This is a genomic window from Priestia sp. FSL H7-0729 (genome assembly GCF_038005685.1).
In the GTDB taxonomy this organism is placed as follows: Bacteria; Bacillota; Bacilli; order Paenibacillales; family Paenibacillaceae; genus Paenibacillus.
Map to the genome: position 1 here is coordinate 230,686 of NZ_JBBOTQ010000004.1, position 57,671 is coordinate 288,356.

Genomic DNA, 57,671 nt, shown 5'->3' on the forward strand with positions numbered 1-57,671 from the left:
TGAAGCATTTGCAGGAAGAGTTCGATGAACCACGCAAATTCAATCCCTTGATTCCGCAAAGTGTGGAGAATGTCATCTTGAAATCCATGCGTAAAAATCCGCAGGAACGTTATCAATCGGCCAAAGAAATGCAGACCGATCTGGAAACCTGCCTGATGCCGGAGAGACGTAATGAAACAAAGATTGATTTTCCTGACGAGGATGATATCGACCAGACTCGCGTAATGCCAGCGATCAAGCCTGAACCGCGCGGAGTTACCTCGACGGGTGCGGTGCCGGTGATGGAGTCTGACGAAGAAAAAGGCAAGGGTAAAGCGAAATCCAAGAGTTGGAAGAAACCAGCACTACTCATTTCATTAACTGTTCTTATTCTAATCGCCATGGTGGGCGTTGTATGGTATGTCAAGGGTATGCTGGTTGTGCCTGAAGTTACCGTTCCTAACGTAATCACACAGACGGAAGAAAAGGCTCGTGAGATGCTTGAGGAGAAGGGACTCGTCGTCAGTGATGAGGTCATCCGTCTCTATCAGGAAGGGGTCGAACCTGGTATTGTCTTTGACCAGAGCAGAAAAGAAGGCGATGTCGTCAAAGAAGGTTCTGAGGTCCAGATCAGTGTTGGTGCAGAAAAAGAACTGGTGAAGATGATTGATGTCAAACAGGAGACTTATGATGAGGCTGTCAAGAAGCTGACTGCGCTTGGCATCAAGGAAGATCAGATTCAGCGGAAAGAAGAGTTTTCCAATGATGTGGCTTCAGGTTCTGTTATTTCTCAGACACCGGGTGTCAATGAGGAATTCGATCCAGAGGCCGTTCAGATTGAGTTAACCGTAAGTAAAGGTACCGAAACGGTCAAAATGCCTGATCTGAAAAATAATACCCGCAGTGAAGCCGAAGAAAAACTGAAATCTGCTGGACTTGTGCTTGCTCAGGTGCAGGAGGAATCAAGTTATACGGTGGACCAGGGCAAAGTGACGCAGCAATGGCCTGTGGAAGCGGGCGCAGAGGTTAGTCCTGGCGATAAGATTACAATCTTTATCAGTACAGGGTATCCGCCTGAAGCGCTGAAATATCCGTTTAATATCAATGTATCACCCAAAGAAGAGGGCAAAAACAGTAAAATCCGTATCACATATGAAGACGCACGCGGCAAGAATCAGGAATGGGGAACACGCACCGTGAACTCAACCCAGACTTTGACCATACCGCTTGTGCTGGCTCCAAATGAGAATGGGGCTGTGTCCGTATATCGGGATGGACAGTTCCTGGATACGTATCTTGTCTCCTACAGTGAAGCCAAAAACGGAACAGTGAATGTACCTTCCATTGACCCGGAACAAAACACGCAAACGCCGCCAGAAAATGAGCCTGACCCAGGGCAAGGCAGCGTAGATGAGGGCAGTGTTGACCCCAATCAGGAAGGTGATCCTGAGTCCACACCGGCAGACGGTGAAGGTGATAGCGTAGATGAAGACACTTCTGCCATGAATAATGGTAAGGAGCACGGCAAGGAAAAAGAGAAGAAGAAAAAGGAAGTCATTAACGCATCAAGCCGTCCATAAGGGCGGCTTATGCTGGCGTCTGGATTAAATGTACCACCATCAAAGGGAGGGCGACGGAGCTATGCCAGAAGGTATCATCGTTAAAGCGCTAAGCGGTTACTATTATGTCATGCCAGTGGAAGACAACGGGGTTCCTTCGGTTGAAGGTTCCGCCGTTCAATGTCGAGCTAGAGGTATCTTCAGAAAACGGGGAACATCACCGCTTGTTGGTGACCGCGTCAGCTACATGTTGACGGAGAACGGAGAAGGAACGGTAGATGAAATCCGGAAGCGTGAGACGGAACTCATCCGTCCTCCGGTAGCCAACGTAAGTTTGGCTGTTCTATTGTTCTCGGTGAAAGAACCGGATATGAACCTGAATCTGTTGGACAAGTTCCTTGTTCACATTGAGCAGGCTGGTCTGGATGCTCTGATTGTGCTGACGAAACAGGATTTGGCTGATCCAGCCAAAGACACGGTTGCTGAAGTAAAAGCGTTATATGAGCAGGTTGGTTATGAAGTGATCTCCACAAGTTCACGTACCGGAGAAGGCAGTGAACTGCTCAGAGATCGTCTCGCTGGCAAGATTAGCGTATTCTCTGGTCAATCGGGTGTAGGCAAGTCGTCCATGTTAAATGCATTGATGCCCGGCCTTACGCTGGAAACGAGTGCGATCAGCATGCGTCTTGGACGAGGTAAACACACCACCAGACACGTAGAACTTATCCCGTTGGATAATGGCGGGTTTGTTGCAGATACGCCGGGATTCAGCCAATTGGACTTTCTGGAGATCGGCGTGGAGGAACTCTCCACGTGTTTCCGGGAATTCGCCCAGTTTGCAGATCAGTGCAAGTTCAGAGGTTGTACCCATACCCATGAACCAGGCTGTCGTGTGCTTGCGGCCAAGGAGGAAGGTCTAATCTCCGAAAGCCGATATCAGCACTATGTGCTATTCCTGACCGAAATGAAAGATAAGAAGCGGAGGTATTAACATGATTAAAATTGCCCCATCCATATTATCAGCTGATTTTGCCCGACTTGGTGCGGAAGTTGCAGAAGCCCAAGCTGCAGGAGGAGACTGGATTCATGTTGACGTTATGGACGGTCACTTCGTCCCTAATATTACGCTTGGACCTGCGATTGTGAAGGCGATCGCTCCACATACAAGCTTGCCGCTCGATGTACACTTGATGATTGAGAATCCGGAGCGTTATGTTGAGGAATTTGCCAAAGCGGGTGCAGCGGTAATTACAGTCCATGCTGAGGCTTGTGTGCATCTGCACCGGGTTATACATCTGATTAAGGAGCAGGGAGTCAAGGCAGGAGTCGCCCTTAATCCGGGAACGCCAGCATCTGCCATTCTCGAAGTTCTGGATGATGTGGACATGGTTCTTGTGATGACGGTGAATCCTGGTTTTGGCGGACAGGCTTTCATCTCGGGTACCATGAACAAAATCAAGCAAATTCGTACCTGGTTGAACGAAAAGGGACGCCATGATGTACATATCGAAGTAGATGGCGGAATTGCAGCCGACACAGCCCCGCTTGTGGTGGAAGCTGGAGCGGATGTGCTTGTTACTGGGAGTGCCGTATTTGGCCGTGAGGATCGTGCTGCCGCGATTACTGAAATTCGCAGTAGCTACGGAGGCTGATCTATGACCCTCAAGGAGACACTGTGGACGATGGCTGCGAGTCTGGTGACGGGACTTGTGCTTGCTCTGTTTGCGGTTATTCAATCCCCGTATAATGCCATTACGTCATTAATCGGGGTAGGCGTTGTTATTATGTATTTCCGCAAATTTGATCGTACGGGACATCGGGTTACTTTTGTTATCTTCGGCATACTGTATTATCTGATGAGTGTTTTCATGATCGCTGCCTATCAATATATTCCTACCCAAACGTAAATGACCTGATTTCGGGCTTGTCATTGTGGAATAGGGATCGATGGTTCCGCATAAATATGGTTACATGAGCAGGTTTCTCATGTAGCCTTTTTTGTCGTGTTAAGGTAAAGAAGGCCTGGAGCATAGGATACGGCGGATGCATGAGCATGATGGGGAGGGTGAATTATGAAATTTTACACATTCAAACTGCCGAAGTTTTTGGGAGGGTTTGTAAAGGCGATTCTTAATACGTTTCAAAAGAACTGATCGGATTGATAAGGTTACAGGGAATACCGCCGCTTTGGCTCAGGCTTTTCTGGAATTCGTACTTGCGCAGCGCCATGCGGCGGCCATTCACATGTTCATGAGTGTATTCAAGAAATCCCTTTTTTGAATACCAAAAAAGCACCTGCAAGGAACAAGGTGCTTTTTGCTTACCCGATTTATAGTAGCTTTGCGTGATTATACGCGAGTCACTTTACCGGCTTTCAGTGCACGGGTGCTTACGTATACACGTTTTGGTTTGCCGTCAACGAGAATGCGGACCTTCTGAACGTTTACGCCCCAAGTACGACGGTTACGGTTGTTAGCGTGGGATACGTGGTTACCGGTGCCCGGTTTCTTACCTGTCACATAACATTTGCGAGACATAGATTACACCTCCTATCCTAAAATAACCAGTTGCCTTCAGAAACGAAAAGTCATTCCATAAGGACTAAATTGTTCTTCCTGATCTTAAAGATCAGGCTTCAGTAGCTAATGGCGTTGTTTAAGCCGGCATAACCGGATCATTTCCATTACTTAACCTGCATAAAACAATACTTGAATATAATATCATAATCAAAAAAGCTTCGTCAACTGATCCAAAAACTTTATTTATTTCTCCTGCCTAATATAGTACAATGTTGAGTAGTCCATAATACAGTGGTGAACAGGCTGTTGCCGTAAGGAAGTCGGAGAATATACCGTTCTTAGAGGTCGGTGGTCTGTTTTTTGGCAACGCTGTGAGCTGCGGCATTCCATCATTGGCACCAGTCTCCATGCGGCATTCATGCCGGCTCTTGATACCGGTGCATATCCGTATGCCCCGAAGTTAGGGGTGCAGAGAGTGCAGGATATTGGTAGCCCGGCCGCCCAGACCGTTAATCCGGCTGACATGTTGTATTGTATGCCTGTGCCGGACAAGGTATGGACGAAGAATAACGCAGTCCGCGTTAGCGCATGAACAGACCAGACACATCTTGGTGCAAGGTGTTCGTGTATCAAGCTAGGAAGGGGAATTCTCACTTGAGTATACGTTCTTTAAATGGAACAGATTTCACCGCAATGGTACTTGCCGGAGCGGAACAACTTGGACAGCATGCAGAGCACGTCAATTCCCTGAATGTTTTCCCTGTGCCGGATGGTGACACGGGAACGAACATGAATTTGACAATGAGTGCAGGAGTTGCAGAGATTAAAAGAAAGAGCTCTGCCTCCATCGGAGAAGCTGCCGGTATTCTATCAAAAGGCCTGCTTATGGGCGCACGGGGGAATTCAGGAGTTATTCTGTCGCAATTGTTCCGTGGATTTAGTCGTTCAGCTGCTCCCTATGAGGAACTGAATACGCTCCAATTTGCAGCAGCCCTGCAGAACGGTGTTGACGCAGCTTACAAAGCAGTCGTAAAACCCGTTGAAGGGACCATTCTTACCGTAGCCAAGGAAGCGGCGAAACATGCCAATTACTACGCAAGACGGACGAATGATATTACTGAATTAATGAATGAAGTTTTGTTAAAAGCAAAAGAAGCACTGGCCATGACTCCGGAGTTACTTCCTGTACTGAAACAGGTTGGTGTTGTGGATTCAGGTGGTCAGGGGCTTGTATATATCTACGAGGGCTTTATGGAAGTATTGCTGCAAAGTGACGGTGTGAATCGTACTTCGCTGAACAAAGAAGTTACCCCATCCGTTGCAGCATCTGCTTTGAAACCGGCTGCACCGGCAGAAGTGGATATCAAGAGGCCTGCACAGCAGCAGGTGATTGCGCCGGAGATGCCATTGTCTGCTCAGGCGAGATTGGAAACGGAAGATATTGAATTCCTGTATGACATGGAATTTTTCATTAACCGCGAACTTGGAGAGAACGCAGGAGTGGCATTTGATGATGAAGCATTCCGGAAAGCGTTGTCAGTTAATGGAGATTCAATCATTATCATTGCCGATGATGAAGTCATCAAAGTTCATGTCCATTCCAAGACACCAGGTGATGTGTTGAACCTGGCACTGCATTATGGTGAGATTACACAGATTCATATTCTCAATATGCGTGAACAGCATCGGGATCTCCTGACAGCAGGCATGGATATTGCTCCATCACCTGAATTGTTTGCAGAGATTCCACCTGAGGCAGCACGCAGTATGGAAGAGGCTGTGCTGCCTGCAGATGAGATGGCACCGTATGGTTTTATTGCGGTATCCTCCGGTGACGGTATTGCAGAGATTTTCCAAAGTCTTGGCGTCGACGTTGTTCTGTCTGGTGGACAGACGATGAATCCGAGCACGGAGGATTTTGTCAAAGCCGTTCGCTCCATTGCTGCGGAGCAGGTATTCATACTCCCGAATAACTCGAATATTGTACTGGCTGCGGAGCAGGCACGTGAACTGCTTGAAGATGAGCGCCGAATTACGGTTATTCCAAGCAAGACCATTCCACAGGGAATGGCTGCTGCTTTTGCTTTCCAGGAAGATGAGTCTGCGGAAACGAACCGTGACCAAATGTTGGAGGCCATCAGCCGGGTACAGTCCGGTCAAGTGACTCATGCGGTTCGTGATACGCAATATGATGAATTGGATATCAAGGCGGGACACTATATTGGTATTCATAACTCCAAAATTGTAGCGACGGATGAAGTCATGCTTCAGGCATGTGAAGGTCTGCTCAAGCAGATGATGGAGAGCGGAGATGAAGTGGTGACGATCCTTGAAGGGGATGAAGCTGACCCTGAGGTTACTGCTGCCCTCGCTGCATGGCTTGAAGTAGAGTATCCTGATGCTGAGGTAGAGGTACATCGTGGAGGACAGCCTGTGTATTATTATTTGTTCTCCGTAGAGTCCTAATAGCACTCTAGCGAAGAGGAGGAGAGTCATGAGCCACAAGGTTGCGATAGTAACAGACAGTACGGCGGATATTCCAGAAGAACTCATTCGCAAATACGGAATTCACATTGTTCCGTTGCGCGTTCTGTTCGGTGAAGAGACTTATGCAGATGGCGTTGATCTGACTTCGGAACAGTTCTACGAAAAATTGAAGAAGGTTTCTGTGTTGCCTACAACTTCACAGCCTTCTCCAACTGATTTCATGAATGTATATCAATCACTTCTGGATGAGAACCCGGAACGCCCGATTGTATCCATCCACCTGTCATCCGGCATGAGTGGTACCTACCAATCGGCCATGCTTGGCAAGTCTTTACTGGAGCGTGAGGGTGACATCACCGTGCTGGATTCGAAGTCAGCATCGTATGGATACGGTCTAATGGTGGTACAGGCTGCTGAACTTGCCGAACAGGGGAAGTCAGCAGTCGAAATCGCTGCTGCCATTGAAGAGATGCAAAAATCTCGTAAATTGTTCTTTCTCGTGGATACCCTTGAGTATCTGCAAAAAGGCGGCCGGATTGGCAAAGCTTCAGCCATCTTGGGAACGTTGCTTAACATTAAGCCGATCCTGTCTATTGATGAAGAAGGCGTGATCTACGCAGTTGAGAAAGTCAGAGGTCATAAAAAAGCAATGGCACGCATTATTGAGCTGTTCCAGAAGGATCTTGCAGGCAAACGGGTTAACCTCGCGGTAGGTCATACCGCTGACCCGGGGTCAGCGATCGCTTGTGCAGAGCAGCTGCGTGGTCATTTTACAGTGAATGAAGTGATCTATACCAATATTGGAGCCGTAATTGGCAGTCATGTTGGACCTGGTGTCATTGCGATCTTTATGTGGCCTGTTCCGGAATGAGGGATTAGACATGAAATTGGAAGAAATATCAGTTAAGCAAATTAACGGCGTGAGTGCTCTCAAAGAGGGAGAGCTTCACGCCTTTGGCATCTCTACTGTTAAAGACCTGCTTGAATATTATCCGTTCCGTTATGAGGACTATCGTCTGCGTTCGCTTAGTGAAGTGAAGGATGGGGACAAGATTACGGTCCAGGGACAGGTAATGGGTATTCCTGTATTACAACGATACGGCAAAAAGTCCCGTCTCACCTGTAAGATCATGACGGAAGAGTGGATGATTACAGCTACCTGGTTCAATCGCCATTTCCTCAAAGAACAACTTACGCCCAATCGTGAGATTGTGATTACGGGGAAGTGGGAACAAAAGCGCATGCAGATGACAGTTACCGACTCGGAGTTTCCCGATAAAGGCGATGGGCGTTCAGGCACACTGCAACCTGTATATTCAGTAACAGGCAAGTTGACGCAGCAATGGATGCGGAAAACGATCAATCAGGGATTAATCCAATTCGGAGATATGATTCCCGAGATTCTGCCCCAGTCCTTGATGAGGAAATACAGCTTCATGCCGCGTAAGCAGGCAATTGCGGGAATTCATCGTCCACAGGACAACCGGGAAGGTCAACAGGCTAGACAGCGGATGGTGTATGAAGAACTGTTTCTGTTCCAGCTGAAAATGCAGGCGTATCGTGCGCTCAACCGGAATCGGATGGATGGTGTGGTGCACACCACGGACAATACAACGATCCGTGAGTTTGTACGCAGTTTACCTTTTGAATTAACAGATGCTCAGAAAAAGGTGGAGCTTGAAATTCTGCATGATATGCGTTCGCCTTATGCAATGAATCGGTTATTGCAGGGCGATGTAGGATCGGGGAAAACAGTTATTGCGGCAATTGCGCTATACACGACTGTTCGCTCCGGTTTCCAAGGGGCTCTGATGGTGCCTACAGAGATTTTGGCGGAGCAGCATATGCGTTCACTGCAAAAGCTGTTTGAACCGTTTGGGGTAAGCGTAGGGCTGTTAACGGGCAGTGTAAATGGGCGTAAACGTAAAGATCTGATCGCTTCGTTGCAAATGGGCATGATTGATATCGTGGTGGGTACACACGCCCTGATTCAGGAAGATGTTTTCTTCCGGGATCTGGGCCTTGTGGTGACGGACGAGCAGCATCGCTTCGGGGTGAATCAGCGCAGCGTTTTACGACGCAAAGGATATAACCCGGATGTGTTAACGATGACGGCTACACCCATTCCACGGACACTTGCGATCACGGCTTTTGGGGATATTGAGGTATCCACGATCTCAGAGCGTCCGAAAGGACGGATTCCGATATCTACGTATTGGGTCAAGCACGATATGATGGAGCGGGTGCTCGGTTTTATTTCCAGAGAAGTGGATCAGGGGCGTCAGGCCTATCTGATCTGTCCACTCATTGAAGAGTCGGAGAAGCTTGATGTGCAGAATGCCATTGATCTGCATGTGCAGATGCAGCAGAACTTTCCGAAATATCGTGTAGGTCTGTTGCATGGACGGATGACGGCTGCGGAGAAAGAAGAGATGATGCGCGACTTCTATAGCAATGATATTCAGCTGCTCGTCTCCACCACCGTTGTGGAGGTTGGGGTCGATGTGCCGAATGCCACGTTAATGGTCATTATGGACGCGGACCGATTCGGTCTGTCCCAGCTGCATCAGCTTCGTGGGCGGGTTGGTCGTGGTGCCCATGCGTCCTATTGTGTACTCATTGCTGATTCCAAGACAGAGGTCGGACAGGAGCGCATGAAGGTCATGACGGAAACGGAGGATGGATTCGAGGTATCCCGGCGGGATCTGGATCTTCGGGGTCCGGGTGATTTCTTTGGTACCAAACAGAGCGGATTGCCCGAGTTCCGTCTTGCTGATATGGTTGCCGATTTTGCTGTGCTGGAACAAGCCAGAGATGATGTATCACAGTTGATCTCGGAAACGAATTTCTGGACGTCTGTGGACTATACACCTCTGCGTGATTTCCTGCAGCAACAGCAAGTATTCAGAGGTAATTTGATTGACTAAAGCTTCCCATTGTGGCTGTTTTTTCAGTTGACCTTTGTAAAAAAAGACAAGTGTACAAGCCCTCCCGACATATGAATAAGAAGTGAGTTCATTACTTGGGAGGTGCTATACGTTTTGGGTTATCAACAATATGGAATTAGTCCGCAACTGGTGGAGCGGATCAAACTAAAGATGAAGAATCCGGCTGTCAAAGAGCGTATCAAAAAGTTGATTGATGGCGTGACCAAATCTGATCTTCAGGATAAGGCCAAGGTCAGAAGGTTGGTCAAGTCTTCCGCAGTCATTATGAATGAAAATTTCTCTGCGGCACAGGAGGAGCAGTTTGTTGCGTTTGTGCTTGCACAGAAGATTGATCCGAACAATACGTTTCATTTGATTAAGCTGTGGGGGATGTTTAGGTAGGGATTAGATGTAATGTTGGCTGGGGTAAAATGAACTACAGGGTGTTACACGTGGCCACTACGAGTGCAGTACCATCTTTCGATCGCTGTTATCCCCGGATTTTTTTGAATCACCCTTTGAAAGGGTAAAATCCGGGGATAAAGGCGAGCGCTTCGCTTCTTCAGATTGGTTCTGCACTCTCCGTTACTGTGTAGCTGGAGTTCATTTTATAAAACCAAATTACATGAATGATTGTTAGGTAATTTAAAAAGGGTGTTCCATTGGTCAGTTATATGACATGATGGAACACCCTCTTTATTGTGGTGACGACAGGGAAGAAGTAAGTTTTAGGTGGGGCTTCAAATGGAATGGTTATGTAATTTTATCCGCTACATTTTTACTTTTATCCTGGAAAGAGCTGATGATGATTAAAGTAATGATTAGAACTACAATGATAATGCTATTGGAAGGGAATTCTTTCAGGATGTAGTCTTGCACAAGTAAGATCAGGATTGAAATAAATAAAATCATTTGCAGGACAAGTCTTGTTGAACCCTCAGGATCGTTGGATCGTCTGGAGACACCATATAGGATAAGCCATATTAGACTAAAAAGCAGAAGCGAACCCAGGAGTATAATGGCAAGCATGCTTGAACACCTTTCTATAAATAATTTTTGACCAATTGGGATAACATGACAAGTCATTAATTATATCACAGGGATTTCTGTATTTGTTGATTTTATGGAAATATGAGGTGGTCGTTGATCTTTCCTATGCCTCTTTTCTGGATTTTCACAGGATGTACTTTGCTTTCCTCCTAGGGGAGCGGTAAACTGTTGCATACGAGTTGTGTGTACCAGGTTTAATCTATAGTTGCTGTGGCGGATTGCCATTACAGTGAGACATGCATTTTATTTTGGATAGATGTGGAGGAAGTACGATTGGAAATGTTTACGATGCTGCTGGGTTTATTTGAACGGGCGGCGCTGTTGATTATATTTTTATTCTTTCTGTCGAGGGTGCCGAGATTTAGGCAGATTCTGCAAAAGGGGAAATTAAGGTGGCAGGAGTCTATTGCAGTTACCTTGTTGTTCTGTGCTTTTGCCATCTTCGGAACGTATACGGGCATTAATGTGGAAGGTTCACTGGTGAATGTCCGCATTATAGCCGTGCTATCGGGTGGTATTTTGTTCGGGGCGCCTGTGGGTATTATTACGGGGATTGTCTCCGGGGTGCATCGGTATTTGATCGATATGGATGGAGTCACAGCCATACCGTGTCTGATCACGAGTATTCTGGCAGGTCTGGTATCCGGATACATACATAAGTACACGCCCAAGCCCAAGCGATGGATCATCGGTATTGGGGCCGGAATGATCTGTGAAGCGCTCACGATGTTACTGATCCTGCTATTTTCCTATCCCGATCCACTGGGCGCAGATATTGTTTCACAGATTGCACTGCCTATGATTCTGGGTGAATTCAACATTGGGCTAATTGTGCTCCTGGTGCAGAGTGTCGAAGGGGAAAAGGAAATGATTGCAGCTCGTCAGGCGAAGCTGGCATTGGAGATAGCCAACAAAACCTTGCCGTATTTTCGTTCCATTGACGAGGATTCTCTGCGCAAAATCTGCCGTATTATTCAGGAAGATATTCAGGCGGATGCTGTTGCGATTACCGATACTCGGAATGTACTGGCTTATGTAGGATTTGGTGAGGAACGCTATCATATTGGTAATGAAATTATAAGTGAGATGACCAAGAAGACGATATCCAGCGGGGAGATTACAATCAGTAATGATGTCATTGATGAAAAAACACCCGATATCCACTCGCTGTTAATCATTCCGCTGAAAGAACGAGGAGACATTACAGGTGCACTCAAAATCTATTATCGCAAAGCCTATAAAATTACGTATCCATTGCAAACGATGGCTGTAGGTCTGTCGCAGATCATCTCGACGCAGATGGAGGTATCGCGGGTAGAGGAGATCAAGGCTGCTGCCAACAAAGCAGAGCTGCGCGCATTACAGACAACCATTCATCCTCATTTTTTGTTTAATGCGCTAAATGCGATTGCTTCGTCCATCCGAACCAAACCGGACCGTGCGCGTGAGCTGATTGTGAATCTATCCGGGTACATGCGTTACAATCTGGAACTGTCGGATGAGTTAATTGATATTCATAAGGAACTGGAGCAGGTCCGTAATTATGTAGAGATTGAGAAAGCGCGCTTTGGCAGCCGACTGAATGTAATCTATGAGATTGATGAGGTCGCTGTGCATATTCCGAGTCTTGTCATCCAGCCGCTCGTCGAAAATGCCATTATTCATGGCATTCTCAAGGTTAAAGGGCCAGGTACTGTTCGAATTCGGGTACAGGATTATCCGGAATTTGTGCGCATTAGTGTCAGCGATACAGGGGCGGGTATTAGTGCAGATATTATTGAACGGGTATACCATGACCGTATGCCTGGTAACCAGATCGGGCTGTATAATGTGCATCGCCGGGTCAAGCTTATTTACGGACAAGGTGTAACCATTACCAGGCTGGAACAAGGAACCGATATTTTATTTGATGTGCCCAAAGGAGATGTCGTAACAAGGTGATGATGGATCAATGAGAGCTCTTATTGTGGAAGACGAGATTCTGGCAAGCGAGGAATTGAATTACTTAATTCAGGAACATAGTCAGATTGAGGTGGTGGATCGCCTTGAAGATGGGCTGGATGTACTGAAATTTTTGCAGGAACAAGAAGTGGATGTCATTTTCCTCGATATTAATATTCCGTCGCTGGATGGCATGATGCTGGCCCATCATATTGGGAAATTTGCAACAAAACCCTATATTGTTTTTACTACGGCGTACAAGGAACATGCAGCAGAAGCCTTTGAATTGGAGGCGTTCGATTATATTCTGAAGCCTTATGACGAGAAGAGAATCGCTGCGATGCTCCATAAGCTGGAGATGGCTTTCAAACGTGACCATGCCCCGATGGAGCAACATGCTGAGGATGGACCAGCCCATACGGCGGACGGATCTGCTGCTGTGCCAGGTGAACTGGTACGGGATATGAATTCCCATACGGACAGAAGAATTAATCTGCTGCGGAATGACAATATTATTGTTACGGATACGGCAGATATCTACTATGCGGAAGCGCAAGAGAAAGTGACGAAGGTATATACCAAAAATGGGGAGTTCACCATGCCAGTGAGCATATCGGATTTTCACAGCCGTCTGCCACAGGACACGTTCTTTCGCTGCCACCGTTCGTACGTCGTAAATCTGTCGCAAATCCGTGAAATTGTGCCTTGGTTCAACAATACGTATCTGCTTCGCCTGCGTGATCTTGAAGCTGAAGTACCCGTGAGTCGCGGGAAGGTCAAAGAGTTCAGGCAACTCATGCGCATCTAGTAGCATTTCATTCCGCATCTGATGCAACTCATGCCCAAAACGGTGTAATGAATCCCCTTTCATGTATGATTACCTTGTGAACGCATTCATGTATATGACATCGGCAAAGGGGAGATCACGATGAAAGCAGCTATTTCATCCGCTTCATCAGCACCTAAATCAACATCTGCACCTACAAAAATGAACCGCTGGCTTATTGTTCTGGGGACTATCATTGTACAAATGGGTCTTGGAACCATCTATACGTGGAGTTTATTTAATCAACCGCTATCTGATCGTTTCGGATGGGACGTCAGCTCGGTCGCGATAACTTTTTCAATTACCAGTTTTGCTTTGGCATTTGCCACATTGTTTGCAGGACGGTTGCAGGAACGTTGGGGTCTTCAGCGCCTGATCCGTGTGGCCGGGGTTGTGCTTGGGCTGGGTCTTATTCTGAGTTCCCAAGTATCTTCATTAACTCTACTGTACATTTTGGCTGGATTTGTCGTTGGTTTTGCAGATGGTACGGCGTACATTACGTCGTTGTCCAATCTGATCAAATGGTTCCCGGAACGTAAAGGCCTGATCTCGGGGATCTCAGTCGGAGCTTTTGGTACCGGTAGTTTATTATTCAAATATGTCAACTCGGCATTGATTGGGGCCGTTGGTCCTGCTCAGGCATTTATGTACTGGGGCATTATCGTTCTGGTTCTGGTGGTTGCGGGATCATTCCTGATCCGCGAAGCGGTTGTTCGTGAACAGGCTCCGGTAAGCAAGGAAGGATCTAAACAAGTCGTGGCACGTCATGACTATACGGTGAAAGAGATGCTGCGTACAAAAGAAGCGTACATGCTGTTTGTTATTTTCTTCACGGCGTGTATGAGTGGTTTGTATCTAATCGGTATTGTCAAAGATATCGGTGTACAGCTTGCAGGTCTTGATGTAGCTACCGCTGCGAACGCAGTGGCCATGGTTGCAATCTTTAACACGGCAGGACGTATCATTCTCGGTGCGCTGTCGGATAAAGTAGGACGAATGAAAGTCATCGCTGGTGCGCTGCTGGTGACAGCTGTAGCTGTCATGACACTCAGTCTGGTTCCACTGACCTTCGGGATCTTCTTCGCCTGTGTAGCGGCCGTTGCATTCTGCTTTGGAGGTAACATTACGGTATTCCCGGCGATTGTGGCTGATTACTTCGGATTGAAAAATCAGAGCAAAAACTATGGTGTGATCTACCAGGGATTTGGATTTGGTGCTTTGGCAGGATCATTCATCAGCGCCCTGCTAGGTGGATTCCATCTAACCTTCATCGTGATTGCGGTACTCTGCGCTGTCTCGCTGTTGCTCGCACTGATCATCACCCCTCCAGGTCAAGGTCGTCGTGCACGTCAACGTGAAAAACAAATGAACCTGAACCCGTCATCACGGGCAAGCTAATAGCATGCATTGGAAGCACAGAACAGAGAATATTTCTTTATCTTAAAAAGCAAATTAAAAACAAAGTAAACAAAGCGGTCTCCAGATGAGGCCGCTTTTTGGTATCTACTGTTGCCAAATTGCTGTCCAGACTGTTGGCCTATTGGACCATACGGCTGCCTGCAAGCGTGGTGCCTTGTGTGCATTCCATCATTCGCTTCTGTTATACTCTAGGTGAATTCAACAACACCAAGACAAGTTATGTACCCCAGAGGAGGCATATCATGAAATTCATTAAATACACACAACCTGATTTTGATGATTATTACGCATTGGTTTCCAATATGGAAGTGATGAAACAGATTACAGAACGGGCAATACCGGAGCTGGAGGCAAGAACACAATTCGAGTCCATGCTGGAGTTTAATGAGCGTTCCACTTGCGGACATTACCGGGTATTTAGTGAAGATGGTGCTGGTGTGGCGTATGCCAAATTGATTCCGGATCAGGAGGACCCGACCAAGGCTGAGATAGGTTACATGATCCTGCCTGAACATTGGGGCAAAGGTCAAGGCACATCCATAGCGTCTCGGTTGATTATTCAGGCACAAGCCGCAGGGATTGGATCCCTCTATGCCGTTATCGATCCGTCTAATGCTGCTTCCCGCCAGATCTTAACCAGACAGAACTTTGTATCCACCTGGACAGGCGATTACGATGGTCTTCCTGGTGAGATTTTGGAGTTAAATCTTCAAATGAAGCGGTAAAGGAACTGTTCTGAGGGTAATCAGATAATATAGGGCATCTTGCATGAGATGGATGGAGCTCTTTACTCATTAAATTATATGGGCGTTCACCATGTACATTTCATGCAAGATGCTTATATAGAGATGTGGAGGAGATGACATATGAGCAATTCAACCATGGAACGTCTGAATGCCTTACTGCCAGAGTGGCTGGAGACCAGTCGTTTGCACACAGGGCAGGGTAAGGTGGCTTCTTATATTCCGGAGCTTGTCAAAGCCTCTCAGGATGAGCTTGGTATACATATCATGGACGCCGAAGGAAACCATGTGTCGGCAGGGGATTGCGGTGTTCCATTTACGATGCAAAGTATCTCCAAAGTATTTACCCTTATTCTGGCCCTAATGGATCATGGGGAAGAAGCGGTTTTCTTTAATGTAGGAAAAGAACCGACAGGCGACGATTACGATTCGATGATCAAGCTTGAACTAGTCGAACCCGGAATCCCGTTCAATCCGTTGATCAATGCGGGTGCGATTACGGTGTCCTCGCTTGTTGGAGGAGATTGTAAGGAAGAGAAATCACGCCGCATTCTGGAGTTTTTCCGCAAACTGGCGAATAATGATCAGTTGGGTTATAACGAAGATGTATTCCAGTCCGAGTCGGAGAGTGGTCACCTGAATCGTTCACTGGCATATTTTTTGAAGCATAATGGTGTGATCAAGGATGACGTGGAAGATGTACTTGCCGTGTATTTCCGTCATTGTTCCATTGAAGTGACCTGTGCGGACTTGGCACGCATGGCGCTAGTTCTGGCTTATGATGGAACAGATCCAATTACGGGAGAAGAACTCATCCCTCGTCGCTATGTTCAGATTGCCAAAACCTTCATGACCACCTGTGGTATGTATAATGCATCAGGCGAATTTGCCATCGAGGTCGGTTTGCCCGCCAAAAGTGGGGTATCCGGAGGAATTCTGACTCTGGTACCGGGACAGTTCGGCATTGGAGTGATTGGACCCGCTCTGAACCGCAAAGGTAACAGCCTTGCCGGCGTACATCTGCTTGAACGACTTTCCAAGGAGTTTGACTGGAGTTTTTTCTAAAAAGTTTTCTGACAAAAAAAGCTGTACCCTTATATGTAGCCGATGAATCACATATCTGATATTTTGCTTCTTTAGAACGAAGTGAATGGTCAGGATATGTCTCGTCGGCTGCTTTTGGTATTCACCTGGAAGTGTAGGAAGACAGTCCTGCATGGTAACGGCTAGGCTGCATCTATCATGGAACATCCACAACATCGGGGTGGGTATATCTCCCTTCATTCATTGGCAAGCGCCACATCCGTAATGAGATTCATCCGAATATCCCTGGACCCGTCTTCCATCAGTAGTCTGAGGGTACGGGCAGGACGGTCCAGTCGAAGCACCTGTCCCGTGTAACGGATATCGTCATGTTCGTGAAACAACGTAATAGTGACGCTATCTCCAAGCATCATCGAGTTGCTGAGCAAACGGGACATTTCTTCTGCGGCCTGCGCATCCAGGGATGGGCGGGTACGAGGAGCAAGTTGTTCCTGATGAAGAATGTAGGCTTCCCGGTGTTCGGGGAGCATCATACGTGAGGACTCGAAGATACCGTTTTGCTGCAATTTTTTACTCATTTATAGTGACCTCCAATTTTATGAGAACGTTCATGGGCTTGCGCGGACGAGCTGAGGGAAGATGCCCTCATAATGGCGGTTTCTCCGTACCTGCGCTTGATATCATCCGTGGCACGTTCCAATTCTCTTTTACGTTCACGGTCATCAAACCAGGACAGCTGTACTTCGGAATCGGGTACAAGTCCGGTCAATGACACGCTGATGCGGCGGATGGGTAATCCGTCCCAATGGCGCAGGAACAGAGCTGCTGCGACATCATATACTTCATCCGTAATGTTGGTGGGTTCATTCACCTTCATCTGGCGGGAAAAACCGGTCGGCCGATCATAATCCTGTCCGCGACATGCAACCGAGACAACATGGCCCATGAGTGATTTGTCCCGGGAACGTCGACTGACAAGTTCCGCCAGTTCAAGCAGTACCACTTTGATATCTTCCCAGGAGTCATAGTCCCGGGGCAGCGTCATCTGATGTCCGATTCCCTGCTGCTGATGGGCATATGTCCCGGGTTTGACCGGGGAATCATCCATACCACGAGCGATACGCCATAGTACCTCGCCATTCACACCCCAACGTTCTCTTAGTCGGGACAGTGGGGTCTGGGCCAGATCACCGATGGTATGGACCCCCATCTTGTAGAGATGCTGCGCCATGCGGGAACCGACCATGAACATGTCTCGCACAGGCTTCTTCCAGATCGTTGAAGGCAGATCTTTGCGAGGCAGCGTGCAGATGCCTCCAGGGACCTTTTTGGCATACAAGTCACAGGCCATCTTGCTAACGACCTTGGTATCACTGATGCCGATCCGAATGTACACACCCGTCTCCTCCATCACCCTGGATTGTATGCTGCGAGCAATCGTCTCTGGACTACCGAACAGCTCCAGACTTCCGGTCACATCGAGAAACTGTTCATCAATACTATAGGGTTCTACCAGATCGGTGTAAGACTGAAGGATACGTGTAATATGAAGGGACACCCGAATGTACTCAGCCATCCGCGGGCGAACAACCACAACATCCGGACATTTGGCGAGTGCTTCGCCCAGTCGTTCTGCTGTCGTAATTCCATAGGATTTGGCGAGTGGACAGGCTGCGAGAATAATACCCGAGCGACGGGCCGGATCTCCCGCGACAACGAGGGGGAGGTCCTTATATTCGGGATGTGCAGACTTCTCCACACTGGCGTAGAATGACTGGCAGTCAGCCAGCATGATGACACGTCTGTCTTGGCGGGACATAAGACTTCTCTCCTTATCCGTGATGCGGTACTCTGTTCAACATTGATTATCTTCATTTGAATATCGCTATTTAACAGTTAATTTACAGTTCGGAACAAGTGTTCTTGTTTTATAAGCATATCTAACAATTTAAAATGCGGCAACCGGAATTATTTTGAAAATTGGACACAATTACCCTAAGGACATATTAGAGTCAGAAATTAGGAAATAAGATGTGCTTTTTTACATTTAATGTGAGAGATCCGTGACTTGAGGGTGATGACCGGGCGTTCATTTCGCTTTTTGTAAAAGGGTCATAAATGGGTACAGTCCTATAGAGGGGGACTGATGTCCTTTTTTGATTTTCTGCACTTTTCAGAAAACCTTGATGTGACGCGGAATATCGCTGATACGTTATCAGACTATAGTATCAATTTTGTAATCTTTATGGTTAATACTGTAAAAACGTCCGCAACTTTAAAATATAACTCGCGTTTAATGGGGTATGTGTTCAATCGGCAAACGTTGCCTGTACCCGCGTTGCACATAACAATAAAGGTTCCAGAATTGCAGGATTAGCAGGGTCCATAATCCATGCGATTCCAGCAGATATTAGTGTTCGGGAATCAGATGTACCCTGAAGGCTTTCGGGTGCCCGTTGATGGCGCTTTTTAAGAATCATGGGCAGAATGTTCCATTTCATGTTTGCTTCCATCAGCCTAGTTACAAATGCAGAGTCTTAGCGCTATAGTGAGAACTACACCGCTGACATCTCTACCAAGCGGACATCCGAAGCGGAATGATTCGTAAACTTCATGTTGGACCATTCGATGTTGAAGCAGGATGATATTAGAGAGGTGAGCAATCTAAAGACATGAGCAGACAAAGACGAAGACGCTGGTTATTAACGGTGTTGACAGGCGCAGTGGTGGTGACCGGTGGAATATTTGCTGGATGGCACTATATGCAACCCAAGCTCGTTACGTACACAGCGGAGAGTGGCACTGAAATGAAATTCAAGACTGAGGGAGACCGGTTCATGGAATACGGGCCCGATGGAACGTGGAGGGAGATGTTCGTCAAAGGTGTCAATCTGGGCGCAACATCACCGGGGCATTACCCGGGAGAATTCCCGCTGACCAAAGAGGATTACTTGCGGTGGTTCCAACAGATCGAGGATCTGGGAGCCAATGTTATTCGGGTATACACGGTTCACGAACCGATTTTCTACACCGCATTGGTCGAATATAACCGCGGACGGGAGCAACCGTTATATTTTATACAGGGCATATGGTCGCCTGAAGAAGAGTTGATTGAGAAGCAGGATGCCTATGCCGCCCATATTGAGCAGACATTCAAGCAGGAGATTGAAAAAGCCGTATCTGCTGTCTATGGCGATGCGGACATTCCTGCCAAGCAGGGAGAGTCCAGCGGCAAATACAAGACAAATGCAGGAAAATATCTGATGGCCTGGCATGTGGGTACGGAATGGGACCCGGCGATGGTAGACAACACGAACGAGAAGCATGCGGACGTGCCGCAGTATAAGGGAGTTCATTTCTCGGCTACTCCAGAAGCATCACCGTTTGAGAACTGGCTTGCAGAGTTGCTGGATCATACGGCGGTCCTGGAGAAGAAGTATGGATGGGAGCATCCAATGACCTTCACCAACTGGGTAACTACCGATGTGTTGGATCATCCCGGCGAGCCGCTGTATGAAGAGGATCTCGTCAGTGTGGATGCCCGTCATATTAAGCCGGAGGGGTGGCAGGGAGGTTATTTTGCAGCCTACCATGTGTACCCGTATTACCCGGATCTGTTCCATATTGATAAAACGCTCCAAACCATCAAGGATGAGAACGGCGAGTACAACACGTACAAAAGTTATCTGCGCAAACTAAAAGCCGAGTTTTCCGATATGCCTGTAATGGTTACAGAGTATGGGGTACCTTCTTCTCTTGGTATTTCCCATCTGGGTATGGGAGGCCGGAATCAGGGTGGACATAACGAAGTAGAGCAGGGAGATATTGACGCGTCACTGACGCAGGATATCTATGATGAAGGGTATTCGGGAGCCATTGTGTTCATGTGGCAGGATGAGTGGTTCAAAAAGACATGGAACACGATGCCACTGGAAATCCCGGCTGATCGCCGTGCATATTGGCTGAACGTGCTGACAAACGAGAAGATGTTTGGTCTGCTTGCCATGGATCCGGGTAAACAGGAACAGTTGACCATCGACGGATCACTGGATGACTGGGATGATCTGAAGGATGAAGAAGTCACGACCTGGGAGGGCCAGGTGAACGGCATTCAGGAAATGAAGATGACCCATGATGAAGCTTATATGTACATTGGGCTGACCTTGGATCAACCTTTTGACCCGGATCAGACGGTGCTACGAATCGGGACTGATACACTTGCTGGAGGCAGTCAGCCCGACAAGTTACTCCCGGGCCGGACGCTCAGTGATGGTCTTGAGACAGTGATTACGCTGGGGCAGGAAGAAGAATCTCAGGTGGAGATCGCCAAGGATTATGACTTTAATCAGCGTCTGTACGGCAAGGAAGGATACGACATGCTGCCAGATCAGCAGGCGGACTCCACAGATCCGTTCCGCCCCTGGAATCTGGCAGTCAGCCTGAGAATGACACCGCCGGATACCCGATCTGCTCATCCATTCATGAATGAAAAGGTCGGAACTTTGAAACGGGGAACGACGGCTCCCGGTCAGTCCGACACGGATTCGTTAACGGCATGGCAGTATAACGGCAATCAGGTGGAGATGCGAATTCCCTGGATGTTACTTGGGTTCGGTGATCCGAGTTCACTGCAAGCAATTGACTATGGACCGCTCAAGAATGGCCGTGAGTTCTCCACAATTGCTGTGGAAGGTGTCACCCTCATTCCATGGTTAACGGACCGCGCCACGAAGAAAGTATCTTGGCCTGGGGGTGAACAGACAACCCTGGATCTGAAGACATTGCCGGTATATAGCTGGAAGCCTTGGGAGCAGGTGCAGTATAGTGAACGGCTGAAGCTTAGCTACGAAAAAATGAAGAAGAGCTACGAGAAAATTCCTAGTTTTCAGATCGAATAAATGAGTATAAAGGAGGACCTTTTCACATGTTTCCAAGTTTGGCTTTGGCCTATCTGTTTTTGTACATCTGTATCGCACTTGTTGTTGTAGGCGTCATCGTATTGTTTGCCATGAAAATGTCCCACAACGGCAAACGACGCAAGACGGCGTTCTATGAATTAAAACAGCGCGACTACTTCACTTATCTGCAAACGGCCTTAACCGAGAATAGTCCACTCAAATTGCCACCAGGCAAACTGGCTCCGCTGGAACGCAGAGTTATTCAGGACAGGCTGATTGAATGGATCGATCAGTTCAAGGGTGAGTATCGTGACAAGTTGATTGCACTATGCCGCGAAGCGGGATTTGTAGAGCATGATCTGAAGGAACTGAGCCGTCTGCGTTACGGTCGCCAGATTGATGCGGCTTATCGCTTGGGTGGCATGCGTTGTCCCGAAGCTGTTCCGGGCTTGATGGAATTGTTGAAGGATGAGAAGCCGGGCCCGATGGCCATTATGATTGGTCGTTCCATCGCAAGATGTACAACCCGCCAAGGGGAACTAAAAGACATGCTGGCGTTGCTGTTGAACAAAGGCAAGTCCATTCACCATCTTGCAGCAGATATTCTGCTTGAAACCAGTCTGGATACCAGCAGAATTCTAATCGAATTGCTGGAAGATCGGAATCCGGATTTTGTCAAAGTCGGACTCGTTGCGATGTGGGGACAGGCTGTGCCTGAAGTAATGCCTGCACTGGACAGACTCGTAGGAGCCGAACATCAGGATGTACGTGCCGAGGCGGTGAAGCTGTATCTTAGCGCAAGTCCGGCACTGCGGGATGAGACGATTTTGAAGCTGATTCAGGACACTGACCCGGAAGTTCGTGCCGAAGTGGTGCAAGCGCTCGGTTCGAAGCATGCATCGGGTAGCATTCCATTGCTGCGCAAAGCGCTGCGGGATGAGGACTGGAGAGTTCGTTATAACAGTGCAGAGAGTCTGAGCAAGCTTGGTGAACCGGGATTTGAAGCGTTGTGTCAGGCTGCGGTACAAGGTACAGGTGCTGAACGCGAGATTGCGATGCAGCAGATCGAGAGTACCATGCAGCATACGAGAACCGATGACAGAGCTGTAGAACAGATGATTGCACATAACAAAAAAAGACTGCTGTACGATCGCTATTTTGGCCCTGTACGAGAGAACAGAACCAGCAAGAAACGCACAGGTGTCGCAACGGTAGGAGGGGATTACACTGCTTAGGGATCTATTATTAATCTACGGCATGGTCGCAATCTACTATGTTGTTTTCGTCAATACGCTCTATTTTTCCATCCTGGCCTTATCGTTCCGTAACATCTGGACGATCTTCCGCCGGTCGCATTATTCCAAATACAATACATTGTCAGGATCGGAACTGGTGCCTTCGGTTTCTCTGCTGGTACCGGCATACAACGAGGAACTGACGATTATTGAAAATGTGAACTGTCTGATGACGCTGAATTATCCAACTTATGAAGTGATCGTCGTAAATGACGGTTCCAGTGATGCCACACTGAAGATTTTGCTGGATGAATACCGTCTGAAGCCGGTACCCAATACGAAGATTCGGGGCAAGATCGCCTGTCAGAAAATCCGCGGGATTTACCATAATCCGGAGTTCCCCGATCTGTATGTCATTGACAAGGAAAATGGCGGAAAGGCCGATTCCCTCAATGCCGGGATCAACCTGTCCCATTATCCACTGATTTCTTCCATTGACGCCGATTCATTGCTGGAGAAGGATGCCCTGATCCGTATGGCACGCATGTATATGGAGAATCCGGAAGAAACAGTAGCCATCGGGGGAGATGTACGGATCGCCAATGGCTGCAAAATCGAAAACGGGGCAGTGCAAGATGTATCGCTGCCGCGCAAGATCTGGCCCATGTTCCAGTCGATTGAATATCTCAAAGCCTTCCTGGGCGGACGGATTGGTTGGAGTCATATGAACGGTCTGATCATTGTCTCCGGTGCATTCGGCATGTTCCGTAAGGACGCTGTAATTGCAGTAGGTGGATATCGGGATGGTTATCCCGGGGAAGACATGAACATCATCATCAAGCTTCACCGGTATATGCTGGAAAACAAATTGAAGTACCGCGTTGCCTTCTGCCCTGAGGCGGTGTGCTGGACACAGGCACCGGATTCCTACCGGATCCTGTCCAGTCAGCGCAAGCGCTGGGGCCGCGGGAATCTGAAGAACATGCTGGAGAATCGAGGCATGCTGTTCAATCCCAAATACAAAGTGATGGGTATGGTAACCATGCCGTATAACGTCATTTTTGAAGCATTGAACCCGTATTTCCGGATTACCGGACTGCTGGCTCTCGCTGGATACGTTCTTCTGGATATGACCCAGTGGCCAATCCTGCTTCTGTTCGGACTATTGAACTTCGTGAGTGGTTATCTGCTAAGTGTAGGTGCACTTGTCCTGGAGGAGATTGCTTTCAAACGTTACAACAAACTCTCCGACCTGGTCAAAATGCTGGTATACTCTGCGCTCAAATTCGTGGGTTATCATCAGCTGGGCGTACTGTGGAGATTGCAGGGACATGTGCAGTTCCTGCAAAACAACAACTCATGGGGGACCATGACACGTCAAAGCTGGTCCGAGGATGAGAAGAAAACAAGCGAAGCCGCATAAGAACAGAGATCATGGTAATACAGTAACAGCAATATAGATGTTCAACTAAATATTTACACGATAACGGAGAGGACAGAAATAACCTGATGAAGCGAAGCGTTCGCCTTTATCCCCGGATTTCCCCTTGTTAAAAGGAATCAAAAAATCTGGGGATAACAGCGATCAAAAGGTTGTTCTGTCATTGGAGTGTCAGTGTAAATAACATTTTGAACATGAATAGATAATCGAGGAGAAGGGTGGAAAAGAACATGCCAAATACGGCGACATTGCAGCGTGAGGCTGCCGTTAATGTGTACCGAAGTGTAGAACAGGGATTGAAGGAAACGGGTGCCGAAACATGCGGCTTAATGTTCATCCATTGTGCAGGACACGCTCAACCTGAGCAGCAGGTCAGGACACATCTGGAACAGACGAGTGAGTCTGCCTTCCAGGTGTGGAAGGATGGGGCCACCCAGGCGATTGCCGTCCTGCTGCCAGGGTTGTCACTGGATGAAGTTCATTATGAAGGACTTCGGATCAAGCATGAGCTGCAAGAGACCATACCCGGTGCCGATCCACAGATTACACTGGCCAGTTTCCCGGAAGGGGAGCGCCCTTCGAAGGCAACCATTCAGCATATGGCTGAATCCTCGAAGCTCGTAGATTCGTCGGAGATTCATATCTACACGCTGGACAATACGGCGGACGAGCCGGAACGCATTTTGATTGTGGACAACGATCCTACGGTACGCGAATTCCTGCAGTTGCGTTTGAAAATGCAGGGATACGAAACCTATGAGGCTGTTGATGGACTGGCTGCACTGGACTTGATCGAGAAAGTGACACCGGACTTGGTACTCACCGAGCTGAATCTGTATGGCATCGACGGTCTGCCGTTCATTCATCATATTCAGAACCTGGAGATGGAGCAGCCACCCAAAATTGTCGTGTTGACCGAACAACGTGTTGAGCAAACGATCAGTCAATGCTTCCGCAGCGGGGTCGATGATTACATGACCAAACCGTTCTCGCCTGTAGAGCTGGATGCCCGAATCAGACGCTGCCTGCATTAGAAGATAAAGAAGAGCAACAGACAACCATCTATTTACATGGATTTGAAGCATCATCAAATACACTACCCGGAGGGAATATCATGGAGAATCAACAATTCCACACATTACTGAATGCGATTGAAAATAAAGAAGCTGTACTCGGCGTTGTCGGGCTCGGTTACGTAGGACTTCCACTTGCCGTGGAAATGGTCAATCAAGGTTTCACGGTAATCGGAATTGATCTGGATGCGTCCAAAGTAGAGAGTATCTATCAAGGGGATTCCTATATTCACGATATTTCGTCCGATGAGTTGAAAAAAGTCATGCAAAGCGGTCGCTTCCAGCCAACGACAGATTACAGCATGCTGCGCGTCATTGACGCACTCAGCATCTGTGTACCGACACCGCTCAGTGAGAATCAGGACCCGGATACGTCTTACATCGAAACGGTCGTGGATCAGATCAAACTGCATATGAAACCAGGTATGCTGATTACGCTGGAGAGCACCACTTATCCAGGTACGACGGAAGAATTGATCCAGCAGCAGCTGGACAAGATCGGACAAGAAGCAGGTAAAGACTACTTCCTGTGCTTCTCGCCTGAACGTGTGGACCCGTCCAACGGACGGTTCACGACATTTAATACACCGAAAGTCATCGGGGGTACAACGGAAGCTTGCCTGAAACTTGGAACTGCACTGTATGGCAAGTATGTAGAAACCGTAGTACCGGTCTCTTCACCAAAAGTGGCTGAAATGTCCAAACTACTGGAGAACACATTCCGCAGCGTGAACATTGCCTTTGTAAATGAAATGGCGATGATGTGCGATCGTATGGGCATCGATATCTGGGAAGTAATTGATGCGGCAGCGACGAAACCATTTGGTTTCATGCCATTCTATCCAGGCCCAGGCATCGGTGGACACTGCATCCCGCTTGATCCGATGTACCTGTCGTGGAAAGCCAAAGGTTTCCGTTTCTATAGCAAATTCATTGAGCTGGCGCAATCTACCAATGACAACATGCCATATTATGTATTGAACAAAACGTCAACGATTCTGAACGAATACGCGAAATCTGTACGTAAATCCAATATTCTGCTCCTCGGCATGTCGTACAAACCGAATATTGCCGACCTGCGTGAATCACCAGGACTGGAAGTGTATGAACTGTTCAAGGAAAGTGGAGCTAACGTTAGCTATTACGATCCACATGCGGATTCCTTCCAGGACAAGCATGGGGAGACCGTACACAGCGAAGTGTTCAATCTGGAACAGTTCAAAAAGTACGATTGCATCGTGCTGATCACCAACCACAGCGATTTGCCTTACTTTGATATTGCCGAGATGGGTGTGCCGATTCTGGATACACGTAATGCGTTCCGTTCATACACACATCCGCATATCTACAAGATTGGTCACTCGGTACAGCATCCTGTGCTTGAGCCAAGTGAAGCGTTGCTCGTCTGAGGAAATATATGAGGCAACGGGGCAAACTGGTGGGGATGGCGAAATGGGCCATTCTGGCTGTGGTGTTGTGCCTACTGCTTCTGTCCTGGATGTTCAAATGGTTCTCGGCAGAGGAACACAAAGCGACCTGGCTGTGGGACGCGTCCATTATTGCGGAGCAGACGCCTGAGATTATTGCCTTCTCCAAAGAGCAGGGTGTGGATACTATCTTCCTGCAAATTCAGGATGAGGTGCCTGACGCGACATACCGCAAGTTCATTGCTGCTGCAGGGCAGGCTGAGATCGAAGTCCATGGACTGAATGGTCATGCAGACTGGGCCTATGAGCAGAAGCGGGATGAAGGACTTGCTTTTATCGAGCGAGTGAGAGCCTACAATGCAGCTTCGGCCAAAAATGAACGCTTCCAAGGTATTCAACTCGATGTGGAGCCGTATCAGCTGAAACGCTGGGAGGACGAAGAGAGCAGTGTCATTGCGGAGTGGAGCGACAATATGAAGGCTTGGACGAAAGCGGGAGAGGATGCCGGACTCTATATGAGCGCTGCCATTCCGTTCTGGCTTGATGCCCGTCAGTCGGCTGAAGGTGATGGTACATTCAGCCGCTGGGTCATCTCTCACTTCGATGCAGTGGCGATTATGGCGTATCGGGATAGCGGGCAGCAGATGTATGATCTGTCCAAGGAAGAACTGGAGGAAGCGGATGATCTGGGCAAGAAAGTCTGGATTGGCGCAGAACTCGCGGATACACACGAAGGGGATCACCTGACCTTTTTCCGTAAACCCGTTAGCAACATGAATGAAGAAATGGCCAAGGTGTTCGATCTAGGCTCTTCCCATTCCTCTTTTGCAGGTGTGGCTGTGCATCATTATGAAGCATGGTATGCGAAGGAGAACGGTATTCCGCTTGCACGTAAGGATGAGAAGAAGGAATAGCGTTACGTCAGTGAAAAGTACCTGATTCCTGCATGATACGTTAATCAAGCTATAATAAGAAAGAAGGCAAGTCCCGGACAGATGGGGCTTGCCTTCTTTGGTGGTGGATTAAGCAATTGGTTTTGCAATACTACGATATACAGGAGTGCTGCAAAATCCACTGTAATTCGCATCTAACAAGGATGTTTAGATTTTACGGAAAGCTTCTTCGAAGTCCTCTTCTGCACGTTGTTCGGTAAAGGGGACATTGTACACAACCGCAAACAAGGCGTGGTACACGAGGCTGAATGATAGGCTGGGTAGCGAAAGGCCGCTCCCTACTCTTTCGTGCTTTCTGAGGTCCGATAGCGATTGGGTGGTAGACCTACTTGCTTTTTGAACGCTTTGGAGAAGGAGAACAAGTCGGGGTAACCGACAGAATGAGCCACTTCCGTTAAGCTTAACGGGGTCTGAACGAGCAGACGTTTGGCCTGATTCATTTTTAATTGCTGGATGTATTGTACGGGGGACAGACCATAGGCTTTGCGAAACTGTTTGGCAAAATGGGTTCGATCCACACCCGCATGAGCGGACACACCTTCCACGGAGATGCCGCCTGCAAAATGAATATCCATGTATTCCTTGCCTTTCTGGAGCCAAGGTGTGGCTGAATCCGGTTGCAATCCTTTGGTTGCCGGGGAACGGGCTATCCGGTCAAAGAGGCTTAGAAACCGGGTGAGTCGTCCCAGATCGCTTGCTCCATCCTGCGGTTTGCGAACATCCTCCATGAACGAGCGCATGGCACTTGCAGTTTCCGGCGTCAGTACACCTGAACGATACGGTGAGTCGGGTGTGAGTCCGATTCGAGACAAGAGTTCGGCTGCGTATGCACCATCGAAGGCAATAAATATTTTTTGCAATGTGTCCTCCGGATCCGTCCAGTATTCATGTGTTACATGTGGATACAGGCAGAACGCATCCCTGGCTCGAAGGGCATGACGCTGTCCGTTCTGTATAAAGGTACCTTCTCCCTCCAGCACAAATAACAAATAATGATAAGGTGTGGTGCGAGGCCCAATATGATAGTTGGTCTTGGCAATATTTCGTCCGATGCGAATCGGCCAGGCGCCCCCGGCTTTCTCAAATTCAGATGGAGTGAAGAATATAATATCCAAAAATTCGTGGTGGTCCTCCTTCATGCGTTCATTCTCGGTCATCAGGAACACCTCTTTAGTATATAAGTATCGTTTGTGCTTTCTAAAAGTTTCGCTTATAACCTATTATACAGGTGGGTTTTATACATATTCAAGATCAGCAAGACCTAAATCTGAGAAAAGACCACAAAATGACAAAATAAAATTGCCGCGAAATGACATTGCTCACAGACAAATCAATTGATATGATGTCCATACCTATTAAACCAAGTTAATTAATCGGCATTTGATTTTGATTATTCTTAAATGAATTAGAAATTAGGCACACTTTGAAAATATGTTCTAAATAAGTGCCAACGTAGTGGAGGGGACGAAATCGATTCTGAAGAAGCGAAGCGGTCGCCTGAAAGCTTTCTGAAAGAAAGCTACATCGGAAGCATAAGCTATCCTTGAATTTTTACCCTTAAAAAGGAGAATCAAAAAAAATCAAGGATAACAGTGATCGGAAGAACGATTCGTACCTGGAACGTCAAGGAGGCGTAACGGTAACTTTTTTTTAACATGAGACTTTATTTAGTCATAGAAGGGATTGACTTTTGTGAGCGAACAGGAAGAAATGAAGTTTGGATGGTTTTTGCCTACAGCAGGAGATGGGAAGTATGTGGGGGTTGCCCCGGAGCGGGAGCCAAGTCTGGATTATCTGATCGATGTGGCACAGACGGCGGAGAAGGCAGGATTCGAATTTGTACTGATTCCGACAGGGGGAGCCTGTCTGGACGCATGGGTGGTTGGCTCGGCAGTAATGAGTCACACGAAGACATTGCGTCCCCTTGTAGCCATTCGCCCGGGATTGGTTACACCCGTACTCGCTGCACGCATGGGAGCGGCATTGGATCAGCTCTCTGGTGGTCGCGCCATGATCAATGTAGTGACAGGCAGTTCCGTTCGGGATCTGGAGGAACTCGGCGATCCACTCGCACATGCGCATGATGAACGGTATGTTCGCGCGAGTGAGTATATGGAAGTGATGAAGCGTTCATGGACCCAATCGACGGGACTGAATCTGACGGAATTTGCCGGAAGTGGCACACAATCAGGAGCTGACGCACCCAGCGATCCCAATCCTGAATTCAACGGCCAGTATTACAACTTCAAAGGACCGGTAGGCATGCCGGAGACGGTACAAAATCCGTATCCACCATTCTATCTGGGAGGAAGTTCACCGATTGCCAAGAAGGTCGCTGTTGAACATGCGGATACGTTCCTGATGTGGGGAGAACCTCATGACTGGATTCAGGAGCAGATTGAAGAGATTGAGGTCATTCGTCAGCAGGTGAAAGAGGAGACTGGACAAGATCGTCAGCTCCGTTACGGCATGCGTGCTCAGGTACTCATTCGGGATACCGAAGAAGAAGCATGGGCAGCAGCGTGGGAGATTATTAGCAAAGTACCGCCAGAAGCTATTGAGAAGGCGAAAGCCGCTTTTGCCGAGACGGATGCAACCAACCAACGCAGACAGAACGAGTTACGGGAACTGTCCGAGAAGCAGCAGTTTGTCGTAGGTCCCAACCTGTGGACAGGCTTGTCCGTTGTGCGTTCCGGCGGTGCAATCCTTATTGTGGGTACAGCCGAACAGGTCGCAGAGCGCTTGATGGAATATGGAGATCTGGGCGTTACGACATTCATTCTGTCAGGTTACCCGCATCTGGAAGAGGCCGAAATCTTCGGACAGACCGTGATGCCAATCATCCGAGAGAAATGGAAAACAAGACAGAAGCAGCATCAAGTTACTACTAACTAAATAGGTTCAACTAATCTTTTTATACGAAAACGGAGAGGACAGAAATAACGTGAAGAAGCGAAGCGTTCGCCTTTATCCCCGGATTTTTCCTTTTATAAAAGGGAATCAAATAAATCTGGGGATAACAGCGATCTGAAGGTTATTCTGCCATCGGAGTGCGTTCAGTATAAACATTCTTTAGTTAACATATCAATCATCCTCAGGAGGTCGTCTTTCATGAAAAAAAATAAAAAAATGATCCTGCCGCTCGTCAGTATGCTGGTGATGTCCATCCTGTTGTCAGCTTGCGGCGGTGGGGATAACGCGTCCTCTGGAGATAACGGCTCCTCGGGTTCAGGCAAGGTTACGATCAGCTTCATGCATTGGCGTGGAGAGGATTCCGAAGCACTCAACAAGACCATTGATGCATTTGAAAAAGAAAATCCGAACATCAACGTGGAGATGCAGACATTGCCCTCCGATCAATATCAGTCCACTGTTCAATCCAAAATCAGTGACGGTTCGGTAGGAGATGTATTTGCATCCTTCCCGGGTGCACAATTCGAAGCCTTCACCAAAGCGGGATTGTTCACGGACCTGAGCGGATCTTCGTTCCTGTCAGCTTACAATCCGAAGCTCATTGAAGCAGGGCAGCACGATGGCAAGCAATATGCGATCCCGTATCAACTTGTATATAACGATCCAATCTATAACGTCAAACTGTTTGAAAAATACGGCTTGACGCCACCAACCGATTGGGAAGGCTTCCTGGCACTCTGCCAGAAGCTGAAAGACAATGGCATCATTCCGATTGCTTTTGCCGGAGCGGACATTGGTCCAGGCCAATTCATGAACACGATGGTGATGAACAATGCACCAAGTGACGACATTTTTACCAAAGTAGAAGCGGGCGAAGCCAAACTGACAGATGAGTTCTGGGTAAAAACGTTGACGCAAATTAAAGAGCTGAACGATAAAGGTTACTTCCAGCAGGATGCACTGGGTACGAAAGACCCTGCGGCAGGCGCATTGTTCATTCAAGAAAAAGCAGCCATGCTGGCAAGTGGATCATATCAACTCGCTCAGAACAAACAGCAAAACCCGAATCTGGAGCAAAAACTGCTTGCACCAATTACAGTAAGTGCCGATCAGGCGAAATATGAAGGGGTGCATACCACTACATTCATGCTCGCGGTGAATAGCAAATCGAAACATCCAGAAGAAGCGAAGAAGTTCCTTGAATTTTTGAGCAATCCCGATGTAGCAAGTGACTACGCCAACCAGACGGGACAGAATGTAACGGTGAATGATGTGAAGTACGATACGCCTGAGCTTCAGGTAGCCGGAGAATGGGCAAGCAAAAAGACCGTGTTCCAGCCACGGTTCACCATCCTGAACGGAGATAATCAAAAAGCCGTAACCAACTCCATTCAGGCTGTACTGAGCGGCACTTCTCCAGAAGAAGCAGCACAGCAGGCACAAGCGATCATTGATCAGCATATCGGGAAATAAACGATGAAAAACCGTCTTCAGCTATCCCTGTTTCTGATCCCCGGGTTGCTGCTGTACATTGGATTGTTCGTATTTCCTACATTGACGGGGCTGTTCTACTCCTTTACGGATTGGGACGGGGTATCCCCGTCGTATGCATTTGTAGGGCTGGATAATTACAAGGACAGTCTCAGCAGCATCGTATTCCGCAAAGCTTTTGGTAATAACGTGGAGTTCATGTTAACGGTAGTTATAGCACAAACCTTTATCTCACTTGTCCTGGCCCTGCTCTTGGTACGCAATACCAAGACACGCATTGTGCTTCGGGCGTTGTATTTCCTGCCTGCGATTCTGTCCTCCGTATCGGTCGGACTGATCTGGGCGTTCATGTATGATCCATCCATTGGATTGATCAACTATGGACTGAATGAAGCGGGCATGAGCAGCATCGCCCGCAACTGGATTGGTGATCCGAAGATCGCCATCTATTCCATCGCTGCGGTACAGGTCTGGGCCCATGCTGGCCAGATGATGATTGTATTCATCGCAGGTCTCCAAGGTATTCCGGCAGAACTGTATGAAGCGGCTCGTATGGACGGCGGCAGCAAATGGCAGGTATTCCGTACCGTGACTTGGCCACTGCTGGCACCTTCGGCAACGATTGTTGTGGCCTATACAACGATTCAGTCGTTCAAGGCATTTGACCTCATTTTCACCATGACGGACGGAGGCCCGAACTACGCAACTGAAATTTTGACAACATATATCTATCATACCGCCTTTGGCAGCTATTCATTTGGTCTGGCTTCTGCCGGTTCCATGATCTTCCTGGTGTTGCTCGCGCTCTTGACGCTGTTGCAGTTCAAGGCACTTCGTGCCGACCGGGTAAGCTATTGAAGATTGGACGCGTGTTCGTGAGTATGTGAGCCGTGAGTGGATGATATGTAAAATTATTTATCGTAACCGTTCCATCCGAACGGCGAACCTGAACGGCATCGAAGTAGACCTAATAGACTTAAAAAAGAAGGGAGGGAGTTTATATGGTTTTAAAATGGTTCAATCGACTGATCCTGTTGGTGTACGCGCTGCTGATTCTTGTTCCGCTGTATTTTGTATTTGTATCTTCGTTCAAAACAAGCAGCAACTTCTTCACCAGCCCATTCAGCTGGCCTGACCCGTTCACGTGGGATAACGTCATTGGCATGTTCCGCAATCAGCCGATGTGGCAATACTTCGGGAACAGTATGGTCGTAACGCTGGGAACGGTTGCGATTGAGCTGCTGCTGAGCAGTATGATTGCTTACGCCATTGTCCGCTGGGGCGGCAGCGTAGGCAAAATCGTATTTGCGCTGTTCGTGGCAGGCCTAATTGTTCCTTCCCAAGTGAGCATGCTGCCAATCTATTCCCTCACGCGTACGCTTGGGTGGTCAGACAGTCTGACGGGCCTGATTGTCGTATCCGCCGCGATGCTCATGCCTGTCTCTGTATTTATGCTGACAGGCTTCATGCGCATGCTCAATTCGGAGATTCTGGAAGCGGGCAGTATGGATGGAGCAAGCGAATGGAGGCTCTACACCCGGATTGCACTGCCACTTGCTGCACCTTCGCTGGCGGCAACAGCGACGTTCCTGCTCGTCATGGTATGGAATGACTTGCTTATTCCGATGCTCATGCTCAGCAGTAAGTCCAAGCTGACTTTACCACTAGCACTGATGCAATTCCGTGGGGAGTATGTAACTAACTATCCGATGATGCTCACGGGTGTACTTGTCACTGCTATTCCGATGATTGTGCTATTCCTGTTACTCCAGCGTTACTTCGTTGCAGGGCTGACAGCAGGTTCACTCAAGGGGTAAGGTATCGCAGAAATCGGAAGGAAAAGCTTATTTTGCATTGATTTCTGGAGCATTCTGCATAATAATGATTTAGTGTCAGAGTGACTACATAGAGATCAAGGGAGCTATAAGTGATGAGCAAACTGGAAGTATTGCGGAATCCCAAGCAGCGCAAGCTGCTGTTCAGTGCCGGCATGAGCTGGCTGTTTGATGCGATGGAAGTCGGAATGATCTCTTTTATCGTGGCTGCACTCGCCAAGGAATGGAGTCTCAGTCCCGGACAAGTCGGTGTGCTGACAAGTATCAACTCCATCGGTATGGCTTTAGGTGCTTTGCTTGCAGGTGCACTTGCGGACCGTTTTGGACGGAAGGCCATTCTGATGTGGACCTTGTTAATCTTCACGATTGCAAGCGGTCTATCTGCATTGGCGACTGGATTTGCCGTATTGTGTGCCCTACGTCTGGTTGCAGGTATTGGACTTGGCGGAGAGTTGCCTGTGGCATCCACACTGGTATCGGAGTCGATGCCTACAGCGGAACGTGGACGTGCCGTTGTATTATTGGAAAGTTTCTGGGCAGGGGGCTGGATTGTATCCGCGCTCATTGCCAACTTTGTCATCCCGGAATACGGATGGAGAATTGCCTTTGCCATCGGTGCACTTCCGGCGTTCTATGCACTGTATCTGCGTCGTGCCATTCAGGACCCGCCGCGGTATAAGAATCATGCCAAGCTTCGTAAAATCACGTTCCGCGAGAAAGTGGCTACCGTCTGGTCAGCACCACATCGCCGTACAACGTTGATGCTCTGGATTTTATGGTTTACCGTCATTTTCTCTTATTATGGCATGTTCCTGTGGCTGCCTTCCGTTGTGATGGCCAAAGGATTTACGTTGGTTAAAAGCTTCCAGTACGTGCTGATCATGACGATCGCACAATTGCCAGGTTACTTCACCGCAGCGTACTTCATTGAACGTTACGGTCGCAAGTTCGTACTTGTTGTCTATCTTACATTGACCGCATGCAGTGCGATTGCGTTCGGACTGGCAACAACGGAAGCGACGATCCTGGCCGCAGGAATCTGTCTGTCCTTCTTTAACCTGGGAGCCTGGGGTGGATTATACGCGTACAGCCCGGAATTATATCCGACTTCCGTTCGTTCGACGGGTGTCGGTCTTGCCACATCGGTAGGCCGGATCGGTGGCGTACTTGCTCCACTGATGGTCGGTATGCTGGTTCAGCGTGAAGTGGCAATCAGCCTGATTTTCACCATTTTCTTCGTGACCATCCTCATTGGCGCAGCGGCTGTGCTGTTCTGGGGCCGGGAAACGAAGGGACAAGAACTCGCCGAGTAATTGTCATTATATTCAAGCGCAACTTTTGTACGGGTCTGCCTGCCTACGGAAACGGGGGCTAGACAAGCGGTACAACGTTGATACAAGAAGAGGTGTGACCCTGATACGACCATGGGCTCATGCCTTTTTTTGTTGTGTCCAAGACTCATTTTTACATGCTCCATCGGTCCGATAGACTTCATTTTTTCTATATCCTATAATGACACTCGGGATGTAGAGCCGTGAGGATTCAGGGGAAAGAAGTAGGATCTGGATTCAGAAAATGGAGGGTAACGAAAAGATGCAGACCAAGCGTGAAATGGATCAGAGACATGAATTCAATGAAAACAATACGATGGGTGAAGCGACTCGTGCGAACAGCATAAATGGAAGCCACAACAACGTGATTGACATGGTGCGAGTACATGGAAATAACGACATACATGTAGCGTACCGCGATAATAACAGTAATGGACGTAGTGAGATAAACGGAATGTATGATGTGTATGTTGTGGATGAAAGTAAACCTACGAAAGAGATGGAGGTCACTAATATTATGAATAACATGACGTTTACGAAAAATTTGGAGTACACGGGCAGTGAGGATGTACGGGTTAGAGCCGGTAGCACAAATGAGGTAGATGATGTGCAGTTGAGTGCTGACTTCATAGAGCCTATCACCGTTAGCCGAAAAGTAACCCATCGGAGAGGGAGAAAGGCGGGCAAAAGAGCAGGACGAGTGGGTATGCTTCTCGGTACTTGTGCGATGGCTGTCGGGTTGACCGTAGCAGCACCTTCTGCGGGAGCACAGAAGCTGGAACAGGGCGTTCGCAGTGAACATGTACTGCAATTGCAGGAACAATTAAGTGACCTGGGGTATTTTGACGCGGGAATGACCGGTTATTATGGTTCGATCACCAAAAGCGCTGTCCGCAAGTTCCAGCAGGCGCAAGGACTCAGTGCGGACGGAGTTGCAGGTCCGGCAACACTGAACAGACTGAACAAAAAGGCCAAAGCGGAGGGCGAGACGCTGCGCCAGTTGGCGAAGCTGATTCATGGTGAAGCGCGCGGGGAGTCTTTTGAAGGACAAGTCGCTGTCGGAGCGGTTGTCATGAATCGTGTACATTCGGATTTATTCCCGTCATCAATCTCGAAGGTCATTTTCCAGAAAGGTCAGTTCACGGCGGTGGACGATGGACAGTTTAATACCAAGCCGACGGCGACCTCTTATAAGGCAGCACGGAAAGCATTAAATGGCGTTGATCCGACGAACGGAGCACTCTATTATTACAATCCGAAGATTGCCACTTCGGTTTGGAGCAAGAGCAGGCCAACGTTGCTGACCATTGGGCAGCATGATTTTACGAGATGAGATAGTTTGAGTTATTAAATAGAAAAAATAGATAGCAAAGGCATTGTTTTAATAAAACAAGAAGCCCCGGCTGTATGCTGCTTCTCTGCAGTTACGTGGTCGGGGTTTAATAATTATTCTAACTTGGAAAAATGGTATCTTAGCATTGAAGCAATTATAAGTTTAATATTACTTCTGGATCGTGAAAGGAATATTTAACGAAGTAGGCTCTACAATGGTTTCTCCAGTGTCATAGTCATAGATTCTATTGAAAATTAATTCAATGGATTCCAGCTTGTCAGGGTCATCTGTATAGACTAGACCATAGCCAAAGTTATCCATGACTACGCCATCATATTGATGATAAACATAGGGTTTCCTCATGAAATTACGATCTGCTGAGATAGGTTTACCCAAGTTCGGATGAATGGAATTTAAACCGTAAAATCCGATATTTTGATCCGTTGTATTTTCGACACTATAGATGATTTTGATATACGTCATATCAGGACCGATATCTTCTTGATTCAGAATAGAAATGTTTTTACGAGTATCATCTGGTATATCACTAGCTTCTAATAATTGAGCATCCATCATGTGAATAGTTAATGGGCCGAATTCAATACTTTGCTTTAGAGGAACAGTTTTTAACAATTTTAATTGTCCGCCATAATCAAATGTACCTGTATCTCCGGATTTGGATAAAAGTGGTGGTAGTGCGCTTTCAAGAAGCTTGTCCTGAAGAATTTTAGCAGCCTGCTCAAATTGATCATAGTCTGGATCATATCCTTTGTATGTTAGTTCAGAACGGAAAGGCTTTAAACCAGATTCCAAGACAAGTTCAGAATAAGCAGGATGAGGTTGTAACGGATTGACTTTCAGTTGTGTAGATATGGCATCATTGGAGCTGTCTGAACCGCCCAAAAGTGCGAGAGCGAGCAGTAGATGAACAATAAACATAAGAAGCGGCACCCTTTCTCATAGACCCTATTAATTTAAATACATTTTATTTATAATCATAACAAACCAGATCATAGTCACCCATGAGAATTTCGACCCAACTTCAGGTAATAGTATATTGACAAGTCTTGATCTGATCTAGTAGCAAGGGCCTATTCTAGATAAGGTGGTTCAATTAGATGGGTGAAATTCGGTCATTAGTATATAAATTAAAGTCAGGGTGAGTAGAAATGAAGTTGCTAAAGACCTCATTAGTTATCGTTGCACTAGTGGTCATCGCTTCTTTTACATGGTATGGCTCGTATAAGAGTGATATGAAGCAGCTGGAGGATGATTTGAGAACATATTTAACCGCCGAAAAAGGAATAGATGGGAATATGATTATAAGCATCACTGCTCGTCGAAGCAAAATGCCGATGTATCCTGTTGTCGTCAAATTCAAGGACAATCCGCAGGAACATATCTACTATAGAGCCGATGAATGGATTCAGCTGACGCCTGATCCGAATGAATAATTCAATCATACGTACTAAGACAAAAAAGGATAATATGCTTCACCATTGGCTTCGCCTGTCCATTCCTGTACAATGGATAACGACAAAAACAACGGTAGATTAAGGATGGATCAGCACGATGAGAATGATTATATCACCAGCTAAAAAGATGAAGATCGATACCGATCTTATGGCTATCGCGCAGATGCCGCAATTTATAAACGAGTCAGAGCAGCTACTGAGTTTGCTTCAAAAGTTATCCTATGACGAGCTCAAAACGTTATGGAAGTGTAACGATGCAATAGCCGAACAGAACGTGGAGCGGATTCAGAATATGAATATAAAAGCAAATCTGACACCAGCAATATATGCCTATGAGGGCATTCAGTATCAATATATGGCTCCGGGTGTTTTTCAAAATGAGGAACTGGCGTATCTTCAACAGCATTTACGCATATTATCCGGTTTTTATGGCATGTTGCGGCCTTTGGATGGGGTTACCCCTTATCGGTTGGAGATGCAGGGCAAGCTGCAAGGTCCAGGTTTTAAATCGCTCTATCAATTCTGGGGCAGCAAGTTGGCGGATCAGCTTCAATCTGAAAGCAGTTGTATTCTAAATTTGGCTTCCAAAGAGTATAGCAAGAACATCACACCTTTTCTGAAGGAGGAAACCCGGATGATCACTTGCGTGTTCGGACAAATGGTCGATGGGAAGCTTGTTGAGAAGGCAACCCGGGCCAAGATGGCCAGAGGTGAGATGGTACGATATATGGCAGAACGCAAGATCACAGATGTGGAGGATATCAGAAGTTTTGATCGGTTAGGTTTTGTTTACTCAGAAGAGAAATCGGATGAGAGCATTTATGTATTTTTATATTCAGAGGGAAAGTAGTCTGTTGAAAATGGTTTATAAACTTTAGCTCGTATAGATTAAACATTCGTGAACATGCCATCAACCATTTGATGGCTCTTTTTTTTGTAAGACTAAGGCAGGCTTATTCCGAATATGTTGGTATCTACAGAGGCCTACAGGAAGCGATGCTGAATATCATTGAAACCTAATATGAATTTACAAAGTATATATAAAAGAGGATATAATTAGTTGGTTATGAATTTGTACTCGGTTACATCCAAAGAGGGGAGGACGAATATGCCATTTATTGGGGGAATCATTCTAATCATGATCCTAGCTTTTATTCTATGGGCATTAATGATCCCGCTATTCAATAAAATAGGTAGTAGAATTCTGAAGAAATACAATAAATTCAAACAAGAGGAGAATGTTGATGAAAAATTCAAAGACGTTTAGGCTAGGCGCAATCACGGTGGCATTGGTTATTATTGTGGGAGCGCTACTGGTGACCTTCTTTGTCACACGAATACCTAACGGATATGTTGGGGTTGTCTATTCACCTAATGGAGGGGTAAAAGATAGTACCCTTAGTCAAGGGTGGAAACTGGTTGGAGCGTTTGATAAAGTAACGAAATATCCGATCCGAATTCAAACGGTGGAATACAGAGACATTCAGATTGCAACTTCTGACGGTAAAAACATCACCATCGATTTTGCTTACAACTACCAGGTAGAACCAAGTAAAGTATCTTCTATATTCAATACATTTGGGCCAATTAGCATTCAAGAAATAGAGGATACATATCTCAAAACACGTTTCCGTGACGCAGCTCGTAAAGGGATCTCCAAGTTTACAGTGATTGATGTGTATGGGGAAAAGTCATCTGAAGCTGGAGTGGATGTGCAACAACGTTTCTCTGATGACGTTAAAGAGTTAGGATTTATTGTATCCAACGTTACTGTAGGTGTTCCTCAACCTGATGCCAAAACTCAGGAAGCAATCGATAAGCGTGTCGAAGCATCTCAAGAACTTGAACGTAAAACGACTGAACTTGAGATCGCCAAGAAAGAAGCAGAGCGCAAGCGCGTGGAAGCGCAAGGTAATGCAGACAAACTATTGATCGAAGCAGAGGGTCAAGCTAAAGCCAATAAAGAGCTTCAACAATCCTTATCCAGCCAACTCGTTGAATATGAAACCATCAAGAAATGGGATGGAGCGCTTCCATATGTAAGTGGGTCAAATACGCCAATGATTCAATTACCGGGTACTAAAGTAGAGCAAAATAGTGGCGCGGGAAGCGTATCTCCCTAATTAGCGGTTGAAAATGCACGTCTTGCTTTCTCAACAAATTCATGTGTTGAAATTCGAATGAACAAGCCGGTCCAATCGTGGGTTGGCTTGTTTATTTTTGATGCATTTCAAAGGTACGACAAGAGGCACTGGATACATTTAGTCTGAGATTTGGATTCAAGAGTAGTACGAACGTGGCATTGTTGGGCTACAAGTCAGGTTTTTGTGGCAAAAAGATACTCGGCATTGCCTTGGCAATTTTTGCTCGGCTACTGCTCTTAGGGTAGCGTCACAATGAGAAAAGACGCAGGGATACATATCCCTGCGCCTGATCAAGCTAACGTAATTGTTAGCAGAAGAATTGAGCTGTCATATCATATTGGGGGCGATCCGATTCGTTTCCAAAGCTGATGAGCTTTTGGGCTTACCTCCCGTATTCCTCAGGATAGAACCAAGATAGCCAGTTCCTCCAATATTCATATAACATCCTTCCTGTTAACGAACATTAATCCAAGCGGTCCACTGTGTTGGGATGTTAATGGAATAGACCGTACCTACAAATTGTCCGCCTGTTGTATTAGGGGATTCATAAACCCAAGAATGGGCGAAAGCATCTATGACACGATCACCGTCCAGATCAATAGCTTCAGACCAGTTGTTTGTCATAGTATTGCCAGCGAGTTTGCCGTAGTGACTGCTGTCATAACCGATCTGGAACGTAATACACTGAATCCAAGCCCCACCATGATCATTAGTCGTGGAGAGCGGATTGTTATTGAAACCGTAAATTTCTTGACCGCCATTAGGAGATACGACACCGTATACATTAATGTGAGATACTTTCGGAGCAGGCGCAAACAGAACTGGACCACCCGCATTATCAGCTTTCTGCGCTTCAAATTCAGCCTTAGCCGCTTTTACAGCTTCACGGAATTCTTTGGAATTAATAATTTCTTCCTTTGTCAACGGTTTGACTTGAGTCACATCACCATCTGCGTAGGCAGCTACATTAAACGAAAGCACTAGAACAAGTATAAGAGCTAAACTAAACAATTTTCTCATAGCAATCAATTCCACCTTTCTTGTTATGGGTATTCTTTTACAAAAATATTGAAACGACAAATAGACCTGCTTGCAGATTAAAGCCTCTTGCCCTCCTTTCTTATGAAGATCGTTCTTCCCTCTTTTTCTTTACTGAAAACAGAAATAAAGGAGATAGAACTCTACAGGCTAGAAAACTCTATGAAGTAGGAATGTATATGTAAAATGAATGCCTGCCAATGATTATGTGTTGCAGACAAAATGGTAAACACATTTATTCGCATTGATATCTTGGCTGTGGTAAGCTCTGACACATATCTTGAAGTATAAGATTACAAAATAATTATTTAAATTGAAATATATTCCATTTATATAAACATATAGTACCTCTGATCTCCAGTTAAAGTCAAGTTACTTCATTAATTCTATGAATTGTTAAAGCGTGTTGCTCGTCGCAGTAAAGATGCTACAGTCTCCTGTGGTCGTCCAATAAAAGGAACCCTCAGGAACATGTATACACCTGCATAGAGATCGAATGGGGCTGAGGGACGGATATGGCGCATTCTAAGCGTAGATTGATGCAGTGAAATCAGGAGATTAGCCGGATATCATTGCCATTAAACTTCTGCTAACATAGTCTTATAATATTTTAGATGAGCGGTGAAAATGGATGAGTACCATTAAAGTTACCCCGGAACAGTTACATAACGTATCGAATCAAGTAGATCAGGCGAGACATCAATTGGAGCATATACGGGAGGATCTCTCAAGACAGATTATGTTCCTTCAAGCCATGTGGATGGGTGTAACACAGGAGCGATTCTATGTTGAGTTTGAGCAGTCGCGCCCTATATTGGATAAAGCACTGGAGAGTATGGTGGACATCTCCAAGGAACTCAAGGATATCGCCATGCGGTTTGAGAATGCTGATGCTCAGAAGGTGAGTCTGGGTAATGCAGTTGGTACTGTTGGCGCTGTAGCGATGATGGAAAACGCAAGATATTATGCCGGTGCGGATGATAAGGGCTATGGGATGGCACAAGTCAATGTTTTTGGGAAGTGGATGTCGATGCCTGTCAACGAGAATGGAGTTACGGATCAGTCTGCACTCCAAGCTTATGAGAGAGATCAAGGGCATTTGGATATTAATCGAATGCAAGCGGTGACTGTTGAACCACCAGGGGAAGATATTTTTGCGATGCATATCAAGGCATTTGAAATGGGCATTCATCCGATGACAGGTGAACCTGTATCTGATAAATATGCTCAGATGATGTTGACTTCTCTAAAGTTCAGCCAGCTATTTATGGCATTTCAGATGGTTCGCGGGAGTATGCCGGGTGGCAAAGGTCCGTTTCGTTTGCCTTCATCTCATCCGGCTGTGGCGAAGATTAAAAAGAATTTGGAAGCGGCTGAGGCGAGGAAAGGTAGTAAGATTAAAGGGATGGGTAAAGATACATACACTGGAGGCAGGAATCACAAAGAGTTGGATGATTTGGCTCGAGATCCTTCTGGTGGTGGGAAAATAGAACCCAAAAATATAAATGAAAGAGATGTTGGATTACAATTAGAAGCAAGAGGTGATTTAGGGAGAATAATACGTGATACACAAGCAGATAAAGGCGCAGAGTTCATTGATACCACTACGGGCATAAAGTGGGACGTGAAGAGTTTTGAATCATATCCAAGTGGTAGGAACGGAATACCTATAACCAATCCTAAAAAGGGTGCTTTTACTATTCAAAATGGTATGCAAAAAATACATGAAGAATTTGCTAAGGGGCATGACGTAATTATTGATACGAAAAAAATGGTGCCAGAGCATATTGAACAACTGAAGAAAGCAATTGATAAAGAAGGAATAGCAGATAGAATATTATGGTTCCCCTAAAGGAGTGGAAAAATGGAAGAAAAAGATATTATCAATATGTTTGATTTGCATAAAAAGTGGGTTGAGACAATTGGTCATGAAGGTGAGCAGTTAAAGTTAGATGAAGTTGATTTAAGAGTCTTTGACTTATCTGATGTATTACTTGAACAATCCTATTTAATAGATTGCACTTTTGATGATCTCAAACTGGAAAATATTGATTTTCATTCATCATTATTAGCCTCATCAACTTTTATCAATACATGTTTAGATAAATGTGATTTTTATAAATCAGATCTCAGGTATACGGATTTTTCCAACTGCATCATTAAAAATAGTAGATTTAGTAAAGGTGATTGTTGGGAAGCAGCATTTAATAACGCATGTTTAGTTGATTGTAATCTGATTAATGTATCTTTCCATGTAACCGATTTTAGAAATGCAAGACTAGAAAATATAGATATAAGCGTATCGACATTTAAAGATACGTTGTTAAACGGAGTAACACTAAAGGGTATTAAAGGGATAGAAGAAGCTTTTTTTCAGAGTATAAATATTGGCACACCGGAAAAACCATTGCTGTTAGAAAAAGAAGAAGCTAGGAGATGGTTTTTAAGAAAATGTGAATCTTAAATATTTATTTCATTACATTAAACAGGTTGATCTTAGTTAGGTACCACGATGATTGACCTGTTTGTCATATCTTCGTTTTCCGGCCATGTTGTAGATAACAAATGAGTTTAATAATAGCAAGGATGATGGCCTTGACTTTACAAAAAACAGTGGAAACACTGCATCCGTGGATTGACCAGAATTGGTCGACATTAGATCAGATAGAATTAAAAACAACGAGAGAGACGGTGGACTCTTTATACAATAAATTGATATCTGAAATAGATCATACGGACAACTCGGATCATTTATTGGAAGCAATCAATTACGAACTTACTCATTTCTTTCTGCCCATTCCTTGTGTAATGAAGATGTATCAAAGATTGATTTGGTTAAATCCATCCAATCGTTTCTACTATGAAAGGTTTACAGATTACCTTTTACAATATGGTCCCGATTGGGAGGAAGAGGCGAATATTTTAATCGAACTTTACATGAAAGAAGATCTTCGAAAGGCTTGTGAATTTACACAAAAGATTGAGAAAGTAAAAAAATTTAAAATAAGTAATCAGTGTCCAGGTATCATTTAAGATGGCGACCCTATAAAAGGTACACATTTTTTTCGGAATGAAAAAATACTAGTGGATTTCCCGCTAAATTCTCATCTTACCTCATCCCTTGAGTTACAATTTTCCTGAGGTGACCTTACCATGAAGGATAAGATGTCAAACCTGATCGAAGATTTATTTCACGGAAACCTGCGGTTAGACGAGTCAATTCATCCTGAGCAAGTAGAGTATCAAGAGATTAATCGCCAGATATCAGACCTGATGCAGGATTACAAAACACAGCTTACAGAGAACGAATACGATGCTTTGGAGAACCTGATAGACTTGATCGGACAGTCCACGTCCTTGTATGTGGAAGCGGCGTTTGAACAAGGTTTTCGTACAGGCGGCAGACTGATCATTGAGGTTTTAGCCAAAACGTAAGTATTTATCTATCTACCTTGTAAGCCAGCAGACAATACACAGTAATTCAAAAATCCCCTCATCCATTACCACCGAGCAGGCTGGCATGGGAGAGGGGATTTAACTTTTAAATTACTCTTTTATCGTATTATCTTCCACTTATCGAGCACCAATATTAGTACCCGATGGCGTACCTGACCCAACCAAATCACTACCACCCGCAAGCTTCAGGAAATTACCCAGGACAGGTGTTCCGTCCGCGCTGCGTGTTACCGAAGGTACGAGGGAGACAAAGTCGGCTGCGCTGGCGAGCAGGCCTTTGGCGTTCTCGCTTTTTTTGTTCTTCCACCAGACGTTGGTGCTGCTGACGTCGGTTCCGCTGGTTTTGTCGCTGGCGCCGCCTTGGAAGGACAGGTTGTTGGTGAAGATGTGGGTGCCTACATCAAAGGCAAAATTGCTTTGCCCATTGTTCCAGGAGGTGTTATTTTTCATCTGGATCGAACCGGGATTGCTGTTGTAGGTGAAGCCGTGCTTTTTATTATTAAAAGCAATATTGTTCTCCACAATATGATTCACGGCAATCTTCTCGCCGCCAAGCTTGAAGCCGTTACCATCGCTGTTGGAGGTGGAGGTTCCGTCTGATGTTGCACCGTTACCGTAGGCGATGCTGTTGCGGATCGTGACCGCGCCGATGGCGCCTGTGTCCGTTTTGCTGTATAGATCCCAGCCATCGTCCACGTTATAGGCGGCAATACATCCATCGAAGACATTGCCCGGGCCAACGGTCAGTTTGGCTGCAAAACCGTCTGCATCCTCGCCGTCATCCGGGTCATAGTTGTTGTGGGAGTAGGAACGAATCACTTCATTATACGCAGGCCATTCACTCTTGGCGGCGGTGGAAGCATAACGTCCCATTTGAATCCCCGTATCCCGATTGTGATGGGCTTCGATCTGTTCCAGGCGGTTGTAGCTGCCTCCGATGAAGATTCCGTTGTCACCCGCACCCTTCACCTCAAGACCTTTGACGAACCAGTAGTCTCCGAACATTTGCAGTCCACGATTGGTGGAAGCGAAGGCTTGAGCAGAGAAATCAAAGACTGGTTTTTCCGATCCATACGCGACCAGGTTTTTACGTTGTGAGGAGGTGCCGCTGTTACCGCGTTCAATGGTAATGGTTTGCGAGAAGCTGTAGGTTCCGCCGCGCAGATAGATCGTTTTGCCCGGAGCGATCTGGGTCAATGCGTTAGCCAGAGATGTTGGACTATTTATAGTTCCCGGATTGCTGGCTGAGCCGTTAGGGGAGACATAGAGATCACCCGCAGCAAGTGTCACACTTGAGGTAGCCACGGCTTCTGATGGATTATTCTGCAAGCTGCTCTCGATTACATCCGCCGCGCTAACCGATCCACCACCAATCAATAAAAGAGGGAATGCGGCACTCAGACAGATCTGGGCCATTTTTGATTTGAGGGAGCGCTCCTTCAGGGAATGTACAGATCGTGCAGACACATGAGTAGATGTGGATGGGAATAATTTCATTAGTAGACCTCCTTGGTTAATGGAAAATGGAATGCGTGAGCTGTTGCGGTATGCCGGACAGGTGCATCAATGATGTAGCTCATTGCGATGGGATGAATACTCCCTGTACAGCATAGTTTTATGGTAAATGTTGTAAACGTTTTCTTCAATAATCATTTGATCAGATGGGTCTAGACATAGGCAGGTTAGGCGTAGTCGCTCCCATTGCCTGGGGTTTCACAAGCTGCATGTAATCTTGACATTGGTTGGTAGCCCTGATTTAACGATGAATCATCTGAAATGAACCTAGTAATGCACGCTTTTACAACCCTCAAGGCACGAGACTCACCCTCAATCGACTCAAATGAACTTTCCATTTTAAAAAAAAGAGCCATACGCATCCAATAGGAGAGCGTAATCATAATCCTTGCCTTCTATCAAAATGATGGGGCAATTAACGCATAACAAAAAGCCCCATAGCGGCTGCCAGAGGCAACGAGACTATTGGGGCGATGTTCGAAGTGGCATTATTTGTTCATTGTAGGCATTTCCTTCATGGCAAGACTCATCCAATCAAGCGATGTGCTCTATTAAACCAACGCTGGGACTTATCGATCCGAACAATCTCATGCATTATAAGCGATGCATAAACCAGGGTTCTACAATCTGTCCACTTTAATATCCGTCCGTCTCACGACTGCGCTTCTTCGCTTGCTCGACACTTGGTTCATGTTTCGGTTGAACTGTCGCACTATCATCGGTAGGCACTGACGCTAGTCCTTCCGCCACACGACGACCGTAATCGGCATCCGCTTGGGTAAAATGAGAGATCATGCGCTCCCTGATATCCGGTTTGCATTGGGCCAGAGCATCGACCATGTTGCTGATCAGCTCATCCCGCTCCCAATCCTCGAATGCCCGGTACGTCTCCCCAGCTTGTCCAAAATCATTCGTACGTTCGATCTTCTCACGCACTAGCCTGCCTTCCACCAACGGTTCATGTTCCGGGCCGCGCGGTGTAGCTTCTTTTAACCCTCCAAGGGAGGAAGGCTCGTAGTTCACATGCGGATTCTGCCCCGGTGCACGATCCACTTGATATTGCATCTGCCCGCCGCTCTGATTGGTCGCAACACGGTTCTTCGGCGCATTCACAGGCAGTTGCAGGTAGTTCGCACCGACCCGGTGACGCTGGGTATCCGAATAGGAGAAGGTGCGTCCTTGCAGCAGCTTGTCATCGGAGAAATCCAGCCCATCAACCAATACACCGGTGCCAAATGCCGCTTGCTCCACTTCATTGAAATAATCCTCGGGATTACGGTTGAGCGTCATTTTGCCTACAGGCAGAAACGGGAACTGATCCTGCGGCCACAACTTGGTTGGGTCCAGCGGGTCAAAATCCAGCTCAGGATGATCGCCATCCTCCATCACTTGAACGCACAGCTCCCATTCGGGATAGTCGCCTTGTTCAATGGCATGATACAGATCCAGCGTGGCATGGTTGAAATTCTGCCCCTGAATCTCGCTCGCATCTTTTTGCAGCAGGTTACGTATGCCTTGATTGAGCGGTTCCCAGTGGTATTTGATGAGTACACCCGTGCCTTCCTCATTGACCCATTTGTATGTATTGACACCTGACCCTTGCATCTGACGGTAATTGGCCGGAATACCCCAAGGGGAGAAGAGGAACGTCACCATGTGGGTCGCTTCGGGACTGAGTGAGACAAAATCGAAAAACCGCTCCATATCCTGTGCGTTGGTCAACGGGTCGGGTTTGAAGGCGTGTACCATATCCGGGAACTTGAGCGGATCACGAATGAAAAAGATTTTCAGGTTGTTACCGACAAGATCCCAGTTGCCATCTTCGGTATAAAATTTCACGGCAAAGCCACGCGGGTCCCGCAGCGTCTCGGGAGAGTGTCCACCGTGAATAACCGTTGAGAATCGAACGAATACGGGGGTTTCTTTTCCTTTTTCCTGAAACAGACGTGCCCGTGTATACTTCGATACTGGTTCATTCCCGGCCGTTCCATACGCTTCAAATACGCCATGAGCGCCAGCGCCCCGGGCATGCACAACCCGTTCCGGAATACGTTCGCGATCGAAGTGAGTGATCTTTTCGAGAAAATGATAGTTCTCCAGTGTTGTTGGTCCGCGGCTGCCCACAGTTCGTACGTTCTGATTGTCCGTGATGGGGTGACCCTGTCGGTCCGTTAAAGTCTCGCTTGATTGGTCTGAGGAATGCTCGGATTGTGAAGAATGGTTATCCATGGAGTGGAACGCCACCTTTCCTTAAGTTGGATTCCTGTATATATTTTCCCTGTGGGCAGGTTCTATACATCGTGGCAACCAACTAAGATCTAAGCTACCTTTTGAAAAACCTATTCAACTGCCCTACGATTTCCTCGTAAAAAAAGCTTGTCACCAGCCTTACTGCGTGAGATAATTAACTTTTGCCCTGCGGCCTTTTTTGAACGGAAATGAAAGAGGACCGCGTCTAAGAATGGAGGCTGACCTAGGATTGTCTACACAACGTTATCCTTTTGCATATGATCCGGCTGAACCTTTTGTATCCCGTCTGGGAGAGTGGGTTGCCGATGTTTTTTACGATATTTTGCCTGAGTCCGGCTTCGAGGTACGGGATGAACAGATTTTTATGGCGTACCAGCTCGAACGGGCCTATGGAGATAAAAAGACCATTATGGCGGAGGCCGGTGTCGGAACAGGCAAGACGTTAGTCTATCTGCTCTACGCGGTCTGTTATGCACGTTATACGGGCAAACCGGCGGTGATCGCCTGTGCCGATGAGTCCTTGATTGAACAGCTTGTGAAGCCCGGTGGAGATATTGCGAAGCTGGCTGCTCATCTGGATCTGGAAGTGGACGCACGTCTGGGCAAGTCCCCGGACCAATACGTCTGTCTGAACAAATTAAGTGCAGTGCGATTCGCGGATGAGGATGCGCCTGTTATTGAAGAAGTACACGAGAGCCTGCCGGATTTTGTGAACACGCCGGGTACACTTCAGGCTTTCCATCCGTATGGTGACCGCAAACAGTATCCACATCTGAACGATCGTCAGTGGAACAAAATTAACTGGGACCCGTTCCAGGATTGTTTTGTTTGTCCAAAAAGACAACGCTGCGGCCTGACGCTGTCGCGTGACCATTACCGTCGTTCCAAAGACATCATTATCTGTTCCCATGATTACTACATGGAGCATGTGTGGACGTATGATGCGCGCAAACGCGAGGGACAACTGCCACTGCTGCCTGATCACAGCTCGGTTGTATTTGATGAAGGACATTTGCTGGAAGAAGCAGCCCTGAACGCACTGAGTTACAAGCTGAAACATCGCATTTTCGAGGAACTTGTGACTCGCCTGCTTGAAGGAGAGATTCGTGAATCTCTCGCCGAGCGTGTGGATGAAGCGATTGAAAGCAGTGAACGACTGTTTGCGTTACTCGATACGTATACGTTGGCTATTCCGGGATCGGAACGGAAAGAAGTTCGGGTAGAAGCTCCGCTTCTGCGTGAGATTGAACGTCTGACCAACGTATTAGATGCCATTGGCGAAGAATTGGTATTTGAGAGTGGATTGTTCTCGCTGGATGGGTACCAGATGCGTGTTGTCGAAGAGCATTTGGACATGATTCAGTCTGCACTTGCGCTATTCCGTAAGGAAGACGGTTATATCTGCTGGGCGGAAGAGAGTGAAGACGAGACGACATTATCGATCATGCCGCGTACGGTGAAGGAAATGCTGAACGAGCGTGTGTTCAACACAGGCATTCCAATCGTGTTCTCCTCTGCAACGTTATCTGTGGACAGTTCATTCCGTTATGTGGCGGACAGCCTGGGCATTGATGATTTTGTATCGTTCTCGGTGGCTTCCCCGTATGATTATGCGGACAAAATGAAGATGAAAATTACCGATGAAGCTGTACCGGGTCACCCGGAGAACGAAAATCGCATGCGCGACGCAGTATCCATGCTTCAGGAGAGTGGAGGACGTGCGCTGATCCTGTTCCGTACGATGGAAGAATTGCGCGCCTTCAAGCAGGATATTGTTCATGTGCCTGAAGCAGAAGGTTTGCGCTTTATGTATGAGGGTGATCGGGAGATCAGTGATCTGATCGCGGCATTCCAGCAGGATGAGGAGAGTGTGCTGTGCTCCGTCAATCTGTGGGAAGGACTGGATGTTCCAGGACCGTCATTATCCAATGTCATGATCTGGTCGCTCCCGTATCCGCCACAGGACCCTGTGTTCAATGCAAAACGCAGTGCGTCGGCTGCACCTTACGAAGAGATCGATCTTCCGTATATGCTCCTGCGTGTGAAGCAAGGTCTTGGACGTCTGATTCGGACTAGCACGGATTCCGGTTCTGCGGTCATTCTCGATGAATCGCTGTATACCAAAAAGGAAGCCAAAGACCGCATTGCGGCTCTGCTTCCCGAAGGTGTGGAATGGACAACCCTGACACACTAATGACTGAATTCTAAATCATACAAAATCGTACTAAATCCTACATGTACATTGGATTATGCGTTCTAACCGGGCCGAAATGGCTCCCATCAGAAAAAAGCTCTTGTTCTCTGCGGATGCACCATCCGTATGTGAGCAAGAGCTTATTTTTTTATTATGATGGTTCCTTCAATGTACTTCTCTTCCCTTTTTTTCGAGGGATTTCCCCTCGCTACTCGCTACCGAATCTCAGTAACATTATCTTGCCGAAAATAGCTCCTAAGCCCGTAAATCAACCAAATTCGGGGAAATAACGCCGCTGTGATTCGTTACACTTCAAACCTGCATAAATAGGAGCGAATAGCGTGTCTCAGGTTCATTAGAAGCAATGAGCGCTAAATGAACAATACATGTGTGAGTACTAAATGAATGTTCATAAGGGAGGGCCTCTGTCAAGCTTATAACTTATGGGTTCATGGCTTGTGGGACATGGAAGCCCCTTTTTGGTGTGCACGGATTTTTTCTCTGTTAAAAAATACCCATGCTCAGATACCGTTCCCCGGTATCCGGCGCAATGCAGAGCACCCGGTGCCCTGGCCCCAGTTCCTTCGCGATGCGAAGGGAGGCCCACACCGAAGCGCCAGAGGAAGGGCCGAGCAACAGCCCTTCCCGGGCAGCAAGCTGCCGCATCGTATCCAGTGCGTCCTCATCCGACACCTGGATGATGGCATCCCACACGTCGGTGTTCAGGATGTCCGGAATGAACCCCGGACTTGTACCGACGAGTTTGTGTGGTCCGGGCTCGCCACCGGACAACACCGGAGAACCTTTAGGCTCCACCGCATAGATGCGGATATCGGGCAACTGCTTACGCAGTTCTTCGCCGGTTCCCGTAATCGTTCCGCCAGTTCCCGCCGTAGCGATGAAGGCATCCAGCTTGCCATCCATCTGCTGCATAATCTCGGGCGCTGTGGTGATTCGATGAATGTCCGGGTTCGCCGGATTCTCGAATTGCTGCGGAATGAAACTTCCTGGAATGTCTGCCTGAAGTTCTTTCGCTTTGCGAATTGCACCTGGCATCCGCTCCGCAGTAGGGGTGAGCACCACATCTGCGCCGTAGGCTTTCAGAATGTTGATGCGCTCCTTGGACATATTGTCCGGCATGATCAGAACGGCTTTATATCCTTTTGCGGCGGCATTCATCGCAAGACCAATCCCGGTATTGCCACTGGTAGGTTCGATAATGGTTGCACCGGGAAGAAGAAGTCCTGCACGTTCAGCTTGAACGATTAGATTATAGGCGGCACGGTCTTTGACGCTGCCACTTGGGTTGAAGTATTCAAGTTTCACGTATACATCAGCGGAGTCGCTGCCTGTGAGTCGGTTCAGTTTAACGGCAGGTGTCTGGCCGATCAGTTCGGTTACATCTGCGGCAATGCCTGTATGTGCGGGTGTTCGTTTAATCGAATGTGTATTCAGATCCATGAAGTACAACTCCTTGATTGATAAGACGTTGAGAGATATCCAGTTGAAATCAAACCCCACAGAACAAATCCATCTGCCATGGATGGCACAATGCTTGTTCTTTATTATAGCAATTGAATTTAGATCATGCCTTATTGGAATGGTTGGGTATCTCTGTTCCATCTTAATGAACATAACCTTCCGTGGTCAACTTGTTTTGAATTAAGTGGAGGGCTCGGAACCATAGGAGCAGTGGAATAGGACGTAGGAGTTGGATTCAAGAGTAATGTCGGATACATGGATGATGCAGATCCATATGTGTTTGGATAACAACAGGGCGTATGTTCCCGTTCAATAGGATCAGAGTTCAGAGTTGAATCAGTTCTGAGCCAAGTCCATCTGCAGATGCCGACTGAGCTCTTTTTTGACTTCATTGCGTGCGAACGTCCATAACATATAGAACCGTTGCCAATACCCCCTGCACATATACAGAGTTTCAATACCATCAGCTTCACGATTTTCTTCCAAAACTTTGACACCGCGGGTTCTCATCCTTTTACGAAGGGTCAACATCTCTTTGAGCACATTGTTCTGAATGCGGGTTAGCGACAGAATGTAGACTTCGGGCATCTTAAGCAGCAGCGTATCCAGTGTGCGAATATCTCGTTCAAGTACATCCAGCAAAAGCGTGCGTACAACCAGACCTTTAATCAGACGATGATCTTCATCCGCAGGGGATGGGGCGGAAGTTGAGGATGTCATATGTTCACTTCCTTAACCTTTAATTGGAATTTTTTCATTTACAGAACATGTGTTCTTATATTATAATCAATATATGTAATGGAGATGCACAATACAACCGAGAAATACTGGAAGCAAGCACTAACGTATTTTCCTGGGGATACAGATAGCCAATGAGACCAGAGAGTTGAGGACAAGCCCGCTCCAAAATTAGGTATAATTTATGGGTTTTGCAGGAAACCTAAGGTCATAAATTAAATAAGCCTTATGCAATGCAGTCTGTTACAGAAGATTACAGAAGTAAATAACAAGCAATGAAATAAAGCAATCAATTGCAATAATCATCTAAGGCTGGCTTGCCTTAATACGCTGATGCTATGACAACGAGAGAAAGCAATTCACTCTACTAAAAATGTGCAACAAAAAAGCCCCTGCCTTGGGCGGCGGGGCCTATGGAATACTGCCGATTCAGCGGCAGGTTTGACAATGTGTTCAGAAATTAAGCAAGATATTGAGGCTTTTCGTAGAACGCCTCTTTTTCAAGGATGACCTTATACGGTCTTTCCTTGCCCTTCAGGGAGGGCCCTATGGTCGTTAGCGGTACGGCCGGCTTGTGGAAACGATCTTCTTCCTTGGGTTCCGGAACCGGTCGTGATGATTCGGGCGCAGAACTGAGGCGTACCTTTTTTTCGCTGCCCCAGCGCTTGCTTATTTTTTTCGTTTCCGGTTTCATTCCGGTTCGCCTCCTAACAAATCGTTGATGGCGTTGAACAGTTGACGATTCTGCAGGTCAATCTGCTGAAATACCGCCTCATCCGCTTCAATATGTCCAATAATGTGAACGGTGATTACATACCTCTTGGCTACAGGATAGCATAGCAGATACTCTTTCTCAAGGTAATCATCATACAGGTTGATCTTGATCTTGTTCTCCCGGTAAGAATCAATCACCAGGATGCGCTTGGGATCATCCGGTTGTTTGTCGTCGTTAGCGGACAAGTCATACTTTCTTCCCGGTTCTCCAACATTACCACATAATTGCTCAATATAACCACTGTCATCTGTACGGTATATGGCTGTGCCACGTACGGCAAATGGAGGATGAGAGACAAAGGCGGTACGCAGGGCATCACTCATTCGCTCCAGCATCTTGGCATCTGCTTTGCGGGTGCGCAGCAATTCCCTAAAGAACCGCAGCAACTTAAGCAGTTGTAACCTCGCTTCTCCCTCAGTGCGTTTATGCTTCTCAATGATGTTCTCCAATTCTGGGTCACTCCAGCGTCCTTGTTCCTCAATACTGTCTGCAATCTTGGAACATGCCACGGACACGGCTGGTGCCCACTTTCCGTCAGAACGAATTTCATATACGAGTGGATTTAATCCCAGCAGATCTGTGGGCATACGCAATCCTTCAACCTTGGTTGTGTCCTTGATGTCTGTAATATCCTCAGGAAGAATGAAAAAAATACGTTTTCGTCCCAGACGACCCATAAACAGACCCATTTCCAGCATTGTATTATCCCGGACCGACGCGTAGTACTTCCCGCGAATTTTGGATATATCATCCGGATGAAAAATAAAAATGGCAAAGTCAGTCGTACGGACCTCTACTTCCAGATCGTCCATGGTATAGCTGCTTGGATTAAAAACCCCGGAATACCAAGGGGTAACTTCGGCTGAAAAACGTAAGTTTTCGTGTACTGCGGCTGCAATCGGCTTCGCTTCCAGCGAGCAGCCAATAAAGACTCTTGGCTTTAACGTTTTCATCAATCCGCCTCGCTTAAACGGTAGTGGGATTCAATTGTTATATTATACCATAAACAGCAGGGTAAGTATGGAAACGTTTGAACTGGACAAAGAATAAAGCCGATTCGTTTGCTATAGTGTATGTGTGAAAGGAAAATGATTCCTTTAAAAAGGGCCGAATAATAAAAAAAGGCCCCAATTTGTCACAGTTGGGTGACTGACAGTTATTTTTGGAAGCTTCGGTCATAGAATAAAGGAGCAGGTTGCACCATTAGCAAGCATTGCTTATCCTGGTGTGCCCGTACGACCGCTGGAGCAGCCCAGATGCTGCTTTATGCCTGTTTTTGAGGGGGCTGCTGTTTAGACCCGGTCACGTTGGTGTTATATAATAGAAGAACAAGCAAGTTAGCTTTGGTGTTTAAACTGAATGAACTTGCAACTGCTGTAAGTTGGAATTACAATTTACACAGGAACGAAGAGTGCAGAACCCATCTGTATAAGCGAAGCGTTCGCTTGAAAGCTTTTGAATTGAAGCAGCTTCGGAAGCATAAGCCATCACCGGATTTTCCCCAGAGGGAAAATGGAATTCCAAAAATCCGGGGATAAGCGCGATCGAAAGAGGGTACTGTAATTCAAGTGTAAGTGTACAATTAAATGTTTAAGCTTATGCATTGTAGTTATTTTTCAGTTTAACTGAGCACAGCTAACCACAACAGAACAGAAAGGATCAGGATACCATGAGTTCCCGAAGGACAATCTCCCCAAGGACGATCTGGAAACGTTACGATCTCTCATACACATAGCGCCCCTTGTAGAGTACACCAACCGGTTCAAAAAAACGGCTGACTCTGCGAAAGAGGGGATTGGAATGAATATTCGAAGGACGTACACGATGAGTTCTTCCAGGCTTACCTTTTGCAGGGTACGGTCGGTCTAAAAAACCAACCTACAAACTGCGAGGGAACCTGAATGAAGAGAACATCGTTAACCTTACAACACGTTAAAACAGAGGCGATCAAATTCGCCATTATGCTGCTCGGTACATTTATTTTAGCTTTTGCTTATTATCACATTAACTTTCAGAATCATTTATCGGAGGGCGGATTTGTTGGTCTGGCCCTGCTCGGAAAATACGCAACAGGCTTATCACCTGCTATCGGTATGTTGTTACTGGACATTCCGGTCATGATCCTGGCTTGGTTCCTCAAAGGCTGGAAATTCATGATTCAGGCATTGCTTGGCGTCGGTGCATTTTCCCTATTCTATGACGGCTTTGAACGATACTCCACACTGGTGATGTCGTTTAACGGAAATCTGTGGATTCCGGCAGTTCTATCCGGTATATTGACAGGGGTAGGCGCGGGGATTGTGCTTCGATTCGGTGGAGCGACAGGCGGAGACGATATTCTTGCCGTGCTGGTCAGCCGCTGGAAGGGATGGAAGCTGGGAACAGTTTTCTTTGTCAGTGATGCTTTTGTATTGGGATTGTCGCTTTTCTTTCTTCCGGTAAAAGAAACTTTATATACGATTCTGGCCGTATGGATTGCCAGCAAAGTCATTACGTACGTCGTGAGTGTTCCGGCTCGTGGAACCGTGGTTACGACTTCAGCTGTGAAATTGCCGATGCCATCGGCTGCAGCCAAAGCAGTTAACGCTGCTGCTGTTTCACAGCGGCCTACGGTGGCTAGAGGGGTATCCCATTGACCATACGTTTCAGAACAACCATAGCCTGTATACATCCTATTCAGGACTTGATCGTTAACGTTCATATAAAATCCCTTTTGTCTGCTCTTCAGCAGCAAAAGGGATTTTATTGTTTTCCGATTCATTTAAGGCTTAATCGAAGAAGCAATCTGTCCATCCTGATTATGGATTATCGCTCGAATATTTTGCTTACTACTATGTGCTTTGGCCTTATCTACAGCTTCTGCCTTAGTATCAAATGTGGACAGATAGGTAGACTTTCCTTCTTCCTTGATCGCCCAACCGGAGTCTGTAGGCACGACATGGATGTTATCATGACTCTTGGACGAAGAAACAGGCTCGGAATGACGACGGCCCGTGGAAGATGACTTTTTAGGTTCGGCATGTTCAGAGGAAGATGTGGAGTCCGATTTCGAACTTTCCGGTGTGGGATGATTCTCATCCCATTCTTCCGCCTTAGCTGTCGCTATGGCAATCGAGCGCCCTTCCTCGTATCCTTCATCAAGCAGGGCGTTTGCAATTTCAATCGCCTTATGTCTGACACGTGGCTTCAGATTCTTCATAGATACTGGATAATCCTGTTTATTCCAAGGCATATGAAACCCCTCCTATACATAATGAATTAGTTGTATATTACCCAGTGAGGGAAGGGATAAACGATGATCAGGTGAAGTCGTAATTCCAGTTAACGATGATTCAGAAGGATCTCGCTCCTATACTTTTGCAAGCTGGAGGCGTATAATGCTGTCCATGTAAGAAATAAATTCAATAAGAGGAAGATAAAGGAGTACATACATATGTTTAGTCTTAGCCTGGCAATCCCTATGTTGTTCACTATGCTGATTCATGCCGCAGACAGCTTGTCATATGCGCTCCGCCTTGGTGGATTACGCACCCGCAGAATCGCGCTGGCCATTTCATTGGCAGGAATCTTGCTCTTGGTTTCCCGTACCTCTAATATGGCCCAGGGTCCAATGGTAGGTAATCTGGTGGATACCGCGACACGTGGAGCCAATCCACACTTTGCAGCACAGCTGCACTGGTTAATGGGTGCGGCAACTATAGGAACTGCATTAGCCATCTTGTGTTTCCCAACCATGGTGAAGCTCTCATCCCGGATGGTGGTGCATTTTGAAGCAGCCGGTTCCATTCCTGCGATGGTTCGCGGTATGCTGAAGCGAAGAAAGATTAGAAATGCAATGTATTACATTACCCCGCCTTCCTGGAAGATGGCTAAACGATTGGTACAGCATGGGATGCCAAGACGGTTGATGATGCTAAATGTAGCGGTAACCGCAATTTACACCACGGGTGTTCTGTCCAGCTTGTACGCAGCGTACCTTTACCCAGGGCAGGCTGTAGCCGCATCCCAATCAACCGGGCTAATTAACGGCATAGCGACTATTTTGCTTACCATCCTGATTGATCCGCGAATTTCCCTGCTCAGTGACAAATCATTACGTGGCGAGATCCGTTTGGATCGCATGAATCAGATTTATGGCTGTATGCTGGTATCCCGTTTATTCGGTACAATGGTGGCACAG

51 protein-coding genes (2 of these 51 only partly in view) are annotated in these 57,671 nt (G+C 46.9%); 37 read left to right on the forward strand and 14 right to left on the reverse strand.

Annotated features, from left to right (window positions below; translation table 11 throughout):
* The 5 genes from pknB to spoVM form a co-directional block, all read left to right on the forward strand.
* Window positions 1-1,559: the 3' portion of a Stk1 family PASTA domain-containing Ser/Thr kinase gene (pknB, locus tag MHH93_RS12185; protein WP_500054245.1), read on the forward strand. It extends 655 nt beyond the left edge of the window; only the last 1,559 of its 2,214 coding nucleotides appear in the window; its start codon lies beyond the left edge, outside the window; the stop codon is at window positions 1,557-1,559.
* 61 nt (window positions 1,560-1,620) lie between these two features.
* Window positions 1,621-2,529, forward strand: coding sequence for a ribosome small subunit-dependent GTPase A (rsgA, locus tag MHH93_RS12190; RefSeq protein ID WP_062835353.1), 909 nt, complete (start codon window positions 1,621-1,623; stop codon window positions 2,527-2,529).
* A gap of 1 nt (window position 2,530) precedes the next feature.
* Window positions 2,531-3,190, forward strand: a complete 660-nt coding sequence (gene rpe / locus MHH93_RS12195; protein ID WP_500054246.1) for a ribulose-phosphate 3-epimerase — start codon at window positions 2,531-2,533, stop codon at window positions 3,188-3,190.
* Window positions 3,191-3,193: 3 nt separating this feature from the next.
* Window positions 3,194-3,445: a hypothetical protein gene (locus MHH93_RS12200; protein ID WP_105410212.1), complete on the forward strand. Its 252-nt coding sequence runs from the start codon at window positions 3,194-3,196 to the stop codon at window positions 3,443-3,445.
* A 165-nt stretch (window positions 3,446-3,610) separates the two neighbouring features.
* Window positions 3,611-3,691: a stage V sporulation protein SpoVM gene (gene spoVM, locus MHH93_RS12205; protein WP_019424875.1), complete on the forward strand. Its 81-nt coding sequence runs from the start codon at window positions 3,611-3,613 to the stop codon at window positions 3,689-3,691.
* 195 nt (window positions 3,692-3,886) lie between these two features.
* On the opposite strand, the gene rpmB is transcribed toward spoVM, so the two are convergent.
* Entirely contained in the window at window positions 3,887-4,075 is a 189-nt protein-coding gene (gene rpmB, locus MHH93_RS12210) for a 50S ribosomal protein L28 (protein WP_017687459.1), read from the reverse strand.
* A 636-nt stretch (window positions 4,076-4,711) separates the two neighbouring features.
* On the opposite strand from rpmB, the gene MHH93_RS12215 reads away from it, so the two are divergent.
* The 9 genes from MHH93_RS12215 (at window position 4,712) to glsA (ending at window position 16,515) form a co-directional block, all read left to right on the forward strand.
* Entirely contained in the window at window positions 4,712-6,523 is a 1,812-nt protein-coding gene (locus MHH93_RS12215) for a DAK2 domain-containing protein (protein WP_500054247.1), read from the forward strand.
* Between the two features lie 28 nt (window positions 6,524-6,551).
* Window positions 6,552-7,415, forward strand: coding sequence for a DegV family protein (locus MHH93_RS12220; RefSeq protein WP_339235667.1), 864 nt, complete (start codon window positions 6,552-6,554; stop codon window positions 7,413-7,415).
* A gap of 10 nt (window positions 7,416-7,425) precedes the next feature.
* A complete protein-coding gene (gene recG / locus MHH93_RS12225; protein WP_500054248.1) occupies window positions 7,426-9,471 on the forward strand; it encodes an ATP-dependent DNA helicase RecG in 2,046 nt (681 codons plus the stop codon).
* Between the two features lie 114 nt (window positions 9,472-9,585).
* Window positions 9,586-9,873 (forward strand): stage VI sporulation protein F, encoded by a 288-nt coding sequence (locus MHH93_RS12230; RefSeq protein WP_278299015.1) that lies wholly within the window; start codon window positions 9,586-9,588, stop codon window positions 9,871-9,873.
* Window positions 9,874-10,809: 936 nt separating this feature from the next.
* Window positions 10,810-12,462 carry a LytS/YhcK type 5TM receptor domain-containing protein gene (locus MHH93_RS12235; RefSeq protein ID WP_500054389.1) on the forward strand — a complete coding sequence of 551 codons (1,653 nt, stop codon included), beginning with the start codon at window positions 10,810-10,812 and terminating at the stop codon, window positions 12,460-12,462.
* A gap of 10 nt (window positions 12,463-12,472) precedes the next feature.
* Window positions 12,473-13,270, forward strand: a complete 798-nt coding sequence (locus tag MHH93_RS12240) for a LytR/AlgR family response regulator transcription factor (RefSeq protein WP_500054249.1) — start codon at window positions 12,473-12,475, stop codon at window positions 13,268-13,270.
* Between the two features lie 180 nt (window positions 13,271-13,450).
* A complete protein-coding gene (locus tag MHH93_RS12245) occupies window positions 13,451-14,686 on the forward strand; it encodes an L-lactate MFS transporter (protein ID WP_500054390.1) in 1,236 nt (411 codons plus the stop codon).
* Window positions 14,687-14,949: 263 nt separating this feature from the next.
* Complete coding sequence (locus tag MHH93_RS12250) at window positions 14,950-15,432, forward strand: GNAT family N-acetyltransferase (protein WP_500054250.1); 483 nt, start codon at window positions 14,950-14,952, stop codon at window positions 15,430-15,432.
* Window positions 15,433-15,573: 141 nt separating this feature from the next.
* Window positions 15,574-16,515, forward strand: coding sequence for a glutaminase A (glsA, locus tag MHH93_RS12255; RefSeq protein ID WP_500054251.1), 942 nt, complete (start codon window positions 15,574-15,576; stop codon window positions 16,513-16,515).
* 215 nt (window positions 16,516-16,730) lie between these two features.
* On the opposite strand, the gene MHH93_RS12260 is transcribed toward glsA, so the two are convergent.
* The 3 genes from MHH93_RS12260 to MHH93_RS12270 form a co-directional block, all read right to left on the reverse strand.
* Window positions 16,731-17,072 carry a YolD-like family protein gene (locus MHH93_RS12260; RefSeq protein ID WP_500054252.1) on the reverse strand — a complete coding sequence of 114 codons (342 nt, stop codon included), beginning with the start codon at window positions 17,070-17,072 and terminating at the stop codon, window positions 16,731-16,733.
* Window positions 17,069-18,313 (reverse strand): DNA polymerase IV, encoded by a 1,245-nt coding sequence (locus tag MHH93_RS12265; RefSeq protein WP_500054253.1) that lies wholly within the window; start codon window positions 18,311-18,313, stop codon window positions 17,069-17,071. Before MHH93_RS12265 ends, MHH93_RS12260 begins: the two co-directional genes overlap by 4 nt.
* 490 nt (window positions 18,314-18,803) lie before the next feature.
* A complete protein-coding gene (locus MHH93_RS12270) occupies window positions 18,804-18,995 on the reverse strand; it encodes a hypothetical protein (protein WP_500054254.1) in 192 nt (63 codons plus the stop codon).
* Window positions 18,996-19,166: 171 nt separating this feature from the next.
* Here MHH93_RS12270 and MHH93_RS12275 point away from each other — a divergent pair, with 171 nt between their 5' ends.
* From MHH93_RS12275 to MHH93_RS12300, 6 genes are all read left to right on the forward strand, one after another.
* The gene (locus MHH93_RS12275) at window positions 19,167-21,392 is read left to right on the forward strand and encodes a hypothetical protein (protein ID WP_500054255.1); all 2,226 of its coding nucleotides are present in this window, start codon (window positions 19,167-19,169) and stop codon (window positions 21,390-21,392) included.
* Window positions 21,393-21,418: 26 nt separating this feature from the next.
* Complete coding sequence (locus tag MHH93_RS12280) at window positions 21,419-22,627, forward strand: HEAT repeat domain-containing protein (RefSeq protein ID WP_500054256.1); 1,209 nt, start codon at window positions 21,419-21,421, stop codon at window positions 22,625-22,627.
* Window positions 22,628-22,649: 22 nt separating this feature from the next.
* Entirely contained in the window at window positions 22,650-24,050 is a 1,401-nt protein-coding gene (locus MHH93_RS12285; RefSeq protein ID WP_339235640.1) for a glycosyltransferase family 2 protein, read from the forward strand.
* Window positions 24,051-24,298: 248 nt separating this feature from the next.
* Window positions 24,299-25,102, forward strand: a complete 804-nt coding sequence (locus tag MHH93_RS12290; RefSeq protein ID WP_500054257.1) for a response regulator transcription factor — start codon at window positions 24,299-24,301, stop codon at window positions 25,100-25,102.
* 80 nt (window positions 25,103-25,182) lie between these two features.
* Window positions 25,183-26,550, forward strand: coding sequence for a nucleotide sugar dehydrogenase (locus MHH93_RS12295; RefSeq protein ID WP_047843665.1), 1,368 nt, complete (start codon window positions 25,183-25,185; stop codon window positions 26,548-26,550).
* An 8-nt stretch (window positions 26,551-26,558) separates the two neighbouring features.
* Window positions 26,559-27,482 carry a hypothetical protein gene (locus tag MHH93_RS12300; protein WP_500054258.1) on the forward strand — a complete coding sequence of 308 codons (924 nt, stop codon included), beginning with the start codon at window positions 26,559-26,561 and terminating at the stop codon, window positions 27,480-27,482.
* A gap of 317 nt (window positions 27,483-27,799) precedes the next feature.
* Here the strand turns inward: MHH93_RS12300 and MHH93_RS12305 are convergent, their stop codons facing one another.
* The gene (locus tag MHH93_RS12305; protein WP_500054259.1) at window positions 27,800-28,678 is read right to left on the reverse strand and encodes a helix-turn-helix transcriptional regulator; all 879 of its coding nucleotides are present in this window, start codon (window positions 28,676-28,678) and stop codon (window positions 27,800-27,802) included.
* Window positions 28,679-29,231: 553 nt separating this feature from the next.
* Here MHH93_RS12305 and MHH93_RS12310 point away from each other — a divergent pair.
* The 6 genes from MHH93_RS12310 to MHH93_RS12335 all read left to right on the forward strand — a co-directional run bounded on the left by MHH93_RS12310 (window position 29,232) and on the right by MHH93_RS12335 (window position 36,424).
* Window positions 29,232-30,416 (forward strand): LLM class flavin-dependent oxidoreductase, encoded by a 1,185-nt coding sequence (locus tag MHH93_RS12310; protein WP_500054391.1) that lies wholly within the window; start codon window positions 29,232-29,234, stop codon window positions 30,414-30,416.
* A gap of 216 nt (window positions 30,417-30,632) precedes the next feature.
* On the forward strand, window positions 30,633-31,907 hold the full coding sequence (locus MHH93_RS12315; RefSeq protein ID WP_124116112.1) for an ABC transporter substrate-binding protein: 1,275 nt from the start codon (window positions 30,633-30,635) through the stop codon (window positions 31,905-31,907).
* A 3-nt stretch (window positions 31,908-31,910) separates the two neighbouring features.
* Window positions 31,911-32,783, forward strand: a complete 873-nt coding sequence (locus MHH93_RS12320; RefSeq protein WP_500054260.1) for a carbohydrate ABC transporter permease — start codon at window positions 31,911-31,913, stop codon at window positions 32,781-32,783.
* A gap of 143 nt (window positions 32,784-32,926) precedes the next feature.
* Complete coding sequence (locus MHH93_RS12325; protein ID WP_192134087.1) at window positions 32,927-33,742, forward strand: carbohydrate ABC transporter permease; 816 nt, start codon at window positions 32,927-32,929, stop codon at window positions 33,740-33,742.
* A gap of 113 nt (window positions 33,743-33,855) precedes the next feature.
* Entirely contained in the window at window positions 33,856-35,073 is a 1,218-nt protein-coding gene (locus MHH93_RS12330) for an MFS transporter (protein ID WP_124116114.1), read from the forward strand.
* Between the two features lie 724 nt (window positions 35,074-35,797).
* Window positions 35,798-36,424, forward strand: coding sequence for a cell wall hydrolase (locus tag MHH93_RS12335; RefSeq protein ID WP_500054392.1), 627 nt, complete (start codon window positions 35,798-35,800; stop codon window positions 36,422-36,424).
* A gap of 168 nt (window positions 36,425-36,592) precedes the next feature.
* On the opposite strand, the gene MHH93_RS12340 is transcribed toward MHH93_RS12335, so the two are convergent.
* On the reverse strand, window positions 36,593-37,363 hold the full coding sequence (locus MHH93_RS12340) for a hypothetical protein (protein WP_500054261.1): 771 nt from the start codon (window positions 37,361-37,363) through the stop codon (window positions 36,593-36,595).
* 230 nt (window positions 37,364-37,593) lie between these two features.
* On the opposite strand from MHH93_RS12340, the gene MHH93_RS12345 reads away from it, so the two are divergent.
* The 4 genes from MHH93_RS12345 (at window position 37,594) to MHH93_RS12360 (ending at window position 40,022) form a co-directional block, all read left to right on the forward strand.
* Complete coding sequence (locus MHH93_RS12345; RefSeq protein WP_500054262.1) at window positions 37,594-37,878, forward strand: hypothetical protein; 285 nt, start codon at window positions 37,594-37,596, stop codon at window positions 37,876-37,878.
* A gap of 118 nt (window positions 37,879-37,996) precedes the next feature.
* A complete protein-coding gene (gene yaaA, locus MHH93_RS12350) occupies window positions 37,997-38,749 on the forward strand; it encodes a peroxide stress protein YaaA (RefSeq protein ID WP_500054263.1) in 753 nt (250 codons plus the stop codon).
* A 318-nt stretch (window positions 38,750-39,067) separates the two neighbouring features.
* Entirely contained in the window at window positions 39,068-39,166 is a 99-nt protein-coding gene (locus MHH93_RS12355; protein ID WP_500054393.1) for a hypothetical protein, read from the forward strand.
* Window positions 39,144-40,022 (forward strand): prohibitin family protein, encoded by an 879-nt coding sequence (locus MHH93_RS12360; RefSeq protein WP_500054264.1) that lies wholly within the window; start codon window positions 39,144-39,146, stop codon window positions 40,020-40,022. The genes MHH93_RS12355 and MHH93_RS12360 overlap by 23 nt, the downstream gene beginning before the upstream one ends.
* 474 nt (window positions 40,023-40,496) lie before the next feature.
* On the opposite strand, the gene MHH93_RS12365 is transcribed toward MHH93_RS12360, so the two are convergent.
* On the reverse strand, window positions 40,497-41,063 hold the full coding sequence (locus MHH93_RS12365) for a DUF4879 domain-containing protein (protein ID WP_500054265.1): 567 nt from the start codon (window positions 41,061-41,063) through the stop codon (window positions 40,497-40,499).
* A gap of 649 nt (window positions 41,064-41,712) precedes the next feature.
* On the opposite strand from MHH93_RS12365, the gene MHH93_RS12370 reads away from it, so the two are divergent.
* From MHH93_RS12370 to MHH93_RS12385, 4 genes are all read left to right on the forward strand, one after another.
* Window positions 41,713-42,933 carry a WXG100 family type VII secretion target gene (locus MHH93_RS12370; protein WP_500054266.1) on the forward strand — a complete coding sequence of 407 codons (1,221 nt, stop codon included), beginning with the start codon at window positions 41,713-41,715 and terminating at the stop codon, window positions 42,931-42,933.
* Between the two features lie 12 nt (window positions 42,934-42,945).
* Window positions 42,946-43,545: a pentapeptide repeat-containing protein gene (locus MHH93_RS12375; protein ID WP_500054267.1), complete on the forward strand. Its 600-nt coding sequence runs from the start codon at window positions 42,946-42,948 to the stop codon at window positions 43,543-43,545.
* 131 nt (window positions 43,546-43,676) lie between these two features.
* Window positions 43,677-44,114 (forward strand): hypothetical protein, encoded by a 438-nt coding sequence (locus tag MHH93_RS12380; RefSeq protein WP_500054268.1) that lies wholly within the window; start codon window positions 43,677-43,679, stop codon window positions 44,112-44,114.
* 120 nt (window positions 44,115-44,234) lie between these two features.
* Window positions 44,235-44,516: a DUF6809 family protein gene (locus tag MHH93_RS12385; RefSeq protein ID WP_500054269.1), complete on the forward strand. Its 282-nt coding sequence runs from the start codon at window positions 44,235-44,237 to the stop codon at window positions 44,514-44,516.
* A 138-nt stretch (window positions 44,517-44,654) separates the two neighbouring features.
* Here the strand turns inward: MHH93_RS12385 and MHH93_RS12390 are convergent, their stop codons facing one another.
* Entirely contained in the window at window positions 44,655-46,034 is a 1,380-nt protein-coding gene (locus tag MHH93_RS12390; RefSeq protein ID WP_500054270.1) for a right-handed parallel beta-helix repeat-containing protein, read from the reverse strand.
* Between the two features lie 654 nt (window positions 46,035-46,688).
* A complete protein-coding gene (locus tag MHH93_RS12395) occupies window positions 46,689-48,281 on the reverse strand; it encodes a catalase (protein WP_500054271.1) in 1,593 nt (530 codons plus the stop codon).
* A 232-nt stretch (window positions 48,282-48,513) separates the two neighbouring features.
* Between MHH93_RS12395 and MHH93_RS12400 the strand changes: the two genes are divergently transcribed.
* Window positions 48,514-50,496 (forward strand): ATP-dependent DNA helicase, encoded by a 1,983-nt coding sequence (locus tag MHH93_RS12400; RefSeq protein ID WP_500054272.1) that lies wholly within the window; start codon window positions 48,514-48,516, stop codon window positions 50,494-50,496.
* Between the two features lie 504 nt (window positions 50,497-51,000).
* Here MHH93_RS12400 and cysK read toward each other — a convergent pair.
* The 4 genes from cysK to MHH93_RS12420 all read right to left on the reverse strand — a co-directional run bounded on the left by cysK (window position 51,001) and on the right by MHH93_RS12420 (window position 54,444).
* Entirely contained in the window at window positions 51,001-51,957 is a 957-nt protein-coding gene (gene cysK / locus MHH93_RS12405; protein ID WP_500054273.1) for a cysteine synthase A, read from the reverse strand.
* A gap of 357 nt (window positions 51,958-52,314) precedes the next feature.
* Window positions 52,315-52,698: a YhjD family protein gene (locus MHH93_RS12410; protein ID WP_500054274.1), complete on the reverse strand. Its 384-nt coding sequence runs from the start codon at window positions 52,696-52,698 to the stop codon at window positions 52,315-52,317.
* Window positions 52,699-53,176: 478 nt separating this feature from the next.
* Complete coding sequence (locus MHH93_RS12415; RefSeq protein WP_017687536.1) at window positions 53,177-53,410, reverse strand: hypothetical protein; 234 nt, start codon at window positions 53,408-53,410, stop codon at window positions 53,177-53,179.
* The gene (locus tag MHH93_RS12420; protein ID WP_051447360.1) at window positions 53,407-54,444 is read right to left on the reverse strand and encodes a nucleotide-binding protein; all 1,038 of its coding nucleotides are present in this window, start codon (window positions 54,442-54,444) and stop codon (window positions 53,407-53,409) included. The genes MHH93_RS12415 and MHH93_RS12420 overlap by 4 nt, the downstream gene beginning before the upstream one ends.
* A gap of 948 nt (window positions 54,445-55,392) precedes the next feature.
* On the opposite strand from MHH93_RS12420, the gene MHH93_RS12425 reads away from it, so the two are divergent.
* The gene (locus tag MHH93_RS12425; RefSeq protein WP_500054275.1) at window positions 55,393-56,127 is read left to right on the forward strand and encodes a YitT family protein; all 735 of its coding nucleotides are present in this window, start codon (window positions 55,393-55,395) and stop codon (window positions 56,125-56,127) included.
* 125 nt (window positions 56,128-56,252) lie between these two features.
* Here MHH93_RS12425 and MHH93_RS12430 read toward each other — a convergent pair whose 3' ends face one another.
* Window positions 56,253-56,723 (reverse strand): DUF2188 domain-containing protein, encoded by a 471-nt coding sequence (locus MHH93_RS12430; protein ID WP_500054276.1) that lies wholly within the window; start codon window positions 56,721-56,723, stop codon window positions 56,253-56,255.
* Window positions 56,724-56,924: 201 nt separating this feature from the next.
* Here MHH93_RS12430 and MHH93_RS12435 point away from each other — a divergent pair, with 201 nt between their 5' ends.
* Window positions 56,925-57,671, forward strand: partial view of a lipid II flippase Amj family protein gene (locus MHH93_RS12435; RefSeq protein ID WP_500054277.1) — the 5' portion only. Its footprint extends 54 nt past the window's final position; the window shows 747 of its 801 coding nt (coding positions 1-747); the start codon lies at window positions 56,925-56,927; its stop codon lies beyond the right edge, outside the window.

What these genes read in the sequence shown, in the direction of transcription:
- MHH93_RS12390 (WP_500054270.1), bottom strand. Translation starts at nt 46,034, where the DNA reads ATGAAATTATTCCCATCCACATCTACTCATGTGTCTGCACGATCTGTA.
- rpmB (WP_017687459.1), bottom strand. Translation starts at nt 4,075, where the DNA reads ATGTCTCGCAAATGTTATGTGACAGGTAAGAAACCGGGCACCGGTAAC.
- rsgA (WP_062835353.1), top strand. Translation starts at nt 1,621, where the DNA reads ATGCCAGAAGGTATCATCGTTAAAGCGCTAAGCGGTTACTATTATGTC.
- MHH93_RS12295 (WP_047843665.1), top strand. Translation starts at nt 25,183, where the DNA reads ATGGAGAATCAACAATTCCACACATTACTGAATGCGATTGAAAATAAA.
- MHH93_RS12370 (WP_500054266.1), top strand. Translation starts at nt 41,713, where the DNA reads ATGAGTACCATTAAAGTTACCCCGGAACAGTTACATAACGTATCGAAT.
- recG (WP_500054248.1), top strand. Translation starts at nt 7,426, where the DNA reads ATGAAATTGGAAGAAATATCAGTTAAGCAAATTAACGGCGTGAGTGCT.
- MHH93_RS12325 (WP_192134087.1), top strand. Translation starts at nt 32,927, where the DNA reads ATGGTTTTAAAATGGTTCAATCGACTGATCCTGTTGGTGTACGCGCTG.
- MHH93_RS12300 (WP_500054258.1), top strand. Translation starts at nt 26,559, where the DNA reads ATGAGGCAACGGGGCAAACTGGTGGGGATGGCGAAATGGGCCATTCTG.
- MHH93_RS12375 (WP_500054267.1), top strand. Translation starts at nt 42,946, where the DNA reads ATGGAAGAAAAAGATATTATCAATATGTTTGATTTGCATAAAAAGTGG.
- MHH93_RS12290 (WP_500054257.1), top strand. Translation starts at nt 24,299, where the DNA reads ATGCCAAATACGGCGACATTGCAGCGTGAGGCTGCCGTTAATGTGTAC.
- MHH93_RS12345 (WP_500054262.1), top strand. Translation starts at nt 37,594, where the DNA reads ATGAAGTTGCTAAAGACCTCATTAGTTATCGTTGCACTAGTGGTCATC.
- MHH93_RS12430 (WP_500054276.1), bottom strand. Translation starts at nt 56,723, where the DNA reads ATGCCTTGGAATAAACAGGATTATCCAGTATCTATGAAGAATCTGAAG.
- cysK (WP_500054273.1), bottom strand. Translation starts at nt 51,957, where the DNA reads ATGGATCTGAATACACATTCGATTAAACGAACACCCGCACATACAGGC.
- MHH93_RS12235 (WP_500054389.1), top strand. Translation starts at nt 10,810, where the DNA reads ATGCTGCTGGGTTTATTTGAACGGGCGGCGCTGTTGATTATATTTTTA.
- MHH93_RS12280 (WP_500054256.1), top strand. Translation starts at nt 21,419, where the DNA reads ATGTTTCCAAGTTTGGCTTTGGCCTATCTGTTTTTGTACATCTGTATC.
- spoVM (WP_019424875.1), top strand. Translation starts at nt 3,611, where the DNA reads ATGAAATTTTACACATTCAAACTGCCGAAGTTTTTGGGAGGGTTTGTA.
- yaaA (WP_500054263.1), top strand. Translation starts at nt 37,997, where the DNA reads ATGAGAATGATTATATCACCAGCTAAAAAGATGAAGATCGATACCGAT.
- MHH93_RS12395 (WP_500054271.1), bottom strand. Translation starts at nt 48,281, where the DNA reads ATGGATAACCATTCTTCACAATCCGAGCATTCCTCAGACCAATCAAGC.
- MHH93_RS12415 (WP_017687536.1), bottom strand. Translation starts at nt 53,410, where the DNA reads ATGAAACCGGAAACGAAAAAAATAAGCAAGCGCTGGGGCAGCGAAAAA.
- MHH93_RS12335 (WP_500054392.1), top strand. Translation starts at nt 35,798, where the DNA reads ATGCTTCTCGGTACTTGTGCGATGGCTGTCGGGTTGACCGTAGCAGCA.
- glsA (WP_500054251.1), top strand. Translation starts at nt 15,574, where the DNA reads ATGAGCAATTCAACCATGGAACGTCTGAATGCCTTACTGCCAGAGTGG.
- MHH93_RS12260 (WP_500054252.1), bottom strand. Translation starts at nt 17,072, where the DNA reads ATGAGTAAAAAATTGCAGCAAAACGGTATCTTCGAGTCCTCACGTATG.
- MHH93_RS12240 (WP_500054249.1), top strand. Translation starts at nt 12,473, where the DNA reads ATGAGAGCTCTTATTGTGGAAGACGAGATTCTGGCAAGCGAGGAATTG.
- MHH93_RS12200 (WP_105410212.1), top strand. Translation starts at nt 3,194, where the DNA reads ATGACCCTCAAGGAGACACTGTGGACGATGGCTGCGAGTCTGGTGACG.
- MHH93_RS12270 (WP_500054254.1), bottom strand. Translation starts at nt 18,995, where the DNA reads ATGAAATGGAACATTCTGCCCATGATTCTTAAAAAGCGCCATCAACGG.
- MHH93_RS12265 (WP_500054253.1), bottom strand. Translation starts at nt 18,313, where the DNA reads ATGTCCCGCCAAGACAGACGTGTCATCATGCTGGCTGACTGCCAGTCA.
- MHH93_RS12385 (WP_500054269.1), top strand. Translation starts at nt 44,235, where the DNA reads ATGAAGGATAAGATGTCAAACCTGATCGAAGATTTATTTCACGGAAAC.
- MHH93_RS12310 (WP_500054391.1), top strand. Translation starts at nt 29,232, where the DNA reads ATGAAGTTTGGATGGTTTTTGCCTACAGCAGGAGATGGGAAGTATGTG.
- MHH93_RS12360 (WP_500054264.1), top strand. Translation starts at nt 39,144, where the DNA reads ATGAAAAATTCAAAGACGTTTAGGCTAGGCGCAATCACGGTGGCATTG.
- rpe (WP_500054246.1), top strand. Translation starts at nt 2,531, where the DNA reads ATGATTAAAATTGCCCCATCCATATTATCAGCTGATTTTGCCCGACTT.
- MHH93_RS12425 (WP_500054275.1), top strand. Translation starts at nt 55,393, where the DNA reads ATGAAGAGAACATCGTTAACCTTACAACACGTTAAAACAGAGGCGATC.
- MHH93_RS12400 (WP_500054272.1), top strand. Translation starts at nt 48,514, where the DNA reads ATGGAGGCTGACCTAGGATTGTCTACACAACGTTATCCTTTTGCATAT.
- MHH93_RS12315 (WP_124116112.1), top strand. Translation starts at nt 30,633, where the DNA reads ATGAAAAAAAATAAAAAAATGATCCTGCCGCTCGTCAGTATGCTGGTG.
- MHH93_RS12220 (WP_339235667.1), top strand. Translation starts at nt 6,552, where the DNA reads ATGAGCCACAAGGTTGCGATAGTAACAGACAGTACGGCGGATATTCCA.
- MHH93_RS12420 (WP_051447360.1), bottom strand. Translation starts at nt 54,444, where the DNA reads ATGAAAACGTTAAAGCCAAGAGTCTTTATTGGCTGCTCGCTGGAAGCG.
- MHH93_RS12285 (WP_339235640.1), top strand. Translation starts at nt 22,650, where the DNA reads ATGGTCGCAATCTACTATGTTGTTTTCGTCAATACGCTCTATTTTTCC.
- MHH93_RS12320 (WP_500054260.1), top strand. Translation starts at nt 31,911, where the DNA reads ATGAAAAACCGTCTTCAGCTATCCCTGTTTCTGATCCCCGGGTTGCTG.
- MHH93_RS12330 (WP_124116114.1), top strand. Translation starts at nt 33,856, where the DNA reads ATGAGCAAACTGGAAGTATTGCGGAATCCCAAGCAGCGCAAGCTGCTG.
- MHH93_RS12365 (WP_500054265.1), bottom strand. Translation starts at nt 41,063, where the DNA reads ATGAGAAAATTGTTTAGTTTAGCTCTTATACTTGTTCTAGTGCTTTCG.
- MHH93_RS12245 (WP_500054390.1), top strand. Translation starts at nt 13,451, where the DNA reads ATGAACCGCTGGCTTATTGTTCTGGGGACTATCATTGTACAAATGGGT.
- MHH93_RS12305 (WP_500054259.1), bottom strand. Translation starts at nt 28,678, where the DNA reads ATGACCGAGAATGAACGCATGAAGGAGGACCACCACGAATTTTTGGAT.
- MHH93_RS12355 (WP_500054393.1), top strand. Translation starts at nt 39,068, where the DNA reads ATGATCCCGCTATTCAATAAAATAGGTAGTAGAATTCTGAAGAAATAC.
- MHH93_RS12340 (WP_500054261.1), bottom strand. Translation starts at nt 37,363, where the DNA reads ATGTTTATTGTTCATCTACTGCTCGCTCTCGCACTTTTGGGCGGTTCA.
- MHH93_RS12275 (WP_500054255.1), top strand. Translation starts at nt 19,167, where the DNA reads ATGAGCAGACAAAGACGAAGACGCTGGTTATTAACGGTGTTGACAGGC.
- MHH93_RS12250 (WP_500054250.1), top strand. Translation starts at nt 14,950, where the DNA reads ATGAAATTCATTAAATACACACAACCTGATTTTGATGATTATTACGCA.
- MHH93_RS12410 (WP_500054274.1), bottom strand. Translation starts at nt 52,698, where the DNA reads ATGACATCCTCAACTTCCGCCCCATCCCCTGCGGATGAAGATCATCGT.